This is a genomic window from Micromonospora sp. C51 (assembly GCF_018070435.1).
Lineage (GTDB): Bacteria > Actinomycetota > Actinomycetes > Mycobacteriales > Micromonosporaceae > Micromonospora > Micromonospora sediminimaris.
Map to the genome: position 1 here is coordinate 1 of NZ_JAGPXQ010000030.1, position 57,344 is coordinate 57,344.

50 protein-coding genes and 1 pseudogene (1 of these 51 running past the window's edge) are annotated in these 57,344 nt (G+C 70.6%); 21 read left to right on the plus strand and 30 right to left on the minus strand.

Annotated elements, in window-relative coordinates; genetic code table 11:
- Window positions 1-28 precede the first annotated feature (28 nt).
- Window positions 29-388, minus strand: a complete 360-nt coding sequence (locus KBX50_RS23765) for a chorismate mutase (protein ID WP_374224716.1) — start codon at window positions 386-388, stop codon at window positions 29-31.
- 333 nt (window positions 389-721) lie between these two features.
- Between KBX50_RS23765 and pcrA the strand changes: the two genes are divergently transcribed.
- Together pcrA and cpt are read left to right on the plus strand one after the other, a co-directional pair.
- Window positions 722-3,124 carry a DNA helicase PcrA gene (gene pcrA, locus KBX50_RS23770; RefSeq protein ID WP_210939920.1) on the plus strand — a complete coding sequence of 801 codons (2,403 nt, stop codon included), beginning with the start codon at window positions 722-724 and terminating at the stop codon, window positions 3,122-3,124.
- Between the two features lie 21 nt (window positions 3,125-3,145).
- Window positions 3,146-3,661 (plus strand): chloramphenicol phosphotransferase CPT, encoded by a 516-nt coding sequence (gene cpt, locus KBX50_RS23775; protein WP_210939922.1) that lies wholly within the window; start codon window positions 3,146-3,148, stop codon window positions 3,659-3,661.
- A gap of 39 nt (window positions 3,662-3,700) precedes the next feature.
- On the opposite strand, the gene KBX50_RS23780 is transcribed toward cpt, so the two are convergent.
- Together KBX50_RS23780 and KBX50_RS23785 are read right to left on the minus strand one after the other, a co-directional pair.
- Window positions 3,701-4,483, minus strand: a complete 783-nt coding sequence (locus KBX50_RS23780; RefSeq protein WP_374224720.1) for a M23 family metallopeptidase — start codon at window positions 4,481-4,483, stop codon at window positions 3,701-3,703.
- Window positions 4,484-4,761: 278 nt separating this feature from the next.
- On the minus strand, window positions 4,762-5,475 hold the full coding sequence (locus tag KBX50_RS23785) for a M23 family metallopeptidase (protein WP_210939924.1): 714 nt from the start codon (window positions 5,473-5,475) through the stop codon (window positions 4,762-4,764).
- 469 nt (window positions 5,476-5,944) lie between these two features.
- On the opposite strand from KBX50_RS23785, the gene KBX50_RS23790 reads away from it, so the two are divergent.
- The 3 genes from KBX50_RS23790 (at window position 5,945) to sucD (ending at window position 8,928) form a co-directional block, all read left to right on the plus strand.
- Window positions 5,945-6,349 carry a cobalamin B12-binding domain-containing protein gene (locus tag KBX50_RS23790; protein WP_093404985.1) on the plus strand — a complete coding sequence of 135 codons (405 nt, stop codon included), beginning with the start codon at window positions 5,945-5,947 and terminating at the stop codon, window positions 6,347-6,349.
- 509 nt (window positions 6,350-6,858) lie between these two features.
- Window positions 6,859-8,037 (plus strand): ADP-forming succinate--CoA ligase subunit beta, encoded by a 1,179-nt coding sequence (gene sucC, locus KBX50_RS23795; RefSeq protein WP_210939925.1) that lies wholly within the window; start codon window positions 6,859-6,861, stop codon window positions 8,035-8,037.
- Window positions 8,038-8,040: 3 nt separating this feature from the next.
- Window positions 8,041-8,928, plus strand: a complete 888-nt coding sequence (sucD, locus tag KBX50_RS23800) for a succinate--CoA ligase subunit alpha (protein WP_093404991.1) — start codon at window positions 8,041-8,043, stop codon at window positions 8,926-8,928.
- 40 nt (window positions 8,929-8,968) lie between these two features.
- On the opposite strand, the gene KBX50_RS23805 is transcribed toward sucD, so the two are convergent.
- Window positions 8,969-9,229: a hypothetical protein gene (locus KBX50_RS23805; RefSeq protein ID WP_093404994.1), complete on the minus strand. Its 261-nt coding sequence runs from the start codon at window positions 9,227-9,229 to the stop codon at window positions 8,969-8,971.
- A gap of 180 nt (window positions 9,230-9,409) precedes the next feature.
- Here KBX50_RS23805 and KBX50_RS23810 point away from each other — a divergent pair, with 180 nt between their 5' ends.
- Window positions 9,410-10,702 carry a DUF6350 family protein gene (locus KBX50_RS23810; RefSeq protein WP_210939926.1) on the plus strand — a complete coding sequence of 431 codons (1,293 nt, stop codon included), beginning with the start codon at window positions 9,410-9,412 and terminating at the stop codon, window positions 10,700-10,702.
- 275 nt (window positions 10,703-10,977) lie between these two features.
- Here the strand turns inward: KBX50_RS23810 and KBX50_RS23815 are convergent, their stop codons facing one another.
- Both KBX50_RS23815 and KBX50_RS23820 read right to left on the minus strand, forming a co-directional pair.
- Window positions 10,978-11,655: a DUF4190 domain-containing protein gene (locus KBX50_RS23815; protein ID WP_210939927.1), complete on the minus strand. Its 678-nt coding sequence runs from the start codon at window positions 11,653-11,655 to the stop codon at window positions 10,978-10,980.
- Between the two features lie 7 nt (window positions 11,656-11,662).
- Window positions 11,663-11,962 carry a CD225/dispanin family protein gene (locus tag KBX50_RS23820; RefSeq protein ID WP_210939928.1) on the minus strand — a complete coding sequence of 100 codons (300 nt, stop codon included), beginning with the start codon at window positions 11,960-11,962 and terminating at the stop codon, window positions 11,663-11,665.
- 154 nt (window positions 11,963-12,116) lie between these two features.
- On the opposite strand from KBX50_RS23820, the pseudogene purN reads away from it, so the two are divergent.
- Window positions 12,117-12,728, plus strand: a pseudogene (purN, locus tag KBX50_RS23825) (phosphoribosylglycinamide formyltransferase); the annotation flags it as partial.
- A 3-nt stretch (window positions 12,729-12,731) separates the two neighbouring features.
- Entirely contained in the window at window positions 12,732-14,303 is a 1,572-nt protein-coding gene (gene purH, locus KBX50_RS23830; protein ID WP_210939977.1) for a bifunctional phosphoribosylaminoimidazolecarboxamide formyltransferase/IMP cyclohydrolase, read from the plus strand.
- Window positions 14,304-14,465: 162 nt separating this feature from the next.
- On the opposite strand, the gene KBX50_RS23835 is transcribed toward purH, so the two are convergent.
- The 6 genes from KBX50_RS23835 to KBX50_RS23860 all read right to left on the minus strand — a co-directional run bounded on the left by KBX50_RS23835 (window position 14,466) and on the right by KBX50_RS23860 (window position 22,583).
- Window positions 14,466-16,835, minus strand: coding sequence for an EAL domain-containing protein (locus KBX50_RS23835; protein WP_307871049.1), 2,370 nt, complete (start codon window positions 16,833-16,835; stop codon window positions 14,466-14,468).
- Window positions 16,836-16,929: 94 nt separating this feature from the next.
- Window positions 16,930-17,958 carry an ABC transporter ATP-binding protein gene (locus KBX50_RS23840; protein WP_210939929.1) on the minus strand — a complete coding sequence of 343 codons (1,029 nt, stop codon included), beginning with the start codon at window positions 17,956-17,958 and terminating at the stop codon, window positions 16,930-16,932.
- Window positions 17,942-18,979, minus strand: a complete 1,038-nt coding sequence (locus tag KBX50_RS23845; RefSeq protein ID WP_210939931.1) for an ABC transporter ATP-binding protein — start codon at window positions 18,977-18,979, stop codon at window positions 17,942-17,944. The genes KBX50_RS23840 and KBX50_RS23845 overlap by 17 nt, the downstream gene beginning before the upstream one ends.
- Window positions 18,980-18,986: 7 nt before the next feature.
- Window positions 18,987-19,943, minus strand: coding sequence for an ABC transporter permease (locus KBX50_RS23850; protein ID WP_210939933.1), 957 nt, complete (start codon window positions 19,941-19,943; stop codon window positions 18,987-18,989).
- A gap of 15 nt (window positions 19,944-19,958) precedes the next feature.
- Complete coding sequence (locus KBX50_RS23855) at window positions 19,959-20,897, minus strand: ABC transporter permease (protein WP_210939934.1); 939 nt, start codon at window positions 20,895-20,897, stop codon at window positions 19,959-19,961.
- 81 nt (window positions 20,898-20,978) lie between these two features.
- Window positions 20,979-22,583, minus strand: a complete 1,605-nt coding sequence (locus KBX50_RS23860) for an ABC transporter substrate-binding protein (RefSeq protein ID WP_210939935.1) — start codon at window positions 22,581-22,583, stop codon at window positions 20,979-20,981.
- A gap of 460 nt (window positions 22,584-23,043) precedes the next feature.
- Between KBX50_RS23860 and KBX50_RS23865 the strand changes: the two genes are divergently transcribed.
- From KBX50_RS23865 to KBX50_RS23875, 3 genes are all read left to right on the plus strand, one after another.
- Complete coding sequence (locus tag KBX50_RS23865; protein ID WP_210939936.1) at window positions 23,044-23,904, plus strand: bifunctional methylenetetrahydrofolate dehydrogenase/methenyltetrahydrofolate cyclohydrolase; 861 nt, start codon at window positions 23,044-23,046, stop codon at window positions 23,902-23,904.
- Window positions 23,905-23,984: 80 nt separating this feature from the next.
- A complete protein-coding gene (locus KBX50_RS23870) occupies window positions 23,985-24,935 on the plus strand; it encodes a malate dehydrogenase (RefSeq protein WP_210939937.1) in 951 nt (316 codons plus the stop codon).
- A 188-nt stretch (window positions 24,936-25,123) separates the two neighbouring features.
- Entirely contained in the window at window positions 25,124-26,341 is a 1,218-nt protein-coding gene (locus KBX50_RS23875) for an NADP-dependent isocitrate dehydrogenase (protein WP_210939938.1), read from the plus strand.
- Between the two features lie 345 nt (window positions 26,342-26,686).
- Here KBX50_RS23875 and galT read toward each other — a convergent pair whose 3' ends face one another.
- From galT to KBX50_RS23895, 4 genes are all read right to left on the minus strand, one after another.
- Entirely contained in the window at window positions 26,687-27,763 is a 1,077-nt protein-coding gene (gene galT / locus KBX50_RS23880; protein WP_210939939.1) for a galactose-1-phosphate uridylyltransferase, read from the minus strand.
- Complete coding sequence (locus tag KBX50_RS23885) at window positions 27,760-28,548, minus strand: DeoR/GlpR family DNA-binding transcription regulator (protein WP_210939940.1); 789 nt, start codon at window positions 28,546-28,548, stop codon at window positions 27,760-27,762. Before KBX50_RS23885 ends, galT begins: the two co-directional genes overlap by 4 nt.
- Window positions 28,549-28,641: 93 nt before the next feature.
- A complete protein-coding gene (gene cysC / locus KBX50_RS23890) occupies window positions 28,642-30,171 on the minus strand; it encodes an adenylyl-sulfate kinase (protein WP_210939942.1) in 1,530 nt (509 codons plus the stop codon).
- A gap of 128 nt (window positions 30,172-30,299) precedes the next feature.
- Window positions 30,300-30,875: a DM13 domain-containing protein gene (locus tag KBX50_RS23895; RefSeq protein WP_210939945.1), complete on the minus strand. Its 576-nt coding sequence runs from the start codon at window positions 30,873-30,875 to the stop codon at window positions 30,300-30,302.
- 176 nt (window positions 30,876-31,051) lie between these two features.
- On the opposite strand from KBX50_RS23895, the gene KBX50_RS23900 reads away from it, so the two are divergent.
- The 4 genes from KBX50_RS23900 to KBX50_RS23915 are packed head-to-tail and all read left to right on the plus strand — an operon-like array spanning window position 31,052 to window position 34,497.
- Entirely contained in the window at window positions 31,052-31,966 is a 915-nt protein-coding gene (locus KBX50_RS23900) for an ABC transporter ATP-binding protein (protein ID WP_210939949.1), read from the plus strand.
- Complete coding sequence (locus KBX50_RS23905; protein WP_210939950.1) at window positions 31,959-32,840, plus strand: ABC transporter permease; 882 nt, start codon at window positions 31,959-31,961, stop codon at window positions 32,838-32,840. The genes KBX50_RS23900 and KBX50_RS23905 overlap by 8 nt, the downstream gene beginning before the upstream one ends.
- Window positions 32,841-32,842: 2 nt before the next feature.
- Complete coding sequence (locus KBX50_RS23910) at window positions 32,843-33,787, plus strand: ABC transporter ATP-binding protein (RefSeq protein ID WP_374224721.1); 945 nt, start codon at window positions 32,843-32,845, stop codon at window positions 33,785-33,787.
- Window positions 33,787-34,497: an ABC transporter permease subunit gene (locus tag KBX50_RS23915; RefSeq protein ID WP_210939952.1), complete on the plus strand. Its 711-nt coding sequence runs from the start codon at window positions 33,787-33,789 to the stop codon at window positions 34,495-34,497. Before KBX50_RS23910 ends, KBX50_RS23915 begins: the two co-directional genes overlap by 1 nt.
- A gap of 97 nt (window positions 34,498-34,594) precedes the next feature.
- Here KBX50_RS23915 and valS read toward each other — a convergent pair whose 3' ends face one another.
- From valS to KBX50_RS23940, 5 genes are all read right to left on the minus strand, one after another.
- Entirely contained in the window at window positions 34,595-37,159 is a 2,565-nt protein-coding gene (gene valS / locus KBX50_RS23920; protein ID WP_210939953.1) for a valine--tRNA ligase, read from the minus strand.
- Between the two features lie 58 nt (window positions 37,160-37,217).
- Window positions 37,218-39,095: an ABC transporter ATP-binding protein gene (locus KBX50_RS23925; RefSeq protein ID WP_210939954.1), complete on the minus strand. Its 1,878-nt coding sequence runs from the start codon at window positions 39,093-39,095 to the stop codon at window positions 37,218-37,220.
- Complete coding sequence (locus KBX50_RS23930) at window positions 39,092-40,942, minus strand: ABC transporter ATP-binding protein (protein ID WP_374224718.1); 1,851 nt, start codon at window positions 40,940-40,942, stop codon at window positions 39,092-39,094. The genes KBX50_RS23925 and KBX50_RS23930 overlap by 4 nt, the downstream gene beginning before the upstream one ends.
- 381 nt (window positions 40,943-41,323) lie before the next feature.
- Window positions 41,324-41,839, minus strand: a complete 516-nt coding sequence (locus KBX50_RS23935) for a methylated-DNA--[protein]-cysteine S-methyltransferase (RefSeq protein WP_210939955.1) — start codon at window positions 41,837-41,839, stop codon at window positions 41,324-41,326.
- Window positions 41,840-41,923: 84 nt separating this feature from the next.
- Window positions 41,924-43,366: an AlkA N-terminal domain-containing protein gene (locus tag KBX50_RS23940; protein ID WP_210939956.1), complete on the minus strand. Its 1,443-nt coding sequence runs from the start codon at window positions 43,364-43,366 to the stop codon at window positions 41,924-41,926.
- Window positions 43,367-43,515: 149 nt separating this feature from the next.
- Here KBX50_RS23940 and KBX50_RS23945 point away from each other — a divergent pair, with 149 nt between their 5' ends.
- From KBX50_RS23945 to KBX50_RS23965, 5 genes are all read left to right on the plus strand, one after another.
- Complete coding sequence (locus tag KBX50_RS23945; RefSeq protein ID WP_247674316.1) at window positions 43,516-44,001, plus strand: hypothetical protein; 486 nt, start codon at window positions 43,516-43,518, stop codon at window positions 43,999-44,001.
- A gap of 184 nt (window positions 44,002-44,185) precedes the next feature.
- Complete coding sequence (locus KBX50_RS23950; protein WP_210939957.1) at window positions 44,186-45,178, plus strand: hypothetical protein; 993 nt, start codon at window positions 44,186-44,188, stop codon at window positions 45,176-45,178.
- 75 nt (window positions 45,179-45,253) lie between these two features.
- Window positions 45,254-46,339 (plus strand): redox-regulated ATPase YchF, encoded by a 1,086-nt coding sequence (gene ychF, locus KBX50_RS23955; protein WP_210939958.1) that lies wholly within the window; start codon window positions 45,254-45,256, stop codon window positions 46,337-46,339.
- A 41-nt stretch (window positions 46,340-46,380) separates the two neighbouring features.
- Window positions 46,381-46,749: a hypothetical protein gene (locus KBX50_RS23960; RefSeq protein ID WP_210939959.1), complete on the plus strand. Its 369-nt coding sequence runs from the start codon at window positions 46,381-46,383 to the stop codon at window positions 46,747-46,749.
- Window positions 46,750-46,866: 117 nt separating this feature from the next.
- On the plus strand, window positions 46,867-47,751 hold the full coding sequence (locus tag KBX50_RS23965; RefSeq protein ID WP_247674317.1) for an LPXTG cell wall anchor domain-containing protein: 885 nt from the start codon (window positions 46,867-46,869) through the stop codon (window positions 47,749-47,751).
- A gap of 42 nt (window positions 47,752-47,793) precedes the next feature.
- Here the strand turns inward: KBX50_RS23965 and KBX50_RS23970 are convergent, their stop codons facing one another.
- The 4 genes from KBX50_RS23970 to KBX50_RS23985 form a co-directional block, all read right to left on the minus strand.
- A complete protein-coding gene (locus tag KBX50_RS23970) occupies window positions 47,794-48,516 on the minus strand; it encodes a vancomycin high temperature exclusion protein (protein WP_210939960.1) in 723 nt (240 codons plus the stop codon).
- Between the two features lie 107 nt (window positions 48,517-48,623).
- Window positions 48,624-49,358, minus strand: coding sequence for a class I SAM-dependent methyltransferase (locus KBX50_RS23975; protein ID WP_210939961.1), 735 nt, complete (start codon window positions 49,356-49,358; stop codon window positions 48,624-48,626).
- A gap of 236 nt (window positions 49,359-49,594) precedes the next feature.
- Window positions 49,595-49,957 (minus strand): PH domain-containing protein, encoded by a 363-nt coding sequence (locus KBX50_RS23980; RefSeq protein ID WP_093405480.1) that lies wholly within the window; start codon window positions 49,955-49,957, stop codon window positions 49,595-49,597.
- Between the two features lie 39 nt (window positions 49,958-49,996).
- Entirely contained in the window at window positions 49,997-50,302 is a 306-nt protein-coding gene (locus KBX50_RS23985) for a 4a-hydroxytetrahydrobiopterin dehydratase (protein ID WP_210939962.1), read from the minus strand.
- A 183-nt stretch (window positions 50,303-50,485) separates the two neighbouring features.
- Between KBX50_RS23985 and KBX50_RS23990 the strand changes: the two genes are divergently transcribed.
- Window positions 50,486-50,959, plus strand: a complete 474-nt coding sequence (locus tag KBX50_RS23990) for a (deoxy)nucleoside triphosphate pyrophosphohydrolase (protein ID WP_210939963.1) — start codon at window positions 50,486-50,488, stop codon at window positions 50,957-50,959.
- A gap of 51 nt (window positions 50,960-51,010) precedes the next feature.
- Here KBX50_RS23990 and KBX50_RS23995 read toward each other — a convergent pair whose 3' ends face one another.
- From KBX50_RS23995 to KBX50_RS24015, 5 genes are all read right to left on the minus strand, one after another.
- Window positions 51,011-51,889 (minus strand): hypothetical protein, encoded by an 879-nt coding sequence (locus tag KBX50_RS23995; RefSeq protein ID WP_307871050.1) that lies wholly within the window; start codon window positions 51,887-51,889, stop codon window positions 51,011-51,013.
- Window positions 51,890-52,088: 199 nt separating this feature from the next.
- The gene (locus KBX50_RS24000; protein ID WP_210939965.1) at window positions 52,089-53,159 is read right to left on the minus strand and encodes a succinate dehydrogenase/fumarate reductase iron-sulfur subunit; all 1,071 of its coding nucleotides are present in this window, start codon (window positions 53,157-53,159) and stop codon (window positions 52,089-52,091) included.
- A complete protein-coding gene (locus KBX50_RS24005) occupies window positions 53,159-55,129 on the minus strand; it encodes a fumarate reductase/succinate dehydrogenase flavoprotein subunit (RefSeq protein WP_210939966.1) in 1,971 nt (656 codons plus the stop codon). The genes KBX50_RS24000 and KBX50_RS24005 overlap by 1 nt, the downstream gene beginning before the upstream one ends.
- A gap of 11 nt (window positions 55,130-55,140) precedes the next feature.
- Complete coding sequence (locus KBX50_RS24010; RefSeq protein WP_210939967.1) at window positions 55,141-55,947, minus strand: hypothetical protein; 807 nt, start codon at window positions 55,945-55,947, stop codon at window positions 55,141-55,143.
- Window positions 55,948-56,205: 258 nt separating this feature from the next.
- On the minus strand, window positions 56,206-57,344 hold the 3' portion of the coding sequence (locus tag KBX50_RS24015; protein WP_307871051.1) for a metallopeptidase TldD-related protein. Its footprint extends 310 nt past the window's final position; 1,139 of the gene's 1,449 nt are visible here — the last part of the coding sequence; its start codon lies beyond the right edge, outside the window; its stop codon occupies window positions 56,206-56,208.

Below are 57,344 nucleotides of genomic sequence, written 5' to 3' on the forward strand. Positions count from 1 at the left end.
GTGGGGGGCGGGGGGGTCGGGGTGAGGCTCAGAGGGGGCCGCGGCCGGCGCGGAGCAGGAGTAGGGCGAGTTGGGTGCCGTCTGCGCCCAGGGCCGACCGGAACCGTTCCAGGATCTCCTGCTCGCGGGAGAGGACGAGCCGGGTACCGCCCGAGGCCATCCGGGTCGCACCGACCTCCCGGGAGAGCGCGGCCCGCTCCTGCCACAACTCGATCAGCGCTCGGTCGATCTCGTCGATCCGCACCCGGATCTCGGCGATCCGGCTCGCGGCGTCCGGCTCGGCGGTGCCCGTGGCGGGGGTGCCCCCCTCCGGCCCGGTGGCGCCGGCGCCGTTCGAGATCGTGCCGGACCCGGTCGCGCCGCCGTTCTGCTCCATCACGTCTGTCATCTTCTGGTACCCCTCGCGGTGTGGTGCCCGTTGCCCGGATTCCGGGACGCGAAAAGCCCCGGGCTCCGAGAGCCCGGGGCTTTTCGTAGGTCTGATCGATCAGGCGCGACCTACGGCTGCCGGACTCCCGGAGCCGTAGTAAAAGTAGAAGCGCTTGTCGAACACGCTGCCGAGTATGCCGCCGGACCGGGCCGGCGCGCAAGGAAAGGCCGGCGAAGGCTCTCATCCGCTCACCTGTCGGGAAGAACTCCTCCCGCCGGTGCTGCCGGGTCACGCCACCGGGCGGTGCCGTCGGCGGGCGATGTCCGGCCGGCGGCATAGACTCGCCGTGCGATGCATCCTCTCTTCGACATCCCCGCGTCCCCGCCCGAGCCCGAGCCTGCCCGGGTGCTGCCGCCCCATCGGCCCGCGCCCGGCCGCCTCGACCCAACGCAGCTGGTGGAGGGACTCAACGGCCCGCAGCGGGACGCGGTCACCCATGCGGGCTCGCCGCTGCTGATCGTGGCCGGTGCCGGGTCCGGCAAGACCCGCGTGCTGACCCACCGGATCGCATACCTGCTCGCGGCGCGGGACGTGCACCCCGGCGAGATCATCGCGATCACCTTCACCAACAAGGCCGCCGGCGAGATGAAGGACCGGGTCACCGCCCTGGTCGGCCCACGGGCCCGGCTGATGTGGGTCTCCACGTTCCACTCCGCCTGCGTACGGATCCTGCGTGCCGAGCACGAGCAGGCCGGCCTGAAGTCCACCTTCTCGATCTACGACGCGGACGACTCCCGTCGGCTGATGCAGCTCGTCGCCCGGGAACTCGACCTGGACCCGAAGCGGTATCCGGCGCGGGGCCTGGCCGCCCAGGTCTCGAATCTCAAGAACGAGCTGGTCGATCCGGAGACGTTCGCCGCGCGGGCCAGCGGGCCCAACGAACGCGCCCTGGCCGAGGCGTACGCCCTTTATCAGCGGCGGCTCCGCGAGGCCCACGCGTTGGACTTCGATGATCTCATCATGACGACGGTGCATCTGCTCCAGTCGCATCCGCACGTCGCGGAGAGCTACCGCCGTCGTTTCCGGCATGTGCTGGTCGACGAGTACCAGGACACCAACCACGCGCAGTACGTCCTGATCAAGGAGTTGGTCTCCGGCACCGAGGGCCTCGACCCGGCGGAGCTGTGCGTGGTCGGCGACGCGGACCAGTCCATCTACGCCTTCCGGGGCGCGACGATCCGCAACATCCTTGAGTTCGAGCGCGACTTCACCAACGCCCGCACCATCCTGCTGGAGCAGAACTACCGCTCCACGCAGACCATCCTGAACGCCGCGAACGCGGTGATCGACCGCAACACGTCCCGCAAGCCGAAGCGATTGTGGAGCGACGCCGGCCAGGGTGAACCGATCGTCGCGTACGTCGCCGACACCGAGCACGCCGAGGCGGACTGGGTGGCCCGGGAGATCGACAGGTTGGTCGACGACGGGGAGACGCGTCCGGGCGACGTGGCGGTCTTCTACCGCACCAACGCCCAGTCCCGGGTCTTCGAGGAGGTGTTCATCCGTCTCGGTCTGCCGTACAAGGTCGTCGGCGGGGTGCGCTTCTACGAGCGCAAAGAGGTCCGGGACGCCCTGGCCTACCTGCGTTCGGTGGTCAACGACGACGACACGGTCAGCCTGCGTCGGATCCTGAACACGCCGCGCCGGGGCATCGGCGATCGCGCCGAGGCCTGTGTGGAGGCGCTGGCCAGCCGGGACCGGATCTCCTTCGGTGCCGCGTTGCGGCGCGCCGGCGACGCCCCCGGTATCTCGACCCGGGCGGCCAACGGCATCGCCGACTTCGTGGCGCTGCTCGACTCCGCCCGTGAGCTGGCCGTCGACGGCACCCCGGAGGAGGTGCTGGAGGCGGTGCTGACCCGCTCGGGTTACCTGACCGAGCTGGAGGAGAGCCTCGACCCCCAGGACGCGGGCCGGGTCGACAACCTCCAGGAACTGGTCAGCGTCGCCCGCGAGTACACCGAGCGGATCGAGGCGACCGGCGCGGAGGGTGAGCGGGCCACCCTGGCCGGTTTCCTGGAGCAGGTCGCGCTGGTCGCCGACGCCGACCAGGTGCCCACCGACGACCCCGAGCATCAGGGTGTGGTCACCCTGATGACGCTGCACACGGCCAAGGGCCTGGAGTTCCCCGTGGTGTTCCTGACCGGCCTGGAGGACGGCGTCTTCCCGCACCTGCGCTCGCTGGGTGACACCCGGGAGTTGGAGGAGGAGCGTCGGCTGGCGTACGTCGGCATCACCCGCGCTCGGCAGCGGCTCTACCTCTCCCGGGCGGTGACCCGCTCGGCGTGGGGCCAGCCGTCCTACAACCCGCCGTCCCGGTTCGTCGAGGAACTGCCGCCAGAGCTGGTCCGCTGGGAGCGGACCGAGGGCTCGTACACCTCGTGGGGTGGCGGTGGCGGCGGCGTGGGCGGTCGCGCGGAGCGGACCCCCGGCGGTCGCGGTGGGTTTGCCGGCGGCACGCCCCGGGCGGTACAACTGGCCCGCAAGCTCGGGGTGGACGGCAGCCGGCTGGCCACCGCGAGCGAGCTGCCACAGGGGCCGAAGGTAACCGCCGGAGACCGGGTGAACCACCAGCGGTACGGTCTCGGCCGGGTGGTGGCGGTGGAGGGGCACGGCCCGGGTGCCCGGGCGCAGATCGACTTCGGTGACCAGACGTTGTGGCTGGTGCTGCGACACGCCCCGATCGAGAAGATCTGACCCGGAAGGACGACCCAGCGGATGACGGTTCAGGTCATCGTGCTCAATGGCGGATCCAGCTCAGGCAAGTCGGGAATTGTCCGCTGCCTCAGACACCTGCTACCGGGACCCTGGATCAACCTCGGGATCGACGACCTGATCGAGCGGTTGCCACCGTCCATGGTCACCTTCGGGTCGCAGGGTGAGGTCATCCTGGGCGAGGGCTTCGACGGCATGCAGCATGCCTGGTGGGTCGGCGTTGCCGCGATGGCGAGGGCTGGTGCCCCGGTCATCGTCGACGACGTGTTTCTCGGCGGGGGCGCGTCGCAGGAGCGCGTTCGCCGGTACCTGGACGGCCTCCGGGTGCTCTGGGTCGGAGTGCGCTGCGACCCCGACATCGCGGCCGCCCGGGAGATCGCCAGAGGCGACCGGGTGACCGGCATGGCCGCGTCGCAGGCCACGGTCGTGCACCAGGGTGTCGCGTACGACGTCGAGGTGGACACCAGCCGCACCGAATCGCTGGACTGTGCCCGTGCGATCGTCGCGCAGCTGAGCTGAACTCGTCGGCGCGGCGCCTGAGCCGCGTCACCCGGCGGGTCAGCAGGCCACGTCGATGCCCCGGGCGCGCAGGAACGGCGCCGGGTCGATCTGGTTCCACATCTGGCCCTGGTGCACCTCGAAGTGCAGATGCGGGCCGGTGGAGTCGCCCGTGGAGCCCTCCAGGCCGATCGTCTGCCCGGTGCTCACCTTCGTACCCACGCTGACCCTGGCCGTGCTCAGGTGGGCGTAGTGGGTGAGGTAGCCGTTGCCGTGGTCGATGACCACCGAGATGCCGTACCCGTCGCCGACGTCGCCGGCCTTCGTCACGGTGCCAGCGAAGGCGGCGCGGACGGGGGTGCCGGCGGGCATGGCGAAGTCGATGCCGGCGTGCAGGGTGCCCCACCGGGGCCCGTAGCAGGAGGTGATGGCGCTTCCGGCCATCGGCAGGACCCAGGACGACTTCGGCTTCGTACTCTTCTTCGGCTTCGCCTTGGCGGTGGCCGTTCGGCTGACCTTCGGCTTCGGCTTCGGCTTCGGGCTGGGCTTCGCGGTGGGGCTGGCGCTCGGCGACGGGCTCGGTGACGGGCTGCCCGAGGCGGCGGGTTCGCGAGCCGACCGGTCGGCTCGCTCGGCGGCCTCGGCCCGGGTCTGAGCGTCCAGGGCGACCGGGCTGGTGGTCGGCCGCTCGCCGCGGTCGTTCACGACGACACCGCCGACGCCCACCGCGGCCAGGGCGACCGCACCGACAGCCAGCAGCCGGGAGCGCCGGCTCAGGCGTCGCCGGTGGCGGGCCGGGGCATAGGAGATCTCGCGGGTCGGGGTGGGGCTGTCGTCCTGCACGGGTACGGACCTCATTGGTTTCGAGTGGTACGTGACCTCGAAATCCTGGTGTCGGTCCGGGCGGTACCGGGTACCGGGGGTGTGGGTGGCGCGGGCGGTGGTCGGTGTCGCTGTCCGCCTTCGTGCCGGGCTGTTCTCGACTGCCCGATGCTGATCCGCCCGGCCGTTGTGTCGCCCATCACAATTCTGCGAGTGAGCTGGGACACTTGCGTGCCCGAGGTGCCAAAGGAAACCGCCCGGATCGACAGATCCGGGCGGTCAACAGGCGTTACGGCCGGTCAGGACGCGGCTACCTCGCTGTAGATTGCCTCGACTTGTAGCTTGATGTCCACTCCGCGTTCCTGAAGCCACGGCACCGGGTCGAGCGGCTCGCCCTTGACATGGATCTCCAGGTGCAGGTGGGAGCCGTAGGAGTGGCCCGTGTTGCCGACCAGGCCGAGCTGGTCACCGGCCTTGACCTGCTGACCCTCGCGCACGCTGAGCGCGGAGGAGTGGCCGTAGATGGCCTCGCTGCCGTCGGCGTGCTGGACGATCACCGCGTTTCCGTAACCGCCGAACCAACCGGCCTTGGTCACGGTGCCCTCGTGGATGGCGACGTACGGGGTTCCCTCCGGCGCGACGAGGTCGACGCCGGTGTGCAGCTTGCCCCAGCGCATGCCGTAGGGAGAGTTGAAGTCGTAGCCCTGAAGGGGGAGCAGCCATACGCCGGCGTCCTCGGCGCTCTCCGGGCCGGTGCGACCGTCCCGGGAGGCCCGCTCGGCGGCGTCGGCCCGCTCGGCCGTGCCCTGGTTGCTGATCGACGCCTGCTTCAGCTCGTCGAGCACCGAAGGGCTGACGCTCTTGGCGTCCGGCATTGCGTTGGCGCCCAGCGCCACCACACCGGCACCGACGAAGGCGGTGGTGACGACCGCGGCGTAGCGGCTGCGCGGGGGGGTGGGTACGCGGCGGCGGCCGCGATATCGATCGGGCTCAGACGACAGGCGCTGGCGCACGCATACCCTCCGTTGTCGGGTTCCGATGCGGATCAGCCGTCGTCCGAATCTGGTGATCGTGCGCCGGCTGGTCGCGTCGTCACCCGTCCGTAGACCTGATGACAACCGTGGACACGGTAGCCAACCGTCAGTCCTGTCACAAGCCGGAGCGCCGAATTGCTTGCAACGTTCTGTCCGCTTCCGTACTGGATTGTCATGGCTCGGGGGTGTAGTGGGGTGTCCTCGTTATCCTCCGTTCGTCGCACACCGTGACCGATCGGCGGAGTCGTCCCGCTTGACGCGTCCCGCGTTGGTCGTGTCCGTGCGTGAGGTGTCGATGATGCCTGCGTGAGGTGGCCGGAGGCCCGGCGAGTCCGAATGCCGAACGCCGTTTACCGCTCGCCCGGCCGGCCCCGGTTCCCCGGCCCCGGCCGGGCGGGTTACCGTTCGTTCAGGTGAAAGCCGCGGAGCCGGTGAAAGGGATGCCCAGATGAGCTCTCGTGTTCGGGTCGTCGTCGCCAAGCCGGGCCTGGACGGCCACGACCGTGGCGCCAAGGTGGTGGCGCGCGCTCTCCGTGACGCCGGCATGGAGGTCATCTACACCGGCCTGCACCAGACCCCGGAGCAGATCGTGGAGACCGCGATCCAGGAGGATGCCGACGCGGTCGGTCTCTCGGTGCTCTCCGGGGCGCACATGACGCTGTTCCGCCGGGTCCTGGAACTGCTCGACGAGCGGGAGGCGCGGGACATCGTCGTCTTCGGCGGAGGCATCATCCCGGAGGCCGACCTTCCGGAGCTGGAGCGGCTCGGCGTGGCCAAGATCTTCACCCCGGGCGCCACCACCGCATCCATCGTGGAATGGGTCCGGGACAACGTCGCCCAGCCGGTGGCCTGAGCACAGGGGAGGGGCCGGACGCACCCCTCACACGTCCGGCCCCTCTATGCACGATGCCCCGCCGCCACCCCTCGACCGACAGGGCATCGGCCGTTTCCGTCTTCGCGCTTTCCAGCGCTCCGACACCTGACTCAACGACGCCCTTCCTGCGGGGTTACGCAGGACCGCCGAGAACTGTCGCTGCCCTGACAAGATCGCTCGAACGGGTGACGTCGCCCGTGCCGGACCTCTGCCGGCGGACCGTGCGTCGGCCCGGGCTGTGCATTACCGCACACCGCGCACCCGCTCGGTTGCCGGAGGTGCCGGCATCGCTAGGCTGCGCCCAATGAAACCTTCCCCACCTCCCTCTGCGAGCCGGACCGTCAGGTCGGCTGCGGCGCGTGGTAGCGGTGGCGAGGGTTCGACGGCCTGCGTCAACTTCAACTGATGTCGGGCATCACACTGTTTTCTTTCCATACGCTGGTGGCGGCGCGACGGTGCGCCGCAGAGACGGGACGGGACGCGCAATCGTGGACCTGTACGAGTACCAGGGGCGGGACCTGTTCGAGCGGCACGGGCTTCCCGTGCTCGCCGGCGGCGTCGCCACGACCCCGGAGGAGGCCCGCGCGATCGCCGAACGCCTCGGCGGCCGGGTGGTCGTCAAGGCACAGGTGAAGGTCGGCGGCCGAGGCAAGGCGGGCGGCGTCAAGCTGGCCGAGGGCGCGGAGGAGACGGTGGCCCGCGCCACCGACATTCTCGGCATGGACATCAAGGGCCACACCGTCCACAAGGTCATGATCACCGTGACCGCGGACGTGGCCGAGGAGTACTACTTCTCGTACCTGCTCGATCGGGCGAACCGCACGTTCCTCTGCATCGCCAGCGTCGCCGGCGGCATGGACATCGAGCAGGTCGCCGCCGAGACCCCCGAGAAGGTCGTCAAGGCACCGATCGACGCCGTCAAGGGCGTGGACGAGGCGACGGCGCGCGAGATCGTCGAGGCGGCCGGCTTCCCGGCCGCGGTCGCCGACCAGGTCGTCGACGTCGCGGTCGGCCTGTGGCGGGCGTTCGTCGCCGAGGACGCCACCCTGGTCGAGGTGAACCCGCTGGCCAAGACCGCCGAGGGCAAGCTGCTGCTGCTGGACGCCAAGGTGACGCTGGACGAGAACGCCGGCTTCCGGCACCCCGACCACGAAGCACTGGTCGACCAGGCGGCGGTGGACCCCCTGGAGCAGGCGGCCAAGGAGAAGGACCTCAACTACGTCAAGCTCGACGGCGAGGTCGGCATCATCGGCAACGGCGCGGGCCTGGTCATGTCGACCCTCGACGTGGTCGCCTACGCCGGGGAGCGGCACGGCAACGTCAAGCCGGCCAACTTCCTCGACATCGGCGGCGGCGCGAGCGCAGCGGTCATGGCCAACGGTCTGGAGATCGTCCTCTCCGACCCGTCGGTCAAGAGCGTCTTCGTAAACGTCTTCGGCGGCATCACCGCCTGCGACGCGGTCGCCAACGGCATCGTGCAGGCGTTGGGCCTGCTGGAGCAGCGGGGCGAGCAGGTCACCAAGCCGCTCGTCGTCCGCCTCGACGGCAACAACGCCGAGGCCGGTCGGGCGATCCTCGACGGCGCGAACAACCCGCTGATCGAGCGGGTCGACACCATGGACGGCGCGGCCGAGCGGGCCGCCGAGCTGGCGGCTGCGGGGGTCTGACACATGGCTATCTGGCTGACCAAGGATTCGAAGGTCATCGTCCAGGGGATGACCGGATCCGAGGGTTCCAAGCACACCCGCCGGATGCTCGCCGCCGGTACGAACGTGGTGGGCGGCGTCAACCCGCGCAAGGCGGGCACCACCGTCGACTTCGACGGCACCGAACTGCCGGTCTTCGCCAGCGTCGCCGACGCGATGAAGGACACCGGCGCCGATGTCACAGTCATCTTCGTACCGCCGCAGTTCACCAAGGCGGCGGTCATCGAGGCGATCGACGCCGAGATCCCGCTGGCCGTGGTGATCACCGAGGGGGTGCCGGTGCACGACACCGCCGCCTTCTGGGCGTACAACGTGGCCAAGGGGGAGCGGACCAGGATCATCGGCCCGAACTGCCCCGGCATCGCCTCGCCGGGCGCCTCGAACGCCGGCATCATCCCGGCTGACATCACCGGCTCCGGCCGGATCGGTCTGGTCAGCAAGAGCGGCACCCTGACCTACCAGATGATGTACGAGCTGCGGGACATCGGCTTCTCCACCTGCGTCGGCATCGGCGGCGACCCGATCATCGGGACGACGCACATCGACGCGCTGGCTGCCTTCGAGGCCGACCCGGACACCGACGCCATCGTCATGATCGGTGAGATCGGCGGGGACGCCGAGGAGCGGGCGGCCGAGTTCATCAAGGCCAACGTCAGCAAGCCGGTGGTCGGCTACATCGCCGGTTTCACCGCCCCGCCCGGCAAGACCATGGGGCACGCCGGTGCGATCATCTCCGGCTCGGCGGGCACCGCCGACGCCAAGAAGGAAGCGCTGGAGGCGGTCGGCGTGAAGGTCGGCAAGACGCCGACCGAGACGGCCAAGCTGATGCGCGAGATCATGTCCGCGGGCTGAGCGGAACACGCATCGAGGGGCCGACCGGAAGGTCGGCCCCTCAGCGGTTCCAGTACGGGTAGTTGCCGGTCGCCTGCAGGATCAGGCTGACGACGATGTTCAGCACGCCCAGCGCGATGGCCACGTAGCCCAGCACCGGTGACTGGCGGTACCGGCGCGCGTCGCGGATCGACAACCAGCCGAAGACGATGCCGAGGATGCCGCAGCAGAGCACCCCGGTCACGATGCCGAGCACGCCCCAGAGAGTCGTGCGGTCCCGGCCGGCCGGTGGTGGCGGGGGCGGTGGATACGGAGCGTTCACGACTCCCCTTCCGGTCACATGCTGCCGCGACGTCGGTCACGGCCCCTGTGCCGAGGCTAGAGGAGCCGGTGCCCGCCCACGCCGGATCAGGCGAACTGGTGCGTCCGGCGCACCGGGCATCGGACGCACCGAGCGGGTGTCGGGCAGCCAGGGCCGGCACGGCATGCCAGAGTAGAGCCGATGTCCTTCGTCACCCCTGACCAGCCTCGCCGGGCCACCGACGCCCGCGGCGCCGGCGCCCGGCCACCCGGCCGGGCCGGCCCTCCGCGCCGGGTGCCCGCGGCGCGGGCGGCACCCTCGGGGCGCAGCCACGCGCCGCTCGTGGTCGCCGCACTGGTCGCCGCCAGCGGGGCTGCCGTCACCACCTGGCTTCCCGTGGCGCTGGCGCTCTGGCTGTTCCAGCTCAGCGAGGGGGCCGGCAGCCTGCTCGACGCCGCCCGTGCCGGGGCGGCGGGCTGGCTCCTCGGTCACGGAGTGCCCCTGGCCACGGCCACCGGCCCGCTGGGCCTGGCACCGCTCGCGGTGACCGCGCTGGCGGTGTGGCGGCTCACCCGGGCCGGGGTGCACACCAGTCGCGCGATCGGTGCCCGCGGCGGCCGTTCACCGGGCCGTACGCTCGCTGCCGCGACGGCGGTCGGTGTCGCGTACGGGCTGTTGGGAGCGCTTGCCGCCATCGTGGTCGGTGCCGGTGGTCCCGGCGTGTCGCCGGTACGTGCCGGGCTGACGCTGGCGACGGTCGGCACCCTCGCCGCCGGTGTCGGTGCCGCCCGCACGACCGGGGTGGCGGAGGTCTTCGCCGCGCAGGCGCCGATGCCGTTGCGCGAGGGCGTGCGTGCCGGTCTGGTCGCCGCGCTGGTGCTGCTCGGCGCGGGAGCCGCCGTTGCGGGGCTGGCGGTGGCGACCGGTGGTGGTGACGCGGCCGACCTGATCGGCGCCTATCAAACCGGTGTCGCCGGTCAGGCCGGCATCACGCTGGTCAGCCTCGCGTACGCGCCAAACATCAGCGTGTGGTCGGCCAGTTACCTGCTCGGCCCCGGCTTCGCGGTCGGCACCGACACGGCGGTACGCACCAGCGAGGTGTCGGTCGGCGCGCTACCGGCTCTGCCGTTGTTCGCCGGTCTGCCCAGCGGGCCGGTCGACGGGCTCGGCGCGGTCACCGTACTCGCCCTGCCCGTCCTCGTGGGCATGGCCACCGGCGGGCTGCTCGCGCGCCGTCTGCTGCGCCTGGCCATCGCCGAACGGGCGCCCCTGTCGTGGCGGCGGCTGCTCGTACCGGCGGCGCTCGCCGGACCGGTGGCCGGCCTGCTGCTCGGCGCGGCGGCGAAGGCGTCCGGCGGGCCGCTGGGCGGCGGCCGGCTGGCAGAGGTCGGGCCGGTCGGTTGGCAGGTGGCGCTCGCGGCGCTGCTGGTCACCGGTGCCGGCGCGCTGCTCGGTGCCGCCGCCACCCGCTGGCTCGCCCGGCTCGCGACCTGAGCTTCCGGTACCGGCGCGCCGCCGCCACCTGCTGGCTCGAAGACCGCACCTTCCCGTGCCGGTGGGCGCATCTCGTGTCGGGAGACCGCAGAATCCCCGATGTTGCGGCCTGCCTGGGTGCGCAAGGCGGCAACATCCCCGATGTTGTCCGCGCATCCGGCGCCGGAGGCGGTAAGGCTGCGGTGGGTGGGGGTTCAGGGAAGGTGGGGCGATTCTGATGCGGCAGGGGGCGTCCCGGATGTTCCGGGACGCCCCTGGCGGTGGGCAGCTACTTGTCAGGGATACATCGATCCGCCGACGTTCAGTGCCACCACGACGATCTGTAGCAGACCCAGCAGCAGCCCGACCGCGCCGCAGATCAGGCCGGCGAGTGCCTGGCCGGAGTTGCCGGCCAGGCCCTGGTCGGCCTTCTGCTTGCCCAGCCAGCCGGTGACGAGTGCCGCCAGTCCCAGCGGGATGCCGAGGTAGCAGCAGCTCAGCGGAATCGACGCGATACCGAGGATCATCGCGATCAGGCCGAGGGTGTTCTGCTGCCCCTGCGCGCCGGTGAAGCCAGCGTGCGGGTACATCGGCGTGCCGCCGTAGGGCTGCGGAGCGTACGGGTCGGCGTAGGGCGGCCCGTAGCCCGGTTGCCCGTAGCCCGGCTGACCGTAAGCCGGGGGCTGCCCGGCGGCCGGTGCAGGACCGGCCGGCGGCGCGTACGGGTCGTAGGGCGCGGGCGAGGCCGGCGGCGGGGCCTCCGGCTGACCCGGGACCGGGGGTTGCTGACCGTACGGATCGGCCGGGGGTTGCTGACCGTACGGATCGGTCGGCTGGGCGTACGGGTTGGCCGGCGGTGGCGCGTACGGGTTGGCCGGGGGCGGCGCGTACGGGTTGGCCGGCTGGGGTGTGGTCGGGTCCCCGTACGGCGGCTGCTGGCCGTACGGGTCCTGACCGGGGTGACCGGGCTGCATCCGGTGCTCAGTAACCGCTGGCGTTGCCGCCGCTCATCGAGCCCAGCAGGCCGCCGCCGAGGCAGCACACCAGGACGATCGCGAGCCAGGCGATACCGACGATCAGGGCCCACTTGGACCACTTCTTCGACTCGGCCGCCGCAGCCTGGGCGCCGGCGTAGTCACCCTGCTGGAGCAGCGGGTTGACCTTCGAGGCGTTGATGATCGCCGGGATGGCCAGCGGCCAGAACAGGAAGATCGCGACGATCGACATTGTCATGTTGTTGTCGACCGACTGCGGTGGCTGTGACTGGTATTCGGGCTGCATGACGACGTGCTCCTCACGGTTGTTCGCTGACGGGTGTGGGACCGGACATGCGCCGGTCCCAAGCGAGCGGCAGCGTACCCGCTTTCGGCCAGTTCGGTGGTCACGCGCGCCGCGCTGCCCAGCGGATGGGCGCCGGTCGGCGGCCGGATAGGGTGTGCCGGTGACCCAGTCCGCCCGTATCGTCGTCCTTGTCTCCGGCTCCGGCAGCAATCTCCAGGCCCTGCTGGACGCGACCGCCGACCCGGCGTACGGGGCACGGGTGGTCGCGGTCGGGGCGGACCGCGACGGGATCGCGGGCCTGGACCGGGCCGTCGCCGCGGGGGTGCCGACCTTCGTCGAGCGGGTCAAGGACCACCCGGACCGCGAGCAGTGGGACGCCGCGCTCACCGCGCGGGTCGCCGAGCACCGACCCGACCTGGTCATCTCGGCCGGGTTCCTGAAGCTGGTCGGTCCCCGCTTCCTCACCGCTTTCGGCGACCGCTACCTGAACACGCACAACACCCTGTTGCCGGCGTTTCCCGGCATCCACGGCCCGCGTGACGCCCTCGCCTACGGGGTCAAGGTGACCGGGGCGACCCTCTTCTTCGTCGACGCCGGGATGGACACCGGCCCGATCGTCGCGCAGGTGGCGGTGCCGGTCCGCGGCGACGACGACGTCGACACGCTCACCGAGCGCATCAAGGAAGCGGAGCGGAGCCAGCTCGTCGAGCAGGTGGGCCGGCTGGTCCGTGAAGGTTGGACGATCACTGGAAGAAAGGTCATGGTCGGCGTGAACTCCATCCAGGACGGGCGTCGCCCCATCCGGCGAGCACTTGTCAGCGTCTACGACAAGACCGGCCTGGCCGACCTGGCCCAGGCGCTGCACGCCGCCGGTGTGGAGATCGTCTCCACCGGCAGCACCGCGTCGACGATCGCCGCGGCGGGCGTGCCGGTGACGCCGGTGGAGCAGGTGACCGGCTTCCCGGAGATCCTCGACGGGCGGGTGAAGACCCTGCACCCGGCCATCCACGGTGGGCTCCTCGCCGACCTGCGCAAGGACGCGCACACTGCCCAGCTCGACGAACACGGCATCGCCGGGATCGACCTGCTGGTGTCCAACCTGTACCCGTTCCAGGACACCGTCGCCTCCGGCGCCGGTCAGGACGAGTGTGTCGAGCAGATCGACATCGGTGGCCCGGCGATGGTGCGGGCGGCCGCCAAGAACCACACCTCGGTGGCCGTGGTCACCGACCCGGGCGCGTACCCGATGCTGCTGGCCGCACTCGACGGTGGTGGCTTCACCCTGGCGCAGCGTCGGGCGCTGGCCGCCCGCGCCTTCGCCGACATCGCCGAGTACGACGTGGCGGTCGCCGAGTGGTTCGCCACCTCGGTCGCCCCGGCGGCCGAGGGCATGCCGGAGTTCGCCGGTCTGGCGCTGCGTCGGCAGTCGGTGCTGCGCTACGGCGAGAACCCGCACCAGACCGCCGCGCTCTACGCCGACCCGGCCGGCCCGGTGGGGCTGGCTCAGGCCGAGCAGTTGCACGGCAAGGAGATGTCCTACAACAACTACGTCGACGCGGATGCCGCCTGGCGGGCCGCGAACGACTTCGCCGACCAGCCCGCGGTGGCCATCATCAAGCACGCCAACCCGTGCGGCATCGCGGTCGGCACCGACGTGGCCGAGGCGCACCGCAAGGCGCACGCCTGTGACCCGGTCTCCGCCTTCGGTGGGGTCATCGCCGTCAACCGGCCGGTCTCGGTCGAGCTGGCCGGGCAGATCGCCGAGATCTTCACCGAGGTCGTGGTGGCACCCGACTACGAACCCGGTGCGGTGGAGACGCTCCAAGCCAAGAAGAACATCCGGCTACTGCGCGCGCCCGCCTTCCAGCCGCGTCCGACCGAGTGGCGGCAGGTCAGCGGCGGCGTGCTGGTGCAGCTGCGGGACGCAGTCGACGCCGAGGGCGACGACCCGGCCAGCTGGCGGCTGGCCACCGGCGAGCCGGCCGACGAGGCGACCCTGGCCGACCTGGCCTTCGCCTGGCGGGCGGTACGCGCGGTGAAGAGCAACGCGATCCTGCTGGCCCAGGACGGCGCCACGGTGGGCGTCGGGATGGGGCAGGTCAACCGGGTCGACTCGGCCCGTCTCGCGGTCAGCCGGGCCGGCGCCGACCGGGCGCGCGGTGCGGTGGCCGCCTCGGACGCGTTCTTCCCGTTCGCCGACGGCCCGCAGATCCTCATCGACGCGGGCATCCGGGCGATCGTCCAGCCCGGCGGCTCCATCCGCGACGAAGAGGTGATCGACGCCTGCAAGCGGGCCGACGTCACCATGTACCTCACCGGCACCCGCCACTTCGCTCACTAGGCGTGCATGCGAGATCTTGGAACGTTTCCGTTAGCCCGCCGAACGGAAATCTTCCAAGATCTGGACCGGATCCCGCAGCACGATCGCCCCCCGCACGGTGCGGTGTCCCGAAGCGTTGCCGACGAAGTCCCGCCCCACGCGGATCGGCCCGCCAGCTCCCGGTCAGGTCGGCCGTCGGATGGCTGTCACGGTCTGCTGTCGGGCCAGCAGACAGGAGATGCCGTCGGCGGTCATCGGCCGGGCCAGGTGGTAGCCCTGGCCACGGGTGTAGCCGAGGGCGCGGAGCACGGCGACCTGCTCGGCGCTCTCGACGCCCTCGGCGACGGTCTCCAGGCCGAGCGCGTGGGCGAGCTGGATCACCGCCCGGGCCACCGCCTGCCGGGCGTCGGCCGCCGCTGCCCGGCCGTCGTCGATCTCGATACCGTCGACGAAGGACTTGTCCAGCTTCACGATCGCCGCCGGGAAGGCGCGCAGCAGACTCAGCGACGATTCGCCGGTGCCGAAGTCGTCGAGGGAGAGGCGGATGCCCATCCGGTCGAGTTCGAAGAGGGTTCGCGAGACCTGTTGACCGCGCAGCACCGCCGACTCGGTCACCTCCAGCACCAGTCGCTCGCAGGGCAGCCCGCTCTCGGCCAGCGCGGCCGTCACGTCGGAGACGAAGTCGGGATCGTGCAGTTGCCGCGCGGAGACGTTCAGGCCCGCCTCCCGGAGTGCGTCCGGCCCGAACTCCCGTGACCACGCCGCCGCCTGGCGGCACGTCTCGCGCAGCACGAACCGGCCCAGCGGCACGATCAGACCGGTCCGCTCGGCGGCCGGGATGAACTCGGCCGGGCTGACGACCCCCCGTGTCGGGTGATGCCAGCGGACCAGCGCCTCGACCCCTACCAACCAGTTGTCGTCGAGCCGCAGGATCGGCTGGTAGACGACCCGCAGCTCGTTGTCGTCCAGAGCCCGCCGCAGCTCGCCGCCGAGCTGCATGTGCGCCAGTACCGGCTCACCCATGCCGTCGACGTACCGTACGAAGCTCGCCTTCCCACGCTGCTTGGCCGTGTACATGGCGACGTCGGCGTCCCGCAGCACCGCGTCGACGGTGGCGCCGGGCGCGGCGTCGGCGATGCCGATGCTGGCCTGCACCAGCAGGCGATGCTGGCTGATCGGCTGGTCGAGCGCGGCCAGCAGCCGGCCGGCCAGTTCCTCGGGGTCGGCGCCCGCGCCGGTGAGCAGCACGGCGAACTCGTCACCGGCGACCCGTACCGGCAGGCCCTCGTCACCCACCTCGGCACGCAGCAGCTCGGCGACCGACACGAGCAGCCGATCACCGACGCCGTGCCCGAGCAGGTCGTTGACGGTCTTGAAGTCGTCCAGGTCGACCAGGAGCACCGACGCGGGTGTCGTGGCGGTGAGCGCGGACGCGAGCCGGTCCCGGAACAGCGCCCGGTTGGCCAGCCCGGTGAGCCCGTCGTGGCTGACCTCGTACTGGAGGCGCTCCTCCTGGACGCGGGTGTTGCGCAGCAGCCGGGCGTTCTCCCGATAGGCGATGAACTGCCGGACGCTTACCAGCGCGGTGACCACCACGGCGGCGATCAGGACCAGCCGGACCGGCCAGGTCAGGGGGGCGCCGAACGCGACGGCGAGCAGCGGCACGTCGACCGCCACCACCGCCAGGTACGGCAGCAGCACGCCGTTGGGGGTCTGCGCCCGGCGGACACCGAGGTCGGCCCGCCACTGCGCCCTGACGCCGAGCGTGAAGAACACCGGGGTCAGCGGCATCACGATCGCCTGGACGGGGATGCCGGCGACGTAGCCGTACCGGACCGCGAGCACGGCGACTATCCCGGCGGTGACGCCGCCGCTGGCCGCGACGAATCGTAGGGCGACGCGATCCACCGGGCCGCCGGCGACGAAGGACACCTTCGTCGCGGCGCCGATCGCGACCAGGAAGGCGAGCCCGACCAGCGCCATCGCCTGCGGGCTCCACGGCTCGGCAGCGGCCACCATCGGGGCCAGCCCGACGTAGCAGAGCAGCGCCGCGCAGCCGAGGAACGCGATCATGCGGTCGAGCAGGATGCGCCACCGCTCGACACCGCCGGTCTCGGCGATCGGCACCCGGGCCACCGCCCAGATGGCGACGACGAATCCGATCGCCACGCAGGCCGCTGCCGGCAGCGGCATGCTTCGGGTACGGGCCTCGGCGGCGTGCGTCAGCATGTCCAGCGCCAGCCAGCCGTACCCGATCGTGATGGTGGCCGCCGCGACGAGGAGCGCACGCCAGAAGCGGCGGGTGACCGGGTCGAGGCCGGCGTGGCGGAGCAGGTGTACGACGGACCCGGCGGCGAAGATCCCGCCGACGGGCACGAAGGTGTACGCGAGCGCCTCGGTGCCGGCGCCGACCGTGAAGTTCGCGACGCACCAGGCGATGCCGAGGACGGCGACCGCGACGGTGGCCTGTACGTACCGGACGGTGATCCGGCTGTTCGTCGCGGCGGCCCCGACCGTGGGGCCCGTCGTCGGCCGTAGCGCCACCTGCGTCACGGCTGTAGACCCTAGTGAGTGAGCGGAGGCTCGCCATCCGTCATCGGGTGCTTCTTCGATGCCGCAGTATCCACTAGGGAGGGAGGTTCGGTGCTCACCCTCCCGGGCGCAGTTCGGCGAAGTGGCAGGCCGAGGGGTGCGGGTCGGCAGCGCGCAGCACCGCCTGCGGGTCCTGGGTGGCGCAGATGTCCTGCGCCTTCCAGCACCGGGTGCGGAAGTGGCAGCCGCTCGGCGGATCCGCCGGGCTCGGGACGTCGCCGCGCAGCCGGATGATGCTGCGGTGTTCCCGGGCGTCCGGGTCCGGCACCGGCGCCGCGGAGAGCAACGCCTGGGTGTACGGGTGGGTGGCGCGATCGTAGATCTCGTCCTCGGTGCCGATCTCCACGATCCGGCCCAGGTACATCACCGCGATCCGGTCGGAGATGTGTCGCACCACCGACAGGTCGTGGGCGATGAAGATGTAGGACAGGCCCAGTTCGTCCTGAAGTTCCTCGAGCAGGTTGATCACCTGCGCCTGGATGGAGACGTCCAGCGCGGAGACCGGCTCGTCGCAGACGATCACCTCGGGGCGTAGCGCCAACGCCCGGGCGATGCCGATGCGCTGCCGCTGGCCACCGGAGAACTGGTGCGGATAGCGGTTGATGTGCTCCGGGTTCAGCCCGACGACGTCGAGCAGTTCCTGGACCCGCCGCTGGCGGCTGCCCTTCGGGGACGCCTCCGGATGGATCTCGAACGGCTCGCCGATGATGTCGCCGACGGTCATCCGTGGGTTCAGCGAGGTGTACGGGTCCTGCATGACCATCTGCATGTTGCGCCGGATCCGCCGCAACTCACCGCCGGAGGCGGCGAACAGGTCCCGGCCGGCCAGCGTGGCGCGGCCGGCGGTCGGCTTCTCCAGCCGCATCAGCAGTCGGGCCAGGGTGGACTTGCCGCAGCCCGACTCACCGACGATGCCAAGTGTCTCGCCCCGGCGCAGTTGGAAGCTCACCCCGTCGACGGCCTTGACCGCACCGGTCTTCTTCTTGAACACCACGCCCTGCGTGATCGGGAAGTGTTTGACCACGTGGTTGACGTCGAGGAGGGTCTCGCCGCGGACAGTGGTGGGGCTAGCCGGCCCGGTCATCACGTACCTCCTGGGCGAAGTGGCACGCGCTGGTCCGGCCGTCGCCGAGGACCAGGTCGTGCGGCACCACGTCCACGCAGACCTGCTGCACGTACGGGCACCGGGGGTGGAACGGGCAACCGCTGGGGATCCGCATCAGGTTGGGCGGCAGGCCGCGGATCGTGGACAGCTTCCCGCCCCGCTGGTCCAGGCGCGGGATCGAGTTCAGCAACCCCTTGGTGTACGGATGGGCAGGCGCCCGGTACAGCGACCGGACATCGGCGTGCTCGACGATCCGGCCCGCGTACATGACCGCGATCCGGTCCGCGACGTCGGCCACCACACCGAGGTCGTGGGTGATCAGGATCATCGCCATGTTCAGGTCCCGCCGCAGGTCGGCGAGAAGATCCATGATCTGGGCCTGCACGGTGACGTCCAGCGCGGTGGTGGGCTCGTCGGCGATGAGCACCTTCGGCTCCATCGCCAGGGCCATCGCGATCATCACCCGCTGCCGCATGCCGCCGGAGAACTGGTGCGGGTAGTCACCGAGACGCCTCGCCGCCCCGGGTATCTGCACCAGGTCCATCAGCTCCACCGAGCGGCGGCGGGCGTCCGCGCGGGACATGCCGATTCGCTGGCGCAACGTCTCGCCGATCTGCCAGCCGACCGGGAAGACCGGGTTCAACGCGGAGAGAGCGTCCTGGAAGATCATCGCGATGTCCTTGCCCCGGATCTGCCGGCGCTGCTCCTCCGCCAGGCCCAGCAGGTCGCGGCCGGAGTAGCGGATCTCACCCGAGCTGATGTGCGCCGGCGGAATGTCCAGGATGCCCATGATGGCCTGGGCGGTGACGGACTTGCCGGAGCCGGACTCGCCCAGCACGGCGAGCGTCTCGCCCGGATCCAGGTGGTAGCTGACCCCGTTGATCACCTTGGCCACGCCCTCGCCGGTGCGGAACTCGACGTGCAGGTCGCGTACCTCCAACAGGTGCCCTCCGGGCGGGGTGGGCGAGGCCGGCGTCGGCCGGACGGCGTGTTGACTCATGAGGGGATCACCGGAGCTTCGGGTCGAAGGCGTCGCGGATCGCGTCGCCGAGCATGATGAAGGCCAGCACGGTCAGCGCCAGGAAGGTCGACGGGACCACCAGCGGGGTCGCCGATTCCCGCATGTGCACCCGACCATTGTTGATCTCGATGCCCCAGGAGATGGTCGGTTCCCGCAGCCCGATGCCGAGGAAGGAGAGCGTCGCCTCGGCGGCGATGAACGAGCCGAGCGCGATGGTCAGCACCACGATGGCCGGGGCGAGTGCGTTCGGCAGGATGTGCCGCCACATGATCCGCCCGTTGCTCGCCCCGAGCATCCGCGCCGCGGCCACGTAGTCCTGCTCCCGGGCGGTGATCACCGAGGAACGGACCACCCGGGCCGCGGTGGTCCAGCCGAGCACCGCCAGCACGAAGATGACCGCGGCGACGCGTACCGTGGCGCTGTCGCTGCCGATGCGCTTGAGCAGGACGATCGCGGCCAGCAGCAACGGGATGCCGAGCACGATGTCGATCACCCGGGAGAGCACTGCGTCGACCCAGCCGCCGAAGTAGCCGGCGAGCATCCCCACGACCAGCGCGATCAGGCCGGTGAACAGGGCGCTCAGGGCACCGACCAGCAGCGACGCGCGAGCGCCGTAGACCGCCCGGGCGTACGTGTCGCAGCCCTGGAAGTCGTACCCGAAGATGGCGCCGCCGGAGGGTGCCGCGTGCTGTCGGGACAGCACACAGTCGGCGGGATCGTTGCTGGTGAACAGGCCCGGCACGGCGGCCATCGCGGTCACCAGCAGCACCAGGGTCAGGCTGATCCAGAAGATCGGCTTGCGGCGCAGGTCGCGCCAGGCGTCGCCGGCCAGGCTGCGCGGCTTGCGGGGCCGGCCCACCTGGTTCGGCGTGCCCGGTTCCCCGGAAGGCCCGCGCCGCGCGGCCTGGTTCTCCGACGCCGCCACCGTCTCGAAGTCGCTCACCGGTTCACCCTTGTCTCACTCATAGCGGATCCTCGGGTCCAGGACGGCGTACAGGACGTCGACCACCAGATTGGAGACCAGGTAGACCACGACGAGCACGCTGACGATGCCCACCACCAGCGGGCCGTCCTCGGTGCGGATGCCGCGGAAGAGGTTGAAGCCGACGCCGGGGATGTTGAACACGCCCTCGGTGATGATCGCGCCGCTCATCAGGTTGCCGACCTCGACACCGAGAAAGGTGATCACGGGGATGAGAGAGTTGCGCAACACGTGCACGCTTACCACCCGCCGACTCGGCAGGCCCTTCGACCGCGCGGTGCGCACGTAGTCGGCGCGCAGGTTCTCGGCCACCGAGGTACGGGTCAGCCGAAGCGCGGTGGCCAGGGAGAGCGAGCCGAGCACGATGCCCGGCAGCAGCAGCGCGAAGAAATCGGGGTCGGCGCCGGCCGTGGGCGGGAAGACCTGCCACTTGACGCCGAGGAAGTACTGCGCCAGCGGGGCGAGCACGATGGTCGGGATGCCGAGCACCAGCAGGGTCAGCAGCAGGGTGGCGTTGTCGAAGACGCTGGCCCGCCGGATGCCGGCGAGGACGCCTGCGGTGACGCCGAAGATGACCGCGACCGCGATGGCGATCAGGGCCAGCCTGATCGTGACCGGCCAGGCGGCGGCGAGGATGTCGCCGATCGACCGTCCGGTGAGCGACTCGCCCAGGTCGCCGCGGAGCAGATTCGAGATGTAGTCGAAGTACCGGTAGAAGAAGCCGCCGATCCCGGTGGCGTCGAGGTGGTACTTCTCCGTGAGGTACGCCCGCTGTGCGGCGGTGACCGGGCGTTCCCCGGCGAGGGCCTGGATCGGGTCGCCCTGACCGGCGAACATCAGCGCGTAGACGATCAGCGTGGTCCCGAAGAAGGCCAGGACCATCTGGAGCAGACGCCGCACGATGAAGCGGAACATACTTGGCAGTCTCCCTGAAAAGGGGCGAACCGCGTGGCGGGTCGGGTCACCTCGCGATGACCCGACCCGCCGACGTGCGTGTTACCTGATCGCTTCGATCTTGGTCAGGTTGACCCGGTCGAAGAGATCCATCTCGACGTTCTTGACCTTGGTCGAGTGGCCGAAGTTGTTCTGGCCGAACCGCAGCGGTACGACCGGCAGGTCCTCGGCCAGCAGGTCCTCGGCCTCCTGGTACTTCTTGATCGCCTCTTCCTCGCTGGGGGCGCTGGCGCCCTCGGCGAGCAGACGGTCGAAGTCCGGGTTGCTGTAGCCGTAGTAGTTCGACGAGCCGTTGGTGCTGTACAGCGGGCCCAGGTAGTTCTCCATGGACGGGTAGTCCATGATCCAGCCCATCCGGAACAGGCCCACCGGCTGCTTCGCCTTGACCTTGGTCAGCAGGTCGGCGAACTTGGGCTCGGCGCTGCCGACGCAGTCCACGCCCAGGTTGGCCTTGAGCTGATTGCAGGTGGCGTCGATCCAGTCCTTGTGGCCACCGTCGCCGTTGTAGGACAGGGTGATCTTCGACGGGCCGCCGGCGGCCTGGTAGAGCGCCTTTGCCTTGGCCGGGTCGAACTCGCCCGCGGCGCCGACGGTGTTCTCCCGGTAGCCGGCGACGGCCGGGGAGACGAACGCGCGGGCCGGCTGCTGCGAGTCCTTGAAGATCGACCGAGTGATCTCCTCGCGGTCGATCGCCATGGAGATGGCCTTGCGCACGTCCGGGTTGCTGAACTCCTCCTGGAAGGTGGGGAACGCCAGGAAGTGCAGCGACGACGCCGGGCTCTGCAGGAAGCGGTCGCCCAGATCGGTGCCGGCGGTGGAGAGGTTCTCCGTCGGGATGGTCTTGATCACGTCAAGGTTGTCCGACAGCACGTCCGCGTACGCCGCGGTCAGCTGCTGGTAGATCCGGAACTCGACGCCGGCCACCTTCGGCTGCTCGCCGGGGAAGGCGTCGTACCGCTCGACCTCGACCTTGGCGTCGTGCTGCCAGGTGCCCTTCATCTTGAACGGGCCCTGGCCGACCGGCGCCTGCTCGTAGCCCTCGACCAGCTCGCCGGGAGCGCTGAACGCGGCCTCCGGCAGCGGGTAGAAGGCGGTGTAGCCGAGCATCGACTTGAACTCGCTGTACGGCTGCGCGAGCGTGACGGTGAAGGTCAGGTCGTCGACCTGCTTCAGCCCGCTGAGCGTCTCGGCCTTCGGGCTCTCACCCTGCAGGTCGTCGTAGCCGGCGATCTTCTCGAAGAAGTAGCTGGAGTTCTGCCCGTTCGGCGCGTACGCGCCGTAGTTCCAGGCGTCGATGTAGTTGTCGGCGGTCACCTTCTCGCCGTTGTGGAACGTGTAGCCGTCCTTGAGCTTGATCGTCCAGGTGGTGTTGTCCTCGGACGTGATCGACTCGGCGGCCACCTCGTACGGCTTGTGGGCCTCGTCGTAGTCGACCAGCGGGCTGAACAGGGCGGCGAGCACCTGGGAACCGCTCGTCTCGTTGGTGTTGGTCGGCACCAGGTGCTGCGGCTCGGCGATCTCGATCCGCACGGCCGCACTGGGGTCGCTCTCGCCGGATCCGCCGTCGCCGCCCGAGCCGCAGGCCACCAGGCCCAGGGTCACCGCGAGCGGGAGGGCGGTCCAGGCGGCGAGCCTACGAACACGCATCTAGCCTCCTCATCTCCATTACGCTGCGCAGTCGGGCCCGGCTTTGGGTGACGCTGCGCAACGACGGGCAACGGTAGGTCGTATGCCGCGAGTCGGCAACGTAGCGGTTGCGAAGGGGTAACAGAACGCCACCCCCGGTCTTGTCGAGCCTTCGGTCGCGTGCTACGCGGCTTGCCGCGATACCGTCTTGAACTGCGGAGATATGGACCGATTGGGTGATGTTGGTGGCGCAGTGGGGTGCGTGGTTGCGGCCGGTCATGATCGTCGGATCGCGGGCCTTTGTGCCCGGACGTCCGGAAGCGGTGTGTTGGGCTCCACAGATGGTCACGCTAAGTGACGAATGACACCTCACGCAAAGTAGCCTGGCTGGTCGGCTGACCCTTCGGGCCGCCGGTCGGCTGGCCGGCCGGGTCGCCGAGGTCGGGGGAGCCGGTGGCAGCGGGCGTGAGACGATCTGCTCGTGACGGCGACGCTTCTGGACGGCAAGGCGACCGCGGCCGAGATCAAGGACGAGCTGCGGGCGCGGGTGAAGGCGCTGGCGGAACGGGGCACCGTGCCGGGGCTCGGCACGGTGCTGGTCGGGTCCGATCCGGGCTCCCAGGCGTACGTCAACGGCAAGCACCGGGACTGCGCGGAGGTCGGCATCGCCTCCATCCGCCGGGAGTTGCCGGCCGACGCCACCCAGGAGCAGGTCGACCAGGTCCTCGCCGAGCTGAACGCCGATCCGGCCTGCCACGGCTACATCGTCCAACTACCGTTGCCGGCACACCTGGACACGCAGCGGGTGCTGGAGCTGATCGACCCGGACAAGGACGCTGACGGCCTGCACCCGGTCAACCTCGGCCGGCTGGTGCTCGGTTACGACGCGCCGCTGCCCTGCACTCCGCGCGGCATCGTGGAGCTGCTCCGTCGGCACGACGTGCCGCTGCGCGGCGCCAACGTGGCGGTGGTGGGCCGGGGCAATACCGTCGGACGCCCGCTGGGGCTGCTGTTGACGCGGCGGAGCGAGAACGCCACCGTCACCCTCTGCCACACCGGCACCCTGGACCTGGCCGCGCACACCCGGGCCGCCGACATCGTCATCGTGGCGGCAGGCGTACCCGGCCTGCTCACCACCGACATGGTCAACCCGGGGGCCGTCGTGGTCGACGTGGGCATCACCCGGGTGATCGGTTCCGACGGCAAGGGCCGCTACACCGGCGACGTGGACCCGGAGGTCGCCGAGGTGGCCGGCAAGCTGGTGCCGATGCCCGGCGGGGTCGGACCGATGACCCGGGCGATGTTGCTCACCAATGTCGTGGAGCGGGCCGAACGCCCATAACCGTCCGCCCCTGGCCCGATCGGTGCCAGGATGGCTGATACGGTCCGGAAAACCGACTGGTATCAGGGAGTGGGACGACCATGGGTAAGAAGGTCACTGTCGTCGGGGCCGGATTCTACGGCTCCACCACCGCGCAGCGCCTGGCCGAGTACGACGTCTTCGACACCGTCGTGATCACCGACATCATCGAGGGTAAGCCCGCGGGTATCGCCCTCGACCTCAACCAGTCGCGTGCTGTGGAGGGCTTCGAGACCAAGGTCGTCGGGGTCACGACCGGCCCGAACGGTGAGGGCTACGAGGGCATCGAGGGCTCGGACGTGGTCGTCATCACCGCCGGCCTGCCGCGGAAGCCCGGGATGAGCCGGATGGACCTGCTGGAGACCAACGCCAGGATCGTCCGCCAGGTCGCCGAGAACGTGGCCAAGTACGCCCCGAGCGCCGTCGTCATCGTGGTCTCCAACCCGCTCGACGAGATGACCGCGCTGGCCCAGATCGCCACCCAGTTCCCGCGCAACCGGGTGCTCGGTCAGGCCGGCATGCTGGACACCGCCCGGTTCACCAACTTCGTCGCCGAGGCGTTGCAGGTGCCGGTGAAGTCGGTGAAGACGCTGACCCTGGGTTCGCACGGCGACACCATGGTTCCGGTGCCGTCGCAGAGCAGCGTGAACGGCAAGCCGCTGCGCGAGGTGATGCCGGCCGAGCAGATCGAGGACCTGGTCGTGCGTACCCGCAACGGTGGGGCCGAAGTGGTGGCCCTGCTCAAGACGGGGTCGGCGTACTACGCCCCGTCGGCGGCAGCGGCCCGGATGGCGAAGGCGGTCGCGGAGGACTCCGGCGAGGTCATGCCGGTCTGTGCCTGGGTCGACGGCGAGTACGGCATCTCCGGTGTCTACCTCGGCGTCGAGGCCGAGATCGGTGCTCAGGGCGTCAAGCGCGTGGTGGAGACCGATCTCGACGCCGACGAGCTGGCCGCCCTCAAGGAGGCCGCCGAGGCCGTCCGCGCCAAGCAGGCCGACGTCGCGTCCATGTGACCGCGACGAGCTGAGTTGATCAAGAGGCTGGCGTTTCGGATCAACGTTCCCGAGACGCAAGCCTCTTGATCAACCTGGCGGTTCGCCGGTGGACGCACGGGCCTACCAGTGGGCGCGACGTTCCTTGTTCGAGCCGATCCAGTACGCTCGTACTGCTTGAGCATGTCCCCTGAGAGGAGCGCCGGCCGATGGCGAAGATCAAGGTAAACAACCCGGTCGTGGAGCTCGACGGCGACGAGATGACCCGGATCATCTGGAAGCAGATCCGGGAGCAGCTGATCCTGCCCTACCTCGACGTCGACCTGCACTACTACGACCTCTCGATCCAGCACCGCGACGCCACCGACGACCAGGTGACCGTCGACGCCGCGAACGCCATCAAGGAGCACGGCGTCGGCGTGAAGTGCGCCACCATCACTCCGGACGAGGCGCGGGTCGAGGAGTTCGGCCTGAAGAAGATGTGGCGGTCGCCGAACGGCACCATCCGTAACATCCTCGGCGGCGTCGTCTTCCGCGAGCCGATCATCATGTCCAACGTGCCGCGGCTCGTCCCCGGCTGGACCAAGCCGATCATCATCGGCCGGCACGCCCACGGCGACCAGTACAAGGCCACCGACTTCGTGGTCCCCGGCCCGGGCACGGTGACCATCACCTACACGCCCGCTGACGGCTCGGCGCCGGTCGAGATGGAGGTCGCCAACTTCCCCGGCGGCGGCATCGCGATGGGCATGTACAACTACGACGAGTCGATCCGGGACTTCGCCCGGGCCTCGTTCCGCTACGGCCTGGACCGCAACTACCCGGTCTACATGTCCACCAAGAACACCATCCTCAAGGCGTACGACGGCCGGTTCAAGGACATCTTCGCCGAGGTGTTCGAGAACGAGTTCAAGGCCGAGTTCGACGCGGCCGGCCTCACCTACGAGCACCGGCTCATCGACGACATGGTCGCCGCCGCGCTCAAGTGGGAGGGCGGCTACGTCTGGGCCTGCAAGAACTACGACGGTGACGTGCAGTCCGACACCGTCGCGCAGGGCTTCGGCTCGCTCGGCCTGATGACCTCGGTCCTGCTCTCGCCCGACGGTCGCACCGTCGAGGCCGAGGCCGCTCACGGCACCGTCACCCGGCACTACCGGCAGTGGCAGAAGGGCGAGAAGACCTCGACCAACCCGATCGCCTCGATCTACGCCTGGACCCGTGGCCTGGCCCACCGGGGCAAGCTGGATGGCACCCAGGCGGTCAGCGAGTTCGCCAACACGCTGGAGCAGGTCATCGTCGACACCGTCGAGGGCGGCCAGATGACCAAGGACCTCGCGCTGCTGATCTCGCGGGACGCCCCGTGGCAGACCACCGACGAGTTCATGAACACGCTCGACGAGAACCTGGCGCGCCGCCTGGCCGCCTGAGTCTCACCCGCAGTTCACCGAGCCCGCCGGCCTGAGCGCCGGCGGGCTCGGTGTATCCGGTACCCGCAACGGCGGCGTGTCGCGACCGGACGCGCCCATCGGCGTCACTTCGTCCGGCGCGCCTCGTTGACCTGGGTGGACGAGATGCCAGTCCCGTCCTGGAAGGTTGACCGTCGCCACCGCGCGACTCGCGTGCCCAGCAGCCAGCCTTCCCGGCTGTCGAGTACAGCCAGCCGTCCCTTCCCCGCGGGGGGCCCTGTCCCGGGCCCCCCGCGCCCTGCTGTCCGCCGGGCCGTTGCTCCGGCCCTGCCCTGCGCGGCGCGGCGACCGAAGTGGACCGCCGTGTCACATCGAGCGCAGCAGCTCGGCGGCCCGCTCCGGGGCGATGTCGTTGATGAAGACCCCCATCGCCGACTCCGAGCCGGCGAGGTACTTCAGTTTGTCCGCCGCCCGCCGGACGCTGAACAGTTGCAGGTGCAGATGCCCCAGCTCACGCTCGACGCGCACCGGTGCCTGGTGCCAGGCGGCGATGTAGGGCATGGGCGTGTCGAACAACCCGTCGAAGCGGCGCAGCAGATCCAGGTAGAGCGGCCCGAAGGCGTCGCGTTCCGCGTCGGTCAGCGCCGGCAGGTCGGGCACCGCCCGGTGCGGCGCGATGTGCACCTCGAACGGCCACCGGGCGGCTGCCGGGACGTACGCCGTCCAGTGCTGGTTCGTCGCCACCACCCGCTCGCCGGCGGCGCGCTCGGCGGCCAGCACGTCGGCGTAGAGGTTGCCGCCGCCGGTGCGCTCGGCGTGCCGGCGGGCCGCGCCCAGCAGCGACCGGGTCCGTGGGGTGACGAACGGGTACGCGTAGATCTGCCCGTGCGGGTGGTGCAGCGTCACCCCGATCTCCACCCCCCGATTCTCGAAACAGAAGACCTGCTCGACGCCGGGCAGTCCGCCGAGCACCGTGGTCCGGTCGGCCAGCGCGTCCAGCACGGTACGCACCCGGCTCGGCGGTAGCGCGGCGAAGGAGGCGTCGTGGTCGTCGGTGAAGCAGACCACCTCACAGCGCCCCTGCCCCGGGCGGACCGGAGTGAGCGGCGTGATCGCGGCCGGTTCCGCCACCACCCGCCCGCTGAGCGCCGGGAACCGGTTCTCGAAGACCGCGACCGCGTACTCCGGGGCCGGGATCTCGCTGAGCCGGTCCGGCGTCGAGGGGCAGAGCGGGCACTGGTCGGCCGGCGGGAGGAAGGTCCGGGTCTGCCGGTGCACCGCCAGCGCCACCCACTCGTCGGTGAGCGGGTCGTAGCGCAGTTGGGAGGCGGGCGGGGGAGGCGGCAACGGGCGCCGGTCCGGCTGGTCCCGGACGGCGTCGTCGCGCTCGTCGAAGTAGATCAGTTCGCGGCCGTCGGCCAGGCTGATCGCCGTACGTTTCATCGCAATGTCCCGCCTTCGGTGGCCGGCACGACGATCAGCTCGCCGACCCGGTCGGTGAGCAGTCGTCGGGCCTCCGGTGCCAACCGGTCGTCGGTGACCAGCACGTCGGCCGTGTCCAGGTCGGCGATGGCGGAGATGCCGACCGTGCCCCACTTGGTGTGGTCGGCGAGCACCACCAACCGGTTCGCCGCCGCGACCAGGGCCCGGTTCGTCTCGGCCTCGGTCAGATTCGGGGTGGTGAAGCCGGTCCGCTCGGTTATCCCGTGCACACCGAGGAAGAGCAGATCCAGGTGCAGGGTGCGGACGGCGCCGACGGCCAGCGGCCCGACCAGGGCGTCGGAGGGGGTGCGCACCCCACCGGTCAGCACCACCGTCTGGTCGGTGCGGCCCCGCTCGTGCAGGATGTCGGCCACCGGCAACGAGTTGGTCACCACGGTCAGGGCCGGCACGTCGATCAGCCGCCGGGCCAGTTCGGCGGTGGTGGTGCCGGCGGAGAGCGCGATTGCCGCTCCGGGCCGGACCAGCTTCGCGGCACGTGCCGCGATGGCCGCCTTCTCGGCCTGCTGGCGTACCGACTTGGCCCGGAAACCCGGCTCGTCGGTGGCGCCGGTGGCGGTGGCGCCGCCGTGCACCTTGGCGACCAGGCCACGTTCGTGCAGCAGGTCCAGGTCACGGCGGATGGTCATGTCGGAGACGCCGAACTCGGCGGCCAAGTCGCCGACGCGTACGCCGCCGCTCACGCGGACCCGATCGAGGATCGCCGCATGGCGCTGCCGCGCGAGCATCGACCCTCCCGGCCTCACGTGAGTGAACAGATCCGAACAGAAACAAACATTAGCGCTCGGCGTCGACCACCGGAAGGGAGGGTGCTTCCGGGATCAGAGCGCGGGCAGGCGCGGCTCCACCCAACCGGTCTCGGTCAGATGGTGCAGGACCCGTTGTACCGCCTCGTCAACGGTGAGATCGGTGGTGTCGAGCACCAGATCCGCGTCGGTCGGCTCCTCGTACGGGTCGTCGATGCCGGTCATCCCCGTGAGCAGTCCCGCCCGGGCACGGGCATACAGGCCCTTGCGGTCGCGCTTCTCGCAGACCTCCAGCGGAGTGGCGACGTGCACCAGCACGAACCCGGCGCCGGCGGCCATCGCCATCTCCCGGGCGGTCGCCCGGGCCTGGGCGTACGGAGCGATGGGGCAGCAGATGCCGATGCCGTGGTGCCGGGCGATCTCGGCGGCGACCCACCCGATCCGACGTACGTTTGTGTCCCGGTCGGCCTTGCTGAAGCCCAGCCCGGCGGTCAGCTCGCGACGAACCACGTCACCGTCGAGCAGCGTGACCGTACGCTCGCCCTCCTCACGCAGCGCGTCGGCGAGCCCCCGGGCGACTGTCGACTTGCCGGAACCGGAGAGCCCGGTCAGGAACACCACCAGGCCCCGGTGCCGCCGGGGCGGCCGGGCCCGGCTCAGCTCCTTCGCCACCGCCGGGGGAGTGTGCCACTCGGGCAGCGGGAAGCCGCGGTCCAGCAGGTCTTCGATCTCCGCCTGGCTCAGCGCCAGCCGCCGGTTGCGGGGCGGGATGTCGTCGCGCCAGCGCCACTGGCCGTCCCGGTTGTCGTAGGCCAACTCGCGGGGCACCAGCACGCGCAGCCCGGCCCCGGAGAGCATCTCGCCGGTGGAGAGCAGGTGGGTGACGCCGTACGCGGCGGAGACCCGGGCCAGCAGCAGGGCGTCACTGATCTCGTCGCGTCGCCGGGAGAACGGCACGGCGACCAGGGTCGCCGGAGGCATTCGATCCCGGGCGGCGAACACGCTACGGACCAGCGCCTCCGGCGGTAGTCCACCGGTGCCGTCCTCGCTCACCGGAATCATGATCAGTAGGTGAGCGCTCAGGGTGCGTACGGCATGTGCGATCTGCGCCAGTTGCGGCCGGTGCAGCGGCCGGTCGGCGACCACCCCGAGCACCCGGCCGGGCGGCAGCAGCGCGCGGATCTCCTCGGGTGTACGCCGCAGCCGCTGGAACGGACCGTGAGTGCCGTCGCCCAGCCGGCGCACGGTGCCGCCGACCCCGGCCACTCCGTCGCGGATCGTCCAGGCGTCGGCCACCTCCAGGGCCGCCATCGGTGCGCCCTCGCTGTCGGTGAGCACCAGCGTCCGGCGGCCCGGGTCGGCGAGGTCGAGCTGCTGCGCCACCGTCGCGGGCACCTGGAGCGGGACGGCGACCGGCCACGGGGCGTCGTCGACGAGCCGGCCCCGGCGGCTGACCGAGACCAGGTCGGCCCGGGTCATGAACCCGGCCAACGGCGCGTACGCACCGATCAGCAGCAGCTCGAGATCCGCGAGCTCACCGGGACGCGGCGTGTACGTCGGTGCTTCCCGCAGCACCTCGTCGGGCAGCACCCACCCGTTGCTCATCAGACCCCCAACTCCGGCGACCGGCACACAGTTTCGCAGCCGGTCGCCGATCGGTCGAGAGCGCCACCGTGCCCGCCGTGCCACTGCTGTCGACGGGCCGCTTCGCGATGTCGTACGCGTTCGGTCGCTCAGCCCAGCGTGGCCGCCCCGAACGAGACCGCGAACCGCTTGCACCAGATGGAAACGCTTGTCAGGTCCGACAGCTCGACATCGTTCGGAATGGCGTAACCCTGGTCGCCGCGATTGCCCTTGAGCCGCCCCAACTCGACCCAGCGGCCGTCGTCGAACACGTGCCAGCCGTCCCGGCCCTCGATCACCGGCTGGTCGGTCAGCCACACCCGCAGGTCCGGGCCGTTGGAGGTGTCCAGACCGACCAACTCCAGCCGGTGCTGCCCGTCGACGGTGCGCACGATCCGCGCGCTCCCGGAGGTGTCGTGCTCGTGGCTGATGAAGTCACCGGAGCTGACCAGGGTCGCCGCCGTGGCGGCGGGGGAGGCGGGCGAGGCGGAACCGGTCGGCGAGGCGGAACCGGTTGGTGTGGCGGACGTCGCCGGGGTGGCGACCGTGGACAGCCGCTCGGCCACCTCGGCGTCGGTCAGCAGCTTCCACGGCTGGAACCAGTACAGACCGAAGGTCGCACCGGCGGCCAGCACGGTGATCGCGATCCACGTTATCGGGGTACGGAACAGGCGGCGAATGAGCATGTCCCAGTCTGTCGCGGCCGGTCGCGTGCTGTCAGCCGCGCAAATCTTACGAACTGAGAACCGCTTGCCCACCGGGCGTGGCCGTCTCCCTAGGGGGAGTCGGCGTACCGGTATCAGGGGAAACGGGGGTTGCTTCCGGAGCGCGGCGCATTGTCCGACGGCTCTAGGCTGACGACGTGACACTGATCGCAACCGAGTCGTTGACGAAGGTCTACGGCGGCGGGGTCACCGCACTGTCCGATCTGACGGTCGCGGTGGAACCAGGGATCGTCGGCCTGGTCGGCGCCAACGGCGCCGGCAAGTCGACTCTGATCAAGCTGCTGCTCGGCCTGCTCACTCCCACCCGCGGCCGGATACAGGTGCTGGGCCTGGACCCGACCGCCGACACGGCGGCCGTGCGGGCCCGGGTCGGCTACATGCCCGAGCACGACTGTCTGCCGCCCGACCTTTCCGCCGCCGAACTCGTCACCCATCTGGGGCGGATCAGCGGCCTACCGCGCACGGTCGCCCGGGAACGGGCCTCCGAGGCGCTGCGCCACGTGGGTCTGCACGAGGAGCGCCACCGGCCGGTGGGCGGCTACTCCACCGGCATGAAGCAGCGGGTCAAGCTCGCTCAGGCGCTGGTGCACGATCCCGACCTGCTACTGCTCGACGAGCCCACCAACGGCCTCGACCCGGCCGGGCGGGACGCGATGCTCGCACTGGTGCAACGGATCGGCACCGAGTTCGGCATCTCCGTACTTGTCTGCTCGCACCTGCTCGGTGAGGTCGAGCGGATCTGCGACACCCTGGTCGCCATCGAGGGTGGGCGGCTGTTGCGGGCCGACCACATCGCCGCCATGACCTCGGCCACCGACGTGCTCGCGGTCGAGGTCAGCGAGGGCACCGAGGCGCTGGCCACCCGGCTGGCCGCGCTCGACCTGCCGGTGGGTCGGGAGGGAAGGCTGCTGCTGGTGCCGCTGGCCGACCAGCGCACGTACGACCTGATCCTCGGTGCGGTGGCCGAGCTGGACCTGCCCCTGCACCGGCTGGACCAGCGTCGGCACCGGGTGGCCGAACTCTTCGCCCGGAGGGAGAACAGCCATGCCTGAGCCGACCGGCGTCATCCACGACATCGGCTACCAGCGCTACACCGGTCCCCGGCTCGGCCGCCGGCACGTCTTCGGGGCGCTGTACCTGCACGGCGTGCGGACCACCTTCGGGCTGGGGCGCAGCGCCAAAGCCAAGATCTTTCCCTGGTTGGTGGTCGGCATCGTGCTGATGGTGGCCGCCGCGGTGACCGCGATCCGTAGCCAGATCGGCGAAGTGATCATGACGTACGCCCAGTTCGCCGACGCGATGAGCTGGCTGGTCATCTTCTTCGTCGCGGTGGCCGCGCCCGAGCTGGTCTCCCGGGACATGCGCAGCGGTGTCCTGCCGCTGTACTTCTCCCGGCCGCTGCCGCACGCGGACTACCCGCTGGCCAAGCTGCTTGCCCTGGTCACCGCGCTCTTCCTGCTGCTCGGCGCGCCGCAACTGCTGATGTTCCTCGGTGGCGCCTTCACCGCCGACGGCATGGGCGCGGTCTGGGACGAACTGCTCGACCTGCTGCCCGGGCTGCTCTACGCCGGGCTGTGGGCGGTGGTCTTCGCCTCGGTCGGTCTGCTGGTCGCCTCGATGACCGGAAAGCGCGCCTTCGCCGCCGGTGGGATCGTCGCCGTGTTCCTGATGACCACGCCCATCGTCGGCATCCTGTCGGTCCTGCCCTCGCAGGCGGCGAACCAGCTCGCCGGCATCGCCTCGCCGCCCACTCTGGTGCAGGGCGTCGGCCTCTGGACGATGCGCGACCTGCTGGTCACCGAGTCCAACAGCGCCGACCTCGACCTCGGGGCCTTCGGCCCGGTGTACGCGCTGGCCGCCGTCGCGCTCGTGGCGGGCTGCGTGGCCCTGCTGCTGGCCCGCTACAAGAAGGTGGCCGCACGATGACCATGACGAACACCGCCCCACCGGCGGCCACCACCACCAGCACCCTCGATCTCGCCGGGGTCTCCCGCTGGTACGGCAACGTGGTCGCGGTCAACAACGTGAGCATGAGCCTCGGGCCCGGGGTGACCGGGCTGCTCGGCCCCAACGGGGCGGGCAAAACCACCCTGCTGCACATGATGGCCGGCTTTCTCACCCCGTCCCGGGGCCAGGTGACCCTGGACGGGCGGCCCACCTGGCGCAACCCGGAGGTCTACCGGCGACTCGGCCTGGTCAGCGAGCGGGAGGCGGTGCACAGCTTCCTCACCGCGTACGAGTTCGTGCTGGCCACCGCGAAGCTGCACAAGCTGCCGGATCCGCAGGCCGCCGCCCGCCGCGCCATCGACCTGGTGGAGATGGCCGACGCCCAGGACCGCCGCATCGGCACGTACTCCAAGGGCATGCGGCAGCGCACCCGGGTGGCGGCGGCGCTGGTGCACGACCCGCAGGTGCTGCTCCTCGACGAGCCGTTCAACGGCATGGACCCGCGCCAGCGGTTGCACATGATGGAGCTGCTGCACTCTCTCGGCGACGCGGGCCGGACGATCCTGTTCAGCTCGCACATCCTGGAGGAGGTCGAGCAGGTCTCCGGCACGGTCCAGGTGATGGTCGCCGGTCGCCTCGCCGCCTCCGGCGACTTCCGGACCATCCGGCGGCTGATGACCAACCGGCCGCACGTCTTCGCCATCCGCTCCACCGACGACCGGGCGCTGGCCGTCGCGTTGATGGCCGAGCCGTCGGTCAGTGGGGTCGAACTGGGCCGCGAGGGCCTGACCGTACGCGCCGGTGACTACGGCGCCTTCACCCGGATGCTGCCGAAGGTCGCCCTGGCCCGGGGCGTACGGGTCCAGCAACTGGTACCCGAGGACGAGTCCCTGGAGAGCGTCTTCTCCTACCTGGTGGAGGCCTGATGTCCACTGTCTCCTGGATCACGATGCGCGGTCTGTTCGGGCGTCGCCGATTCCTGCTGCTGCTTCCGCTGCCGGTACTGCTGGTGGGGCTGGCGGTGCTCTCCCGGGCGCTCGGGGTGACTCCCGCCGACTGGGGGCCGCCGGTGCTGGTCGGCCTCGGGTTGGCCGTGGTGCTGCCGGTGGTCGCCCTGATCGTCGGCACCGGCGTGCTCGGGGCCGAGATCGACGACGGCACGGTGGTGCACGTGCTCACCACGCCACTGCCGCGCTGGCAGATCGTGCTACCGAAGCTGGCCGTCGCGGCCGGGGCCACCGCGGTCACCGTCGCGGTCCCGCTGTTCGCGGCGGGCCTGCTGGCAGATTCGGTACGCCTCGGCGCGGCGCTCGCCGTCGCCGCGTCGGTAGGCGCGCTGGCCTACACCGCGCTGTTCGTGGCGGCCAGCCTGCTCACCCGGCGACCGGTGCTGCTCGGTCTGGTCTACGTGCTGATCTGGGAAGGGCTGCTCAGCAACGTGGTCACCGGCACCCGGGTGCTGTCGATCCAGCACTACGTGATCGCCCTGGCCGACCGGCTCGCCCCGACCAACCTGCTCAGCACCACGGTCTCCGTGTCGGTGGCGGCGGTGATGACCGCGCTGATCATCGTGGCCGCCACCTTCCTCTCCATCGACCGCCTACGTTCCTTCTCGGTGGCCGGCGAAACCAGCTGACCCACCTCTAGGCGGGTGTCGGGAGGCAGCACTTTCGGGGGAAGTGCTGCCTCCCCGGCTGTTGAGGCAGCACGTCCCCCGATGTTGCGCGGCATCCTCAGAAGGCGCAGGCGATCACCAGGGTCGGGGTTCGGTCGGGGAGCAGGTCGAGCTTGCTGATGCGGCCGGCGGCGCGCAGGTCGTCGATTACCAGCGTGAGCTGGTCGAGTACGGCGGCCGGGCCGAGCGCCTCGGCCAGCGGCACCTCCGCCTTCATCGACAGCTTCCGCTCGGATTTGGCCCGGCGGACCTGCCCCAGCGCGTCGGCGGCGAGCCGCAGCAGGTGCGGGTCACCTTCGCCCTGGATCGCCCGGCCCACCTCGTACGTGGTCGGCCACGGCGCGCGGTGCACCGAACCGTACCGCCACCACGACCAGACCTCCTCGGTCGCGTACGGCAGCACCGGGGCGAAGAGCCGCAGCTGCACGGAGAGTGCGGTGGCCAGCGCCGCCCGGGCCGAGTCGGCCCCGGCCCCGCTGCCGTAGGCGCGTTCCTTCACCAACTCGATGTAGTCGTCGCAGAACCGCCAGAAGAAGGACTCGGTGGCCTGGAGTGCGGCCGCGTGGTCGTACCCCTCGAACGCTGTCGTCGCGGTGGCCGCCACCTCGGACAGTTCGGCGAGCATGGCCCGGTCGAGCGGTTCGGTCGCGGGTGCGCGCAGCGCGTCGGCGGCACCCAGCCCGAGCGCGAACTTCGACGCGTTGAGCAGCTTGGTGGCCAACCGCCGGCCGATCCGGATCTGGGCCGGGTCGAAGGCCAGGTCGGTGCCGGGCTTGCCGCTGGCCGACCAGTACCGCACCGCGTCCGAGCCGTGCTGTTCCAGCAACGCCACCGGGGTCACCACGTTCCCCTTGGACTTCGACATCTTCTTGCGGTCCGGGTCGAGGATCCAGCCGGACAGCTCCGTCGTCCGCCAGGGCAGTACGCCATGCTCCAGATGCGACCGGACCACGGTGGCGAACAGCCAGGTACGGATGATGTCGTGCCCCTGCGGGCGCAGGTCCATCGGGAAGACCCGCCGGTACAGGTCCGGGTCCCGCTCCCAGCCGCCGACGATCTGCGGAGTCAGCGACGAGGTGGCCCAGGTGTCCAGCACGTCCGGGTCGCCGATGAAACCACCCGGCACGCCGCGCTGCGACTCGTCGTACCCCGGTGGGGTGTCCTCGGACGGGTCGATCGGCAGCGCGGACTCCTCCGGCGTGAGAGGCTGGGTCCAGTCCGGTTCGCCAGCGCCGTCGAGCCGGTACCACACCGGCACCGGCACCCCGAAGTAGCGCTGCCGGCTGACCAGCCAGTCGCCGGTCAGGCCGCCCACCCAGTTCTCGTAGCGGTGTCGCATGTGCTCCGGCACCCAGCGCAACTCCCGCCCGCGCGCCAGCAGTTCCTCCCGCAGACCGGTGTCGCGGCCACCGTTGCGCAGATACCACTGCCGGGTCGAGACGATCTCCAGGGGCCGGTCGCCCCGCTCGTAGAACTTCACCGGATGGCTGATCGGGCGCGGCTCGCCGACCAGGTCATCCGCCTCGGTCAGCTGCTCCACCACCGTCCGTCGGGCACCGTTCACCGTCTGCCCGGCCAGCGCCGCGTACGGCTGCGCGGGCACCCCGACCGGCGGCTCCGGCAACAGCCGGCCGTCCCGGCCGACGACCACCCGGGTGTCCAGGTCCAGATCCCGCCACCAGGTCACGTCGGTCAGGTCACCGAAGGTGCAGACCATCGCGATGCCGGTGCCCTTGGCCGGGTCCGCCAGCGGATGCGCGCGCACCGGCACCTCCACCCCGAACAAGGGGGTACGCACGGTCGTGCCGACCAGGTCCGCGTACCGCTCGTCGTCGGGGTGGCAGACCAGCGCGACGCAGGCCGGTAGCAGCTCCGGCCGGGTGGTGTCGATCAGCACCGCCCGCCCGCCCGGGCCGTGGAAGCGCAACCGGTGGTACGCGCCGGGGCGTTCCCGGTCCTCCAGTTCGGCCTGCGCCACGGCGGTGGCGAAACCGACGTCCCACAGCGTCGGCGCCTCGGCCTGGTACGCCTCGCCCCGGGCCAGGTTGCGCAGGAACGCCCGCTGGGAGGTGGCCCGGGCCACCGGCCCGATGGTGGTGTACATCAACGACCAGTCCACCGACAGGCCGAGCCGCCGCCACAGCGCCTCGAAGACCTGCTCGTCGGCGACGGTCAACAGTTCGCACAGCTCGATGAAGTTACGCCGGGAGATCGGGCTCGGGTTCTTCCGGGCGGCGTCGTCCACCGGTCCGGTCGGTGGTGCCCAGTCCGGGTCGTACGGCAGCGAGGGGTCACAACGCACCCCGTACACGTTCTGCACCCGACGTTCGGTGGGCAGGCCGTTGTCGTCCCAGCCGATCGGGTAGAAGACCGTCCGGCCGCGCATCCGCTGGAACCGGGCGATCAGGTCGGTGTGCGTGTACGAGAAGACGTGCCCCATGTGCAGCTCGCCCGATACGGTCGGCGGCGGGGTGTCGATCGCGTATACGTCCGACCGCTGCCTGCTGCGGTCGAACGTGTACGTGCCCTCCTCCTGCCAGCGGCGCGACCAGGTCTCCTCGAGCCCGTCCAGAGTCGGACGCTCGGGGACGCCGGTGCGGGCCGTCCTCGCCGTATCAGTCATCCGTAGATCGTAGGCACCGGAACCATGGTGGGCACGCCATTACCTGATCACCAACGGGTCAGAGCAGCGAGTCACGCCACTGGCGGTGCAGGTCGGCGTACCGGCCCCCGCCGACGATCAGCTCGGCCGGCGGTCCGTCCTCGACGATCCGGCCCCGGTCGAGGACCAGGACCCGGTCGGCGGTCTCCACCGTGGAGAGGCGGTGCGCGATCACCAGCGCGGTCCGGTCCCGCAGGATGCTGCCGAGCGCGTGCTGCACCAGACGTTCGGTCGGCACGTCGAGCGACGAGGTGGCCTCGTCGAGGATCAGCACCGCCGGGTCGGCCAGGAACGCCCGGGCGAAGGCGACCAACTGGCGCTGCCCGGCGGAGAGTCGGCCACCGCGCCGGTGTACCTGGGTGGCGTACCCGTCGGGCAACGCCGAGATGAAGTCGTGGGCGCCGATCGCCCGGGCGGCGGCCTCCACGGCCTCGTCGTCGGCGTCCGGGCGGCCGAACCGGATGTTGTCCGCGACGGTGCCGCCGTACAGATGGGTCTCCTGGGTGACCAGCACCATCGCCCGGCGCAGGTCCGCGTCGGCCACCGCGCGCAGGTCCACACCGCCGAGGGTGATCGTGCCGGTGTCCGGGTCGTGGAACCGGGCGAGCAACTTGGCGACGGTGGACTTGCCGGCGCCGGTCGGCCCGATCAGGGCCACGGTCTGCCCGGCCGGGATGACGAGGTCCAGCTCGGTGAGGATCGGCGAGTCCGGGCGGTACCCGAACGACACCGCGTGGAAGCGGACCGCGCCGCAGGCCGGGCCCTCGGGCAGTGGCACGGGCCGGGCTGGTTCGGCGACCGAGGGCCGCTCGTCGAGCACCCCGGCGAGCTTCTCCAGCGCTGCCGTCGCCGACTGGAGCGAGTTGTAGAACTGGCTCAGCTCCTGCATCGGTTCGAAGAACCGGCGCAGGTAGAGCAGGAAGGCCGCGAGCACGCCGACCCCGGTGTCGCCGCCCAGCACCCGGGCACCGCCGTAGCAGAGCACCACCGCGACCGTGACGTTGCCGATCAGCTTGATGCCCGGCGAGTACGTCGCGATCAGATGGAAGGCGTGCCGACTGGACCGACGGTAGTCGTCGTTGACCGAGTCGAAGATGTGTTGGTTGCGCGCCTGCCGGCGGTACGCCTGAACCGCCCGGATGCCCCGCATCGACTCGACGAAGTGAACGATGACCAGTGCCATCGCCTCCCGGGTACGCCGATACGCGGAGGCCGAGGCGCGGGCGAACCAACGGGACAGCCAGAACAACAGGGGAAAGGCGAGCAGGGTCACCGAGGCCAGCGGCAGGTCCAGCCAGAGCAGGATGCCGGCCACCGAGACGATCGTCAGAGCCGCCATCACCAGGCTCTCGACACCCCCGTCGACCAACTCGGCGATCGAGTCGATGTCACTGGTCAGGCGCGAGATCATCCGCCCTGACGTGTAGCGCTCGTGGAAGGCCACCGGCAGGTGCAGGAAATGCGCGTACACCCGACGACGCAGGTCGAGCAGGACAGCCTGGCCGATGCGGGCGGAGATGGTGAGGAAGCCACGCCGGGCCGCGTACTCGATGCCGGTCGCGGCGGCGAACGACCCGGCCACGGCGATCAACGGGCCGGGCTCGCCGGCCCGGAGCGGCTCGATCGCCCGGTCGATGCCGAGCATGACCAGGTACGGCCCGGACATGGCCGCGGCGTTCTGGGTCAACAGCAGCGCGACCGCCGTGCCCAGCCGGGCCCGGTGCGGACGCAGCACGTCCGCCAGCAGCGCCCGGCTGCGGGCCCGGAGCCGGGCCACCGCCGCCGGATCGGTGTCCTCGGCGAGGCTGCGGTCGGCGTTCGGGTCCGGCGCCACCCCGCGCCAGTGGGCCGGGTCCGCCTCGGGCGGTGGATCCGGTACGGCCGGCGCGGCGGTCACGAGAGCACCAGGGAGGTACCGCCGGGCGCCGGATCGGTCGACGCCGGTGTTCCGGCGATCGACGCCGCGGCCGGCTCGGCGGAAAGCAGCCCACGATAGGTGGGAACGCCGGCGAGCAGCTCGGTGTGGGTGCCGACGGCGGTGATCCGGCCGTGCTCCAGCAACGCCACCCGGTCGGCCAACGCGATGGTGGACGGACGGTGCACCACCAGCAGCGCTGTGGTGTTGCGCAGCACCCGCTTGAGCGCCGACTCCACCAACGCCTCGGTGTGCACGTCGAGCGCGGAGAGCGGGTCGTCGAGCACGAGTACCGCCGGCCGGATCAGCACCGCCCGGGCCAGGGCGAGTCGTTGCCGCTGGCCGCCGGAGAGCGACAGGCCCTGCTCCCCGAGCCGGGTTCGCAACCCCCACGGCAGGTCGTACGCGAACTCGGCCTGGGCCAGTGCCAGCGCGGCGCGGACCTCCTCCTCGCCGGCGTCGGGCCGGCCCAGGGTGAGGTTCTCCCACACCGACATGGAGAACAGCGTCGGCTCCTCGAAGGCGACCCCGACCAGGCCGCGCAGCGACGCCAGCCGCAGGTCGCGCAGGTCGTGCCCGTCGAGGGTGATACGGCCGGCGCTGACGTCGTGCAGTCGAGGTACCAGTGACAACAGGGTGCTCTTGCCGCTGCCGGTGGCGCCGACCACGGCCACGGTCTCGCCGGGCTCGACGGTGAGATCGAGGCCACGCAACACCGGAACCGCGCTCCCCGGATAGCGGAAGCCCACCCCCGCGAAGCGGAGTCGACCGCGCACCGCCGAGCGCACCAGGGCGATGGCGACCGGACGATCCACGATGGCCGGCCGGGTGTCCAGCACCTCCTGGATCCGGTCAGCGGCGGTGGCCGCCTCCTGCCCGTTGGCGATGATCCAGCCCAGCGACTGCACCGGCCAGATCAGCATCAACTGAAGGCTGACGAAGGCCACGAGCTGACCGATGGTGAGCCGTCCGCCGGCGACCGCGGCGGCCCCGGCCACCACGACCGTGCCCAGGGTCAGGTTCGGCACCAGGTCCAGCAGCGCGGAGGTGCGGGCGAGCAGCCTGCCCTTGCCGATCCCGGTGTCGTGCAGCGCCTCGGTGCTGGCGGCGAACCGGGCGGCCAGTTGTGGTCCCCGCCCGTACGCCTTCATCGTGCGTAGGCCCTGCGCGGTCTCCTCCACCAGCGTGGCCACGTCGCCCTGCTGGTCCTGCATGCGGCGGGACGCGACGTGGTAGTGCCGACCGAAGCGGCGGGCGATCAGGAACAGCGGCACCGCGCTGGCGGCCACCAGCATCCCCAGTGCCGGGTGCAACCGGATCAGCAGCACCACCACGACCAGGTAGGTGACCAGGTTGAGAACGAGGAAGAACAGGCCGAAGGAGAGAAAGCGGCGCAGCACCGACAGGTCGCTGGTGATCCGGGAGAGCAACTGACCGGACGGCCACCGGTCGTGGAAACTGGCCGAGAGCCGTTGCAGGTGGGCGTAGACATCGGCGCGGATGGCCGCCTCCATCGCCACCGAGGACGACGACTGCACCCACCGACGGATGAAGATCAGCAGGGCTTCGGCCAGGCCGAGCAGCAGTGCCAGCCCGGCCAGCAGGAACAGACCGGTCAGGTCGCGCCGGGCCACCGGCCCGTCGACCACCCGTTGCGCCACCAGAGGTACGGCGATGCCGGCGCCCGTGGCGGCGAGCCCGGCCAGCATCAGCCACCCGAACTCGACGGCGTGTGGACGCAAATAGCGGCGCAGCCGCCAGAGGTTGCGCAGGGGATGTCGACGAATCTCGCCCCGGTCGGCCGGGCCGCCGCCGCTCCCCGCAGCCACTACCCGACGGTAGCCGCATCTGGCAGCAACGCCGGTGTCGGCTTGCTGTCAGCTGCCCCGTCCTCCCGCCGTTGCTCCGCTGCTTGTGGCCCGGCTCCCGCGGCCCGGCGCCATTTCGCCGGCTGGTTCTCGACGCTGCGTGTGCGTCACGGCCCGCCGCCCTACTACTCCCCGCCCCCTTTGCTCTGCTTCAACCCACGCAACGGTTACCCTCCGCACCGGGCGGCAGCTTCGTGATCGAAGCGCTGTTGACACATCACCGCTGCTCAGCGGTCTGTTGCGTGGAGTGAAGCAGAGCAAAGGGCGCGGTTGGGGGACCGTTGGTCGGCGGGCGACCGGCGAGTGTCGTTGCACATCGTGATGGTTACGGATTGTGCGTTACTAACCGAGTCGTTCGTGATCGAGGAGCCAGCGTTTCACCGGCAGCCCCCAGCGGTAGCCGCCGAGCGTGCCATCGGTGCGTAGCACCCGATGGCAGGGGACGAACAGCGCAGCGGCGTTGCGGGCGCAGGCCGCCGCGGCGGCGCGTACCGCGGAGGGGCGGCCGGCCAGGGCGGCGTACCCGGTGTAGGTGACGGGTGCGCCCGGTTTGACGTCGCGCAACACCCGCCAGGCGTGTGACATGAACGCCCCGCCGCTGTGCTGTTCGACCGCGACGTCGTCGATCGCGGTCAGGTCGCCGTCGAGGTAAGCGCTGACGGCTGCGGTGACCGGGCCGAGATCCGGTCGGTGCCGAGGCTCACCGCGCAGGCTCGGGTGCACGAGCGGCAGCAGGTTCGCCGGGTCGGGGGTGAATCCGGACGCCCGTACCGCGCCGTCCGGACCGACGAGAACGGTGAATGGCCCGGCGGGGGTGTCTATGACTGTGCTGTCGATCATGCTGTTCGTGTTGCTCATGCGGCTCTCCAGGTCTGGATCGGTGTGCCCGGGAAAACCCCAGGTTGGGGCGGGCGGTGGATTCCGGCGGGGCGGCGGCTGGGCTCACGCCGATCGCCAGAGACGGATCACGGCGTACGACCGCCAGGGCCGCCAGCGGGCGGCGTACTCGTCAAGGGTCTTGGGGTTGTCGCTGAGGCCGAGGGCGGCGGCCCCCCGACGGAGCGCGAGGTCGGTGGGGAGGAACGTGTCGGGGTCGCCGAGCGCGCGCATGGCCAGGTAACCGGCCGTCCAGGCGCCGATGCCAGGAATCGCGGTCAGCCGCCGCACCGTATCCTCCCGGTCGCCACCCGGCTCCAGGTCGAGCTCGCCGGCCGCGACCGCCCGCGCCATCGCCCGGATCGTCTCGCGCCGTCCCACTGGCATCCGAAACCCCGAATCAGCCACCCGCAGCACCTCCTCCGCCGTGGCGAATCCGTGCAGCGCCCTCTCGGAGTCCACAACTTCTTGATCGACGGTGCCGGTGTGGGCGAGGAGGTGCGTGAGGGTGGTGCGGGCGGAGGCCAGGGAGACCTGCTGGGTGGCGATGGCGCGGACGGCTGTCTCGAAGCCGTCCACCGCGCGGGGAACGCGTACCCCAGGCTCGGCCGCCACCGTCCCGGCCAGCGCGGGGTCGGCGGCGAGTGTCTGGTCGACGGCGAGCGGATCCGCGTCCAGGTCGAACAACCGCCGGCAGCGGGCCACGGCGGGAGCCAGATCGCGCAGGTCGGTCAGGCGCAGCGTCGCCGCCACATGACCGACCGCCGGGGTCAGCGTGGCCTCTCCGGGGCCGTGCGGCAACCGCAACCCCCGCCGGTACGCCCCGTCGACCACCTCGTCGACCCCGGGCAGCGTGCGACGGGCGAGGAAGTCGAGCAGCGCGGCGGCGTGCAGCGGCGGCCGGTACGCCAACCGCAGGGTGACCGTGCCCGCGCCACCGACGGCCGTGCCGTTTCCGCTACGCAGCTGCGACGGTGGTGCGCCGTAGACCGCGCGTACCGTGTCGTTGAACTGCCGGACGCTGCCGAATCCGGCGGCGAACGCGATCTCGGCCAGGCCCAGCCCGGTCGTCTCGATCAGGGTGCGGGCGGTCTGCGCGCGCTGAGCCCGGGCCAGCGCCAGCGGCCCCGCGCCGAGTTCCGCCCGCAGCATCCGGTGCAGGTGCCGTTCGGTGTAGCCGAGCCGGGCGGCCAGCCCCGGCACCCCGTCGCGGTCGACCACGCCGTCGGCGATCAGTCGCATCGCCCGGCCCACCACGTCGGCCCGTACGTCCCACTGGGGTGAGCCGGGGGAGGCGTCCGGGCGGCAGCGACGGCAGGCGCGCAGCCCGGCCCGTTGGGCCGCCGCCGACGACGGGAAGAAACGCACATTACGCCGCTTCGGGGTCATCGCCGGACAGGACGGCCGGCAGTAGATCCCAGTCGAGGTCACGCCGGTGTAGAACCAGCCGTCGAACCGCTGGTCACGGCTGTCGACGGCCCGGTAACACCGTTCGAAGTCCAGTTCCACGTAACCGATGATGCGCCCACTCCCGCCCACCCGGCTCGCGGAATTCGGACCACACCCTCCGTCTTCGGCAAGGGAGGGTGGGCAGGTGGGAGGGGAAGTGTCGGTTGTGGTGGGTAGCGTGCGGCCACCAACTCCAGAAGGGTGCGGCAATGGGTAGCGTGGCGGGTCGGGCGGCGTCGGGACACGAGCACGCAGCACCCGACCCGACAGCGGTTCAGCGCTTCTACCGCCGAATGCGCGCCGTGGCTCCGGCCGCGGTCGGGGCCATCGAGCGGGACCGCGCCGATGATCCGGGTCGCGCCTTCGGCGACACCGCCTGCGGCCGGCTGGTCGGCTCGCTCGAACCGGACGGGGTGCGCGCGCTCGGGATGTGGGTGCACCACTGGTGCATGCGCTTCTACGACGACGACACCCGTGCCGCACTGCGGCTGCTCCGGGAGATCGCCGCTCGACCAGCCCTGGGCTGGACCGCCGAGGAGGTCCACTGGATGCTGCGCGAGTCGTACGCGGCCAGCCCGGTGGCCGCCGACCGGTTCTCGCTGCCACTCGCCGCAGCGGGTGAACTGTCGCCGCGGGTGCTGCCCTGGGCGGGTAGCGGGCCGCCGCGCCAGCCTGCTCCGGCCGAGCGGGACTGAACGCCACCACTTCGCTGCGTTGATCCGACAGGATGGTTGTCCATTCCCGGTCAGTCACAGAAATTCCGAGGTGGCGGCGTCGAATCGGGAAAGACGGTCGTTCTTGCGACTCCAGCCATCGCCCGAGTGGTTTTTCTTCTACCGTTCAGGCATTCACGATTGCCAAATTTCTCGGAGTCGACCCATGACCACGTCCTGGGCGGTCGACGCGGTCGCCGCACACCTCACGCTTGATCGCAGCGGACACGGCGAGATCGTCTTCACGGTGTCCAATCCGAGCGCCACGCCGGACACTGCGGTGCTGCAACTCGCCCCCGACGACGGGGTGCCACCGTCCTGGTTCACCGTCGATCGACCACAACGCGCCGTCCCCGCCAACAGCACCGTCTCGTACCTGATCACCGTGCACGTGCCGGCCGACGTGCCGGCCGGCAGGTACGAGGTGCGCGCGCTGGTCTTCTCGGCCGGCTCTCCCCCCGAAGAGAGCTCCCGGTTCAGTGGCCGGGTGGCCGTCGAGCTGCACCGGCAGCCCGAGCGGCCGCGCCGCCGGCGGTGGATCCTCGCTGCGGTCGCGGCGGCGGTTCTCGCGGTCGCGCTGATGACCGTCGGGCTGTCCCTGCTGCGTCCGGGCCGCGTGCCCGCCGCCGTACCGCCGGTCACCCCGCCGGTCACCCCGTCGGTCACCCAGTCGACCAGGGTCGTGGTGACGTTTGAGATGGAGGCGTTGGTCGGCGACCCGGCGACCACGGTGACGGTCGGTGGGGTACCGGCCCGGCCGGCCTGTGCGGGGCGCGCCTGTGAGTTGTGGACCGCCAACGATTGTTGCCACTACGGCTATTCCGGTGGGCACGCACTTGGTTTCTACGCCCGGCCGCACGATTCTTTCACCGTTACGGTCACCGTCCCGGAGAGCGGCGACTACGAGCTTCTCGACATTCGCCTGATCGGGCCGCATTCGGGAAGAACGACATACCTCATCGCCGATCAGCCGGTCGGCGGCGAGTTCGCCGACTCGGCCGCCCGCTACCGGCTGACCGAGTGGACGTCGCACGGCACCGTCCGACTCACCGCCGGTGTCCACCGGCTCACGCTGCGGCATCTGCCCCTCGCCGCCGGGGACGCGAACCCGGCCACCACGATGATCGATCAGCTTCGGCTGGTCAGGGCCGGCTCCTGATCGAGGGGCCCCGTCTCGGTCGTGCCGGGGACTACCTGCCAGGGTGTGGCCGCGGAGCGCGTAAGCTGGCTCGTCGTGAGTCTCACCATCGGCATCGTCGGCCTGCCCAACGTCGGCAAGAGCACCCTGTTCAACGCGTTGACCAAGAACGACGTGCTCGCCGCGAACTACCCGTTCGCGACAATCGAGCCCAACGTCGGTGTGGTGGGGCTGCCGGACGAGCGGCTGCACAAGCTCGCCGAGATCTTCAGCTCCCAGAAGGTGATCCCCGCCCCGGTGTCGTTCGTCGACATCGCCGGCCTGGTGCGCGGCGCCTCGAAGGGCCAGGGGCGAGGCAACGCCTTCCTGGCCAACATCCGAGACGCCTCGGCGATCTGTCAGGTGGTGCGGGCCTTCTCGGACCCGAACGTGGTGCACGTCGACGGCAAGGTCTCACCGGCCGACGACATCGAGACGATCAACACCGAGCTGATCCTGGCCGACCTCCAGACGCTGGAGAAGGCGCTGCCCAGGCTGGAGAAGGAGGCCAAGCTCCGCAAGGACCGGGCCGCCGCGGTGGCCGCCGCGAAAGCCGCGGTCGAGGTGCTGGACAACGGCACCACCCTCTACGCCGGTGCGGCGGCAGCCAACATCGAGCTGGAGCACCTGCGCGAGTTGCACCTGCTCACCACCAAGCCGTTCCTCTACGTCTTCAACGTCGACGAGGCCGAGCTGAACAACGCCCAGTTCCTCGACGAACTCCGGGCGCTGGTGGCACCGGCCGAGGCGGTCTTCATGGATGCCAAGATCGAGTCCGAGCTGGTGGACCTGCCCGAGGAGGAGGCCCGGGAATTGCTGGAGTCGATCGGGCAGTCCGAGCCCGGGCTGGACCAAATGGTCCGGGTGGGATTCCGCACGCTCGGCCTCCAGACGTACCTCACCGCCGGCCCCAAGGAGGCGCGGGCCTGGACCGTGCCGATCGGCGCGACCGCCCCGGAGGCCGCCGGGGTGATCCACTCCGACTTCCAGCGCGGCTTCATCAAGGCCGAGGTGGTCTCCTACGCCGACCTGGTCGAGGCCGGTTCGATGGCCGCGGCGAAGGCGGCGGGCAAGGTCCGCATCGAGGGCAAGGAGTACGTGATGCAGGACGGCGACGTGGTCGAGTTCCGCTTCAACGTCTGAGGCGGGCAGCGGGCGCCGCAGCGAGGCGGGACACTCGACCGGTGTCGATGTTCACCCCGCAGGAGCCCTGGAAGACCAACCCCGGGCTGGCCCTGCTGCACCTGATCGTGTGGTACGCGGTCGCGGTGGGTGCTTTCTTCCTGCTCGCGTACAGCCAGTCCGACGCGCCTGACCCGGACTGCCAGGAAACTTTCTGCGGGTCGCCGCGCGCTGGTGTGCTCATGGCGGGACTCTTCGTCGGGGCTCCGGCGCTTCTGCTGGCGCTCGTGGTCAGCCTGGTGATCCTCGGGCTGATCAGTGCGCGACGACCGCAGCGTCCAGCCCGATGGGTCGGGCTGCTCGCCGCCGCTCCGGTCTTCGTGCTGCTCGCTACCGCCGTCTGTCTGGTGGGCTCCGCAGCGGGGCGATAGCGCCCCATGAGCATCCGTCGACCGGGCCCTCCCGAGATAGGCCGCTGACGGTCTGCGCGGCGTAACCCGGCTCGTGTAGCGTGACGCGGTCATCGACGAAGATTCACGGGGGTTCCCTTGACCACGCCTCGTTCTGCCCTGTGCGCTGTCAGCGCCGCACTCCTCGCGGCCGGTCTCGCCGCCGCACCCGCCGCTGCTGCTCCGGCCCAGCCGGCACCCGACTCGGCGAAGCTCGCCGCCGGCACCGAGCAGCGTCCGCCGACCGACGGTCGTCGCGGCTACCTGGTTGGTCAGGGCGAGGACGTGCCCGCCCTGATCGGCGTCACCAACAAGGGGGAGGCACCGGTCGACGGCGTGGTCGTGCACATCCGGATCCTCAACGACCTGGACTTCACCAAGACGTACGAGAACTGCTGGTACGGCGTCGACAGCAACCAGGAGTCGGCCTGGTGCGAGTTCGATGTCGAGCTTGCCCCGGGCGCTAGCCTGGCGGCGCTGGGCGCTGGCATCTCCACCAAGCCGGATGCCCGCCCGGAGAACATCTCGTCGATCATCCACTTCTGGCGCAGCAAGGAGTACGTCGACCGGCTCGGCGGCATCCAGAAGCTGGCCGACGGCTGGGCCGGGCAGGGCACCAGTGCCGTCCGGGGCACCGGTGGCCCCTTGACCCTGGCCTCCCCGTCGGCACCGCTGGTGGGTCTGGAGCCGCCGAACCCGCTCGGCTTCGTCGGCGTCGTACTCAAGACCACGCCGACCCCGACCCCGACCGCCACGCCGACCGCGACCCCGACGGCCACGCCCACCGCGACTCCGACCGGTACGCCGACGGACGTCCCTCCGGCCAGCCCGGGCGTGCCCGGCGACGATGACGGTGAGGGAGGCGGCCTGCCGGTGACCGGCACCCGGACCGCGTCGGTGGCCGCCGTGGGTGCACTGCTGCTGCTCCTCGGGGGTGCCGCCTACCTGATCGCCCGTCGCCGCCGTACCCGTTTCGTGGCGTAGGCCCGGCGCTGTCCGGGATGTGACGACCTGCCGGTGCCGGTGTCAGCCGGCCCGCAGGGCGTCGTCGATGCCGGTCTCCCGGTCGCCGAGATGCACCGGGTCGCGGCGGGAAAGCACGTCCAGCGCGGCCTTGAGACCGGCACCGTACTCGCGGGCCGAGCTGATCCGCCAGGTGCGGTGGCTCAGCTCCCGCGCGGTCTCGTCGCCGACGCCGTTGGCGTCGATGCCGAGATGACGGCAGACCGTGACGGCGCGGGCCAGGTGGAACTGCTGCGTCACCACCGTCGCCCGCTCCACCCCGAAGATCCGCTTCGCGCGGGCGCACGAGTCGTACGTGTCGAAGCCGGCGTGGTCGAGTACCACCTTGTCGGCCGGCACCCCCTGCTCGACCAGCCAGCGCTGCATCGCCCCGGGCTCGTTGTACTCGTGGCGCATGTTGTCGCCGGAGACCAGGATCGCCTGCACCTTGCCGGCGACGTACAGCTCGCGGGCGATCTCCAGCCGGGCGGCGAGGAACGGCGCCGGTGTGCCGTCGGGCTGGACCCGGGTGCCCAGCACCAGGGCGACCGGCGCCTCGGGCACCGTCGCGACCGGGTAGGTGCGCCCCTCGGCGCCGGAGCGGATCCAGCTCGCGCTCGCCCACACGCCGGCCGTCAACAGCACGACACCGAGCACCCCGGCCAGCACCACCCGGCGCAGCCAACGCCCGCGGTGCCGGTCCCGGATCTGACGAAGTCTGGCCGGCAGCGACGCACGGATCGGCATGTGGGCCAGTATTTCAGCCGGGTGCGAGCCGATCAGCGAGCCGGTGGTGCGGGACCGGCGCGATGGTGCGGGCACGACGGGCGGAGCGCCGTCGTGCCCGCACCGGGTCACCCGAGCCGGTACACGGAGATGTGCGAGGTGCTGTCCGGGCCGAAGGCCGACCGGTCCCAGTCGGCGTACCGCTCGGTGAGCCGGAGACCGGCCTGTTCCGCCAGCTCGTCGATCTGCTCCGGCCACAGGTAACGCATCGCGAACGGGTGCAGGTGCACCCCGCCGGAGTGGAACGTGATGGTCTGCCGGAGAAACGTCTGCGCCGCCCGGTCGTACTTGTGCAGACGAATGGTGGCCGAGTCCTCGGTCACCTCCCGCATCTGGACCTGCTCGTCCCGGTCGAAGTCCGCCGGGTCGGGCACGAACGTCTCGATGACGAACGCGCCGCCGGGGGCCAGCACCCGCGCCACGTTACGGAAGCAGTCCGCCTGCCGCTGCGCGCGTACCAGGTTGAACAGGGTGTTGAAGACCAGGTACGCCACGCTGTACGGGCCGGTCACCGGCACGTCCGCCATGTCGCCGATGGCCACGGGGATGGCATCGCCACCAGGCTTGGCGCGCATCTTCGCGACCATTTCCGGCGACGCCTCGATCCCCTCCACCGCGATCCCGCGTTCGGCCAGAGGAAGGGCGACCCGACCGGTGCCGATGGCCAGTTCCAGCGCCGGGCCGTTGCCGGCCAGCTCGGCGAGGAACTCCACCGCCGGTGCCGGGTCGGGTAGGCCGTCCGGCAGATCATAGGTGTCGGCCCAGAGCCGGCCGAAGTGTCCCGGGTCGTCGAAGACCGACATCAGCGGCCTCCGTCGTTGCTACCGGCGCCGCACGGCGCCTTGTCCGTTGATTTCCACGTACGCACGAAGCCTCGATTCGATGGGGTTGACGGTGCCTACTCGCTGCCTGGGCGTCGCGGTGTGCCTCATGTCGTCGCTCCCTTCGTTCGGCTGGCTCGTGAGTCAATCGGCATTGATGGCCGACGGCAACTGAAATTCACCGGGATGCTGATCCGCTGCGCGGCCCGGGAGGTTGGTCAGCTGATGTAGTGCAGGATCACGTTGTGCACGTGGTGGCTCTTCTGGTCGCCCCGGAACTCCACCTCGTAGGTGTGCGTACCGACGTGGATGGCGATCGCGCCGGTGGAGAAGAACGAGCCACCCCAGGATTTGTTGCTGACCACGCTCACGCTGGTGATCTTCGAGTACGGGATGCTGGTGATCGCGTACTTCTTGCCGACGAACGAGCGGTCCTGGATGATGACGCGTCGATCGGTCAGCCCGATGAACCCGGTGCCGGTGCCGACGGCGTCGTAGACGGCGATGATCTGTTCACCGTCGAGCAGCCCGCTCTGGATCTGCTGGAACTGTTCCTTGCGGTCATAGGTCGCGTTGGCCATGGTGCCCACGGTAGGCAGCGTCCGCCAGCGGACACACCGTCAGCTCTCGGTGACCGCGCGGTAGGCGTCCTCGATGCGGGCGGCCAGCAGGACCTCGCCCTCGGAGAGGGGCTCGTTGCCGTGCCCGACCCGGATCTGGGTGTGATCGGCGCGCCGGTTGATCTCCGGGCGCAGATGCAGCGCGTCGGCGACCACCTTCACCCGCTCGGTGAGCGCCGCGTGTTGGGTGTCGTCGATGACGAGAGTGCGTCGGATCTGCTCACCCTCGCGCGTCCAGCCGGACAGTAGGGTGAGGGCGTCGCTGAGGTAGTCGTGTTTCGTCCGACCGCCAAACAGCGCCCGCATCACCGCTCCTCCCAGGCTTCGTTGCCGGCTTGTGGCCAAATCGTCGCCGCCCCGTGTCTTTGTCGGTGCCTCTAGTCTTACGTCGCACGGAGGGTGTGTCCACGCCCACACTTCTGGGGATTCCTGGCCTGACGGACGACCAAGCTACCCAAACCGCCGATTGATCTGGCACTCTGGACGCCCGTGCGGACCGAACGGGCGAACGGCGGCGGAGAAGCCGTACGGCGCGATCCGAAGGTGATCGTCGGCGCGGCCATCATCAGGGACGGGCGGGTGCTCGCCTGCGCCAGATCCGCCCCGCCCGAGGTGGCGGGTATGTGGGAGTTCCCCGGGGGCAAGGTGGAACCGGGGGAGAGTGAGACGGCGGCACTGGCCCGCGAGTGCGTCGAGGAACTGGCCGTACGCGTGGAGATCGGTGCGCGGGTCGGCCGTGACGTCCGGATGGCACACGGTCGTTCCGTCCTCAAGGTGTACGCCGCCCGCCTCCTGCACGACGACGAACCCCAGGCCCTCGAACACTCCGCCCTGCGCTGGCTCTCCGCCGCCGACCTGGACACCGTCACCTGGCTCCCCGCCGACGCCCCCATAGTCGCCGCCCTCCGCCCCCTCCTTTCCCCCACCCCACCCCTGCCGCCCCTGCCGCCCCTGCCGCGTTGATCATGAGGTTGGCGGCAGTAGTTGATCTCCACGGTGCCGCTAACCTCATGATCAACGGAGTGGGGGCGTGGACAGGGCTTGGCGGACGGCCCAGGGGATGTAAGCCGGGTCAAGGGTGTCCTGCCAGGTGAAGCGGAGGATCTTCCAGCCGGCGTTGGTCAGGCGGTTCTGGCGGCGGCGATCGGCGAAGATCGCGTCCGGGAGACGGTGCGGGCCTTGACCGTCGGCCTCCGCGATCACCTGGGGCGCGCGCCAGCCGAGGTCGCCGATGCCGAGCAGGTATCCGTCGTGGTCGCGTATCTGTAGTTGCAGCGCGTCGGGCGGTACCCGGCCGTCGACACAGCGCAGCCTGGTGCGGGTTTCCAGTGGGGACTGGGCGCGCCCATCCGCCTCCGCGAGGTAACCGCTGGCCGCGATCGCGCCCCGCCGGCGGCGGATCCGGTGCGCGATCGACGCCAGGTCGTCCTCGACCAGCAGCCCTCCGTTCAACGCCGAGTCCAAAGCCGAGACGGCCGGGTACCGCTCAACCCGCAGGATCACGTCGCTGACTGTGGTGATGGCATCGGTGGCCAGCAACCCACCCAGATCGACCAGGGACTGCGGCGGGTGCTCCAGTTGGTGCAGCACGACGTTGGGTTGCCGGACCCGGGCCCGCTTGGCGGCTGCTCCGGGCAGGCCGATGTGAATCTCGTCGGACCTCGGCAGGCTGGCTATGCCGTGGAGTTCGGCAGCGCTTTCGTGGACCGCATGGGCGGCTGGCCCCAGCGAGAGCAGTGCGGCCCGGACCAGTTGGCGCCGGGACGGCTCCGCTACCCAGAGGGGCTGCGGCAGATAGACGGCCCGCGCCAGTGACTGCCACCGCCCGGACGCGACGAGATTGTCGACCTCATGCCGCGTGTAACCATGCTCCAGCGCCTGCCCACGGCACACGAGCCCGTCCTGCCCCGCCGCGACCCGCCGAATCCGCCCTCGTCCATCCACCCCCAAACCCTCGGCGACCGACCCCGCCTACCGCAGCCCCTGTGGATAACGCTTGTTGATCATGAGGTTAGCGGCGTCGTGGAGATCGATTACTGCCGCTAACCTCATGATCAACGCGGGCGGGTGGGGTGGGTGGGGTGGGGGTGGGTTAGTGGGTGGGTTTGTCTTGGTCGGGGTGGGCGAAGTTGAGGTGCTCGGGGGGGAGCGGGAAGGTGACGTCGTCGCCGAACGGGCTGGGGGCCGCGGCGCGGTCGAAGGTGAGCTCCGTCAGGGGGAGCTTGCCGCTGGCGTCGACCGCCGGGGCGGTCGGGTGGGGCACCTCGCGGTGCCAGTTGACGCCCTGCTGCGCCTGCACCTCGGCCTGGGCGTCGTGGGAGCCGCCGGCGTGTGAGTGCACACCGCCGCCCGCGGCGCTGGAGCGCACCGCGCCCGGGGAGTGTCCGCTGGTCACGCTGGTCTGAGGCACCTGACCCCTCCGGAAGATCTTGCTACCGAGCCACACAAGTGGATCGTACCTGCGGTCGACGACCCGTTCCTTCATGGGGATGATCCCGTTGTCGGTGATCTTGATGTGCTCGGGGCAGACCTCGGTGCAGCACTTGGTGATGTTGCAGAAGCCCAGGCCCTGCTCGGTCTGCGCGTAGTCCTTGCGGTCGGTCCGGGTGTCCAGCGGGTGCATGTCCAGTTCCGCGGCCCGGATGAAGTACCGGGGACCGGAGAACGCCTGCTTGTTCTCGTCGTGGTCCCGGATCACGTGGCAGACGTTCTGGCACAGGAAGCACTCGATGCACTTACGGAACTCCTGCGAGCGCTCCACGTCGACCTGCTGCATCCGGTAGTCGCCGGGGGCCAGATCGGTCGGGGGAGCGAAGGCGGGCGTCTCCCGGGCCTTCTCGTAGTTGAAGGACACGTCGGTGACCAGGTCCCGGATGATCGGGAACGTCCGCAACGGGGTCACCGTGATCGTCTCGTTCTCCTCGAACGTCGACATCCGGGTCATACAGCCGAGCTTGGGCATCCCGTTGATCTCCATCGAGCAGGAGCCGCACTTGCCGGCCTTGCAGTTCCACCGGCAGGCCAGGTCGGGCGCGTCGGTGGCCTGCAACCGGTGGATCACGTCGAGGACCACCTCGCCCTCGTTGACCTCGACCGTGTAGTCCTGCAGGTCGCCGCCGTCGGCGTCACCCCGCCAGATCCGGAACTGGCGCTTCGTTCCCATCAGCGGTTCTCCTTCTCGGCGTCAGCGTCAGCGTCGGTGGCCGCAGCTGCGGCAGCGGCATCGGCGGCGACGAGGGCGTCGAACTCCGTGAGTTCCTCGTCGGTGAGGTACTTGGCCAACTCGGCGCGGTCGAACAGGCCGATCAACTCGGAGCGCATCTTCGGCAGCGGCTTGCGCTCGAGCCGGACGGCGTCGCCCACCAGCGAGCAGACCAGGTTGACCCGTCGCCACTGCGGATCCATCGTGGGAAAGTCCTCGCGGGTGTGGCCGCCGCGCGACTCGCGACGCTCCAGCGCCGCCTTCGCGGTGCACTCGGAGACGACGAGCATGTTGCGCAGGTCGAGCGCGAGATGCCAGCCCGGGTTGTACCGCCGGCCGCCCGCGGCGCTGACCTTCGCCACCCGTTCGCGCAACTCCGCCAGGCGGGCCAGCGCGTCCTCCAGCTCGGCCTCCCGCCGGATGATGCCGACCAGATCCCCCATCACCGCCTGGAGGTCCTGCTGGAGGGTGTACGGATTCTCGCCGGTGTCCCGCTGCAACGGCGCCAGGGCGGTCTCCACCGCCGTCTCCACCGCCGTCACCGCCACCCGGGGCCGGCCGGTCAGCTGGTCGACGTAGGTGGCCGCGTGCCCGCCCGCCCGCTTGCCGAAGACCAGCAGGTCGGACAGGGAGTTGCCGCCCAGTCGGTTGGAGCCGTGCATGCCGCCGGAGACCTCACCGGCGGCGAACAGCCCACGCACCGAGCCGTACGCGGCACCGCTGTCCGGGTCGACCTCCACGCCACCCATCACGTAGTGACACGTCGGGCCGACCTCCATCGGCTCCTTGGTGATGTCTACGTCGGCCAGCCCCTTGAACTGGTGGTGCATCGACGGCAGGCGACGACGGATCTCGTCGGCCGGCAGCCGGGAGGCGATGTCCAGGTAGACGCCGCCGGCCGGCGTACCCCGACCGGCCTTGACCTCGCTGTTGATCGCCCGGGCGACCTCGTCGCGGGGCAGCAGCTCCGGTGGACGCCGGTTGTTGTCCGGGTCGTCGTACCAGCGGTCCGCCTCCTCGGGCGTCTCCGCGTACTGCTTGCGGAACACGTCGGGGACGTAGTCGAACATGAACCGCTTGCCCTCGGAGTTCTTCAGGATGCCACCGTCGCCGCGGACCGACTCGGTGACCAGGATGCCCTTGACCGACGGCGGCCAGACCATGCCGGTCGGGTGGAACTGGAGGAACTCCATGTTGATCAGAGTGGCTCCGGCGCGCAGCGCCAGCGCGTGACCGTCCCCGGTGTACTCCCAGGAGTTCGAGGTGACCTTGTAGGACCGGCCGACGCCACCGGTGGCGAGCACCACGGCGGGTGCCTCGAAGAGGACGAACTCGCCGGACTCCCGGTAGTAGCCGAAGGCACCGGCGATCCGGTCCCCGTCCAGCAGCAGCTCGGTGATGGTGGTCTCGGAGAAGACCTTGATCCGTGCGTCGTACGAGCCGTGCTCGCGCTTGTCCTCCTGCTGCAACGAGACGATCTTCTGCTGGAGGGTGCGGATCAGCTCCAGGCCCGTCCGGTCGCCGACGTGGGCCAGCCGGGGGTACTCGTGGCCGCCGAAGTTGCGCTGCGAGATCTTGCCGTCCTTGGTGCGGTCGAACAGCGCGCCGTACGTCTCCAGCTCCCAGATCCGCTGCGGCGACTCCTTGGCGTGCAGCTCCGCCATCCGGAAGTTGTTGAGGAACTTGCCGCCGCGCATGGTGTCCCGGAAGTGCACCTGCCAGCTGTCCCGGCTGTTCACGTTCCCCATGGCCGCGGCGGCGCCGCCCTCGGCCATCACCGTGTGCGCCTTGCCGAACAGCGACTTGGAGATGATGGCGGTCTTCTTGCCGGCCAGTCGCGCCTCGATCGCCGCGCGCAGGCCGGCGCCGCCGGCCCCGATCACGACGACGTCGTAGTGGTGTCGTTCGATGCGAGTGGTAGTGGTCGTCATGTCAGGGGCCCTCAGTTGATGAACCGCAGGTCGGAGATCCACTCAGCGGAGACGGCCATGACGTAGAAGTCGGTCAGGGCCAGCGTGCCGAGCGTGATCCAGGCGAGCTGCATGTGCCGGACGTTGAGCCAGGAGACGTAACCCCAGGCCCGGTAGCGGACGGGATGCTTGGAGAAGTTCTTCAGTCGCCCGCCGATGATGTGCCGGCAGGAGTGGCAGGAGATCGTGTACGCCCAGAGCATGACCACGTTGCCGAGCAGGATCAGGTTGCCCAGCCCGAAGCCGAAGCCCTCGGGACTGTGGAAGGCCAGGATCGCGTCCCAGGTGTTGATCAACGAGATGATCGCGGCGAAGTAGAAGAAGTACCGGTGCGAGTTCTGCACGATCAGCGGGAACCGGGTCTCACCCCCGTAGGCGGCGTGACCGTCGGGCACCGCGCAGGCCGGCGGCGACAGCCAGAACGACCGGTAGTACGCCTTGCGGTAGTAGTAGCAGGTGAGCCGGAACAGCAGCAGGAACGGCAGGGTGAACGCGGCGTCCGGGATGATCCACCAACCGGGCAGGTACTGCCCGAAGTGGGAGGCCTCCGGTAGGCACCGGTCGGTCACGCACGGGGAGTAGAACGGGGTCAGGTAGTGGTAGTCCTCGACCCAGTACCACTTGTGCATGAAGACCCGGACCGTCGCGTACGCTACCCACGCGCTGAGCCCGATTACCGTGATCAGCGGGGCAAACCACCAACGGTCCGTCCGCAACGTCTTCGCCGCGATGGCGGCGCGTGCGCGCACACCTCGCGGTTTCGTTGCCGATGATGTCATTCGCGTCGTCTCCCTGACGGGGCCCTGTCACGGGCGGCGGAACACTTCCGGGCGGCACGCGGACCGGGCGAACCCGCACCCGCCTGCCGCGTCATGCGCACACCAACGACCGCACCGGCGTACCGGAGCAGCTAAGTGACACACGTTACGCCGATCTAGGCGGGCCGTCCGCGCAAGGCAGTGTCCCGTGTGTCCCGCTCTTTGGAAAGCCTCTCTCCATGATCAATATTCAGGTGCCCGGAAAAGATCGACAAACGGTCAACCGGAGGCGCCGCCGGTGAAGTTCCACGAGGCCAGCCGCAGCGACGGCGCCGCCCACCAGACACCGTCCACGCGGTCCGGCAGGCGTACCGCGCGCCGGCCCAGCTCCAGTACCGCGCCGGGCGCGAGCGCCCGCGGGTACGACTCGGTGAACCGCAGGTCGCGGACCGCACGGGTGACCCGACCGTCCTCGACCAGCCACAACCCGTTGCGGGTCAGGCCGGTGACGACCAGACTCAACGGATCCAGGACCCGGGTGTACCAGAGGTCGCTGACCAGCAGGCCGCGCTCCATCCGGGAGACCAGGGCGGCGGTGTCCGGATCCCCGATCGCGCCGTCCACTGCCGGGCCGCCGAGCCCTTGACCGCTGGCCAGGAAAACGCCCGTCGGGTCGGCTGCGCCCGCGGTGCCGGCAGGGGCGAGGCGTAGGTTGCGGGGGATCGGGCCGAAGGTGGCGCTGCCGGCCCAGGCGTGCCCGGTCGAGGCGACACCCAGCTCTGCGGCGCTGCGCCGATCGTGGACCACGGCGCTGGTGGTGCCGGCCTCCACCAGGGTCAGTGCCCGGCTCGGCGTACCTTCCAGGTCGAACGGGAGCCCCGAGGCCGCGAGTGGATCGTCGACCAGGGTCACCGCCCGATCGAACTGGGCCGTACCGGGTACGGCGAACGACTGACGTTCGACGTACCGCCGGCCGTTGAAGCCGTACCAGGCCAGGTTCTCCAGCAGGTCCGCGACGGCGGGCGGCTCCAACACCACCGGATAGCGCCCGGGTGGCAGCTCGACCGGGTGAGCCGCTGCTCGCGCCTTGGCGGCGGCCCGCCGCCCCAGGCCGGCGCCGTCGAGGTCGGCGACCCGGTCGACGTGCTGCCGGGCCGTGCCGTCCGCGCCGTCGGTGCGGGCGATGCCGTCCATCGCCGCATCTGCCGCCTGCCCCTGTGCGAAGTGGCCGGCCGAGTTGGCGAACGCCGCCATGCGGTAACCGGTGCGGCAGTAGCCCGCGGTCGCCAACCCGCCGGCCGCGTCGACGAACGCCCGAACCAGGGCGGCCCGTTGATCCGGCCCGGCGTGCGCCGTGGCCGGATCCCATGCCGGCGAGGGCGCCACCGGCGCCGCGGGTGCGAGCCCCGGCCAGGCCG

Excerpts from the sequence above, each read along its gene's own strand:
- KBX50_RS23765 (WP_374224716.1), bottom strand. The coding sequence starts at position 388 with ATGACAGACGTGATGGAGCAGAACGGCGGCGCGACCGGGTCCGGCACG.
- pcrA (WP_210939920.1), top strand. The coding sequence starts at position 722 with ATGCATCCTCTCTTCGACATCCCCGCGTCCCCGCCCGAGCCCGAGCCT.
- cpt (WP_210939922.1), top strand. The coding sequence starts at position 3,146 with ATGACGGTTCAGGTCATCGTGCTCAATGGCGGATCCAGCTCAGGCAAG.
- KBX50_RS23790 (WP_093404985.1), top strand. The coding sequence starts at position 5,945 with ATGAGCTCTCGTGTTCGGGTCGTCGTCGCCAAGCCGGGCCTGGACGGC.
- sucD (WP_093404991.1), top strand. The coding sequence starts at position 8,041 with ATGGCTATCTGGCTGACCAAGGATTCGAAGGTCATCGTCCAGGGGATG.
- KBX50_RS23810 (WP_210939926.1), top strand. The coding sequence starts at position 9,410 with ATGTCCTTCGTCACCCCTGACCAGCCTCGCCGGGCCACCGACGCCCGC.
- KBX50_RS23815 (WP_210939927.1), bottom strand. The coding sequence starts at position 11,655 with ATGCAGCCCGGTCACCCCGGTCAGGACCCGTACGGCCAGCAGCCGCCG.
- KBX50_RS23820 (WP_210939928.1), bottom strand. The coding sequence starts at position 11,962 with ATGCAGCCCGAATACCAGTCACAGCCACCGCAGTCGGTCGACAACAAC.
- KBX50_RS23840 (WP_210939929.1), bottom strand. The coding sequence starts at position 17,958 with ATGACCGGGCCGGCTAGCCCCACCACTGTCCGCGGCGAGACCCTCCTC.
- KBX50_RS23845 (WP_210939931.1), bottom strand. The coding sequence starts at position 18,979 with ATGAGTCAACACGCCGTCCGGCCGACGCCGGCCTCGCCCACCCCGCCC.
- KBX50_RS23855 (WP_210939934.1), bottom strand. The coding sequence starts at position 20,897 with ATGTTCCGCTTCATCGTGCGGCGTCTGCTCCAGATGGTCCTGGCCTTC.
- KBX50_RS23860 (WP_210939935.1), bottom strand. The coding sequence starts at position 22,583 with ATGCGTGTTCGTAGGCTCGCCGCCTGGACCGCCCTCCCGCTCGCGGTG.
- KBX50_RS23870 (WP_210939937.1), top strand. The coding sequence starts at position 23,985 with ATGGGTAAGAAGGTCACTGTCGTCGGGGCCGGATTCTACGGCTCCACC.
- KBX50_RS23875 (WP_210939938.1), top strand. The coding sequence starts at position 25,124 with ATGGCGAAGATCAAGGTAAACAACCCGGTCGTGGAGCTCGACGGCGAC.
- galT (WP_210939939.1), bottom strand. The coding sequence starts at position 27,763 with ATGAAACGTACGGCGATCAGCCTGGCCGACGGCCGCGAACTGATCTAC.
- KBX50_RS23885 (WP_210939940.1), bottom strand. The coding sequence starts at position 28,548 with ATGCTCGCGCGGCAGCGCCATGCGGCGATCCTCGATCGGGTCCGCGTG.
- cysC (WP_210939942.1), bottom strand. The coding sequence starts at position 30,171 with ATGAGCAACGGGTGGGTGCTGCCCGACGAGGTGCTGCGGGAAGCACCG.
- KBX50_RS23895 (WP_210939945.1), bottom strand. The coding sequence starts at position 30,875 with ATGCTCATTCGCCGCCTGTTCCGTACCCCGATAACGTGGATCGCGATC.
- KBX50_RS23905 (WP_210939950.1), top strand. The coding sequence starts at position 31,959 with ATGCCTGAGCCGACCGGCGTCATCCACGACATCGGCTACCAGCGCTAC.
- KBX50_RS23910 (WP_374224721.1), top strand. The coding sequence starts at position 32,843 with ATGACGAACACCGCCCCACCGGCGGCCACCACCACCAGCACCCTCGAT.
- KBX50_RS23915 (WP_210939952.1), top strand. The coding sequence starts at position 33,787 with ATGTCCACTGTCTCCTGGATCACGATGCGCGGTCTGTTCGGGCGTCGC.
- valS (WP_210939953.1), bottom strand. The coding sequence starts at position 37,159 with ATGACTGATACGGCGAGGACGGCCCGCACCGGCGTCCCCGAGCGTCCG.
- KBX50_RS23935 (WP_210939955.1), bottom strand. The coding sequence starts at position 41,839 with ATGAGCAACACGAACAGCATGATCGACAGCACAGTCATAGACACCCCC.
- KBX50_RS23945 (WP_247674316.1), top strand. The coding sequence starts at position 43,516 with ATGGGTAGCGTGGCGGGTCGGGCGGCGTCGGGACACGAGCACGCAGCA.
- KBX50_RS23950 (WP_210939957.1), top strand. The coding sequence starts at position 44,186 with ATGACCACGTCCTGGGCGGTCGACGCGGTCGCCGCACACCTCACGCTT.
- KBX50_RS23970 (WP_210939960.1), bottom strand. The coding sequence starts at position 48,516 with ATGCCGATCCGTGCGTCGCTGCCGGCCAGACTTCGTCAGATCCGGGAC.
- KBX50_RS23975 (WP_210939961.1), bottom strand. The coding sequence starts at position 49,358 with ATGTCGGTCTTCGACGACCCGGGACACTTCGGCCGGCTCTGGGCCGAC.
- KBX50_RS23980 (WP_093405480.1), bottom strand. The coding sequence starts at position 49,957 with ATGGCCAACGCGACCTATGACCGCAAGGAACAGTTCCAGCAGATCCAG.
- KBX50_RS23985 (WP_210939962.1), bottom strand. The coding sequence starts at position 50,302 with ATGCGGGCGCTGTTTGGCGGTCGGACGAAACACGACTACCTCAGCGAC.
- KBX50_RS24000 (WP_210939965.1), bottom strand. The coding sequence starts at position 53,159 with ATGGGAACGAAGCGCCAGTTCCGGATCTGGCGGGGTGACGCCGACGGC.
- KBX50_RS24005 (WP_210939966.1), bottom strand. The coding sequence starts at position 55,129 with ATGACGACCACTACCACTCGCATCGAACGACACCACTACGACGTCGTC.
- KBX50_RS24010 (WP_210939967.1), bottom strand. The coding sequence starts at position 55,947 with ATGACATCATCGGCAACGAAACCGCGAGGTGTGCGCGCACGCGCCGCC.